This window comes from Streptomyces sp. NRRL F-2664 (assembly GCF_000719345.1).
Classification (GTDB): Bacteria; Actinomycetota; Actinomycetes; order Streptomycetales; family Streptomycetaceae; genus Streptomyces.
Genome location: NZ_JOFX01000039.1, coordinates 57672 through 113472, shown reverse-complemented (window position 1 = coordinate 113472; position 55801 = coordinate 57672). Strand labels below are relative to the sequence as shown.

Annotated in this window: 56 protein-coding genes and 5 tRNA genes (2 of these 61 only partly in view); 21 read left to right on the top strand and 40 right to left on the bottom strand. The window is 70.9% G+C overall.

Annotated features, from left to right (window positions below):
- The 11 genes from IF89_RS0127800 to IF89_RS0127750 form a co-directional block, all read right to left on the bottom strand.
- A protein-coding gene (locus IF89_RS0127800; RefSeq protein WP_030773790.1) for a DNA-directed RNA polymerase subunit beta' crosses the window boundary here: on the bottom strand, positions 1-787 show its beginning. 3113 nt of this gene lie to the left of the window's left edge; 787 of the gene's 3900 nt are visible here — the first part of the coding sequence; its start codon is at positions 785-787; the stop codon falls past the left edge of the window.
- Positions 788-888: 101 nt separating this feature from the next.
- Positions 889-4371 (bottom strand): DNA-directed RNA polymerase subunit beta, encoded by a 3483-nt coding sequence (gene rpoB, locus IF89_RS0127795; protein ID WP_030026653.1) that lies wholly within the window; start codon positions 4369-4371, stop codon positions 889-891.
- A gap of 569 nt (positions 4372-4940) precedes the next feature.
- Positions 4941-5324, bottom strand: coding sequence for a 50S ribosomal protein L7/L12 (rplL, locus tag IF89_RS0127790; protein ID WP_030773785.1), 384 nt, complete (start codon positions 5322-5324; stop codon positions 4941-4943).
- A gap of 111 nt (positions 5325-5435) precedes the next feature.
- A complete protein-coding gene (gene rplJ, locus IF89_RS0127785; RefSeq protein WP_030773782.1) occupies positions 5436-5966 on the bottom strand; it encodes a 50S ribosomal protein L10 in 531 nt (176 codons plus the stop codon).
- A gap of 254 nt (positions 5967-6220) precedes the next feature.
- Positions 6221-7099, bottom strand: coding sequence for a hypothetical protein (locus IF89_RS0127780; RefSeq protein ID WP_030773780.1), 879 nt, complete (start codon positions 7097-7099; stop codon positions 6221-6223).
- A 95-nt stretch (positions 7100-7194) separates the two neighbouring features.
- Positions 7195-8073, bottom strand: a complete 879-nt coding sequence (locus tag IF89_RS0127775; protein WP_030773776.1) for an LppX_LprAFG lipoprotein — start codon at positions 8071-8073, stop codon at positions 7195-7197.
- 190 nt (positions 8074-8263) lie between these two features.
- Positions 8264-8992, bottom strand: a complete 729-nt coding sequence (gene rplA, locus IF89_RS0127770; RefSeq protein WP_030773774.1) for a 50S ribosomal protein L1 — start codon at positions 8990-8992, stop codon at positions 8264-8266.
- 89 nt (positions 8993-9081) lie between these two features.
- Positions 9082-9516 carry a 50S ribosomal protein L11 gene (gene rplK / locus IF89_RS0127765; RefSeq protein ID WP_030773771.1) on the bottom strand — a complete coding sequence of 145 codons (435 nt, stop codon included), beginning with the start codon at positions 9514-9516 and terminating at the stop codon, positions 9082-9084.
- Positions 9517-9699: 183 nt separating this feature from the next.
- A complete protein-coding gene (gene nusG, locus IF89_RS0127760; RefSeq protein ID WP_030773768.1) occupies positions 9700-10611 on the bottom strand; it encodes a transcription termination/antitermination protein NusG in 912 nt (303 codons plus the stop codon).
- A gap of 80 nt (positions 10612-10691) precedes the next feature.
- On the bottom strand, positions 10692-10973 hold the full coding sequence (gene secE, locus IF89_RS0127755; protein ID WP_030773766.1) for a preprotein translocase subunit SecE: 282 nt from the start codon (positions 10971-10973) through the stop codon (positions 10692-10694).
- Between the two features lie 106 nt (positions 10974-11079).
- Positions 11080-11152, bottom strand: a tRNA-Trp gene (locus IF89_RS0127750).
- Between the two features lie 193 nt (positions 11153-11345).
- Between IF89_RS0127750 and IF89_RS0127740 the strand changes: the two genes are divergently transcribed.
- Both IF89_RS0127740 and IF89_RS0127735 read left to right on the top strand, forming a co-directional pair.
- The gene (locus IF89_RS0127740) at positions 11346-12572 is read left to right on the top strand and encodes a pyridoxal phosphate-dependent aminotransferase (RefSeq protein WP_030773763.1); all 1227 of its coding nucleotides are present in this window, start codon (positions 11346-11348) and stop codon (positions 12570-12572) included.
- A gap of 212 nt (positions 12573-12784) precedes the next feature.
- A complete protein-coding gene (locus tag IF89_RS0127735; protein WP_030773760.1) occupies positions 12785-13804 on the top strand; it encodes an adenosine deaminase in 1020 nt (339 codons plus the stop codon).
- Here the strand turns inward: IF89_RS0127735 and IF89_RS0127730 are convergent.
- From IF89_RS0127730 to IF89_RS0127685, 10 genes are all read right to left on the bottom strand, one after another.
- The gene (locus tag IF89_RS0127730) at positions 13794-14165 is read right to left on the bottom strand and encodes a hypothetical protein (RefSeq protein WP_234327888.1); all 372 of its coding nucleotides are present in this window, start codon (positions 14163-14165) and stop codon (positions 13794-13796) included. The two genes, IF89_RS0127735 and IF89_RS0127730, sit on opposite strands and share 11 nt — an antisense overlap.
- Positions 14166-14226: 61 nt before the next feature.
- Positions 14227-15282: a UDP-N-acetylmuramate dehydrogenase gene (locus tag IF89_RS0127725; RefSeq protein WP_030773755.1), complete on the bottom strand. Its 1056-nt coding sequence runs from the start codon at positions 15280-15282 to the stop codon at positions 14227-14229.
- 79 nt (positions 15283-15361) lie between these two features.
- Positions 15362-15760 carry a DUF3291 domain-containing protein gene (locus tag IF89_RS0127720; protein ID WP_030773751.1) on the bottom strand — a complete coding sequence of 133 codons (399 nt, stop codon included), beginning with the start codon at positions 15758-15760 and terminating at the stop codon, positions 15362-15364.
- Between the two features lie 53 nt (positions 15761-15813).
- Positions 15814-17268 carry a DHA2 family efflux MFS transporter permease subunit gene (locus IF89_RS0127715; RefSeq protein WP_030773748.1) on the bottom strand — a complete coding sequence of 485 codons (1455 nt, stop codon included), beginning with the start codon at positions 17266-17268 and terminating at the stop codon, positions 15814-15816.
- Positions 17269-17351: 83 nt separating this feature from the next.
- The gene (locus IF89_RS0127710) at positions 17352-17921 is read right to left on the bottom strand and encodes a TetR/AcrR family transcriptional regulator (protein WP_030773745.1); all 570 of its coding nucleotides are present in this window, start codon (positions 17919-17921) and stop codon (positions 17352-17354) included.
- 337 nt (positions 17922-18258) lie between these two features.
- On the bottom strand, positions 18259-18687 hold the full coding sequence (locus IF89_RS0127705) for a MaoC family dehydratase (protein ID WP_030773741.1): 429 nt from the start codon (positions 18685-18687) through the stop codon (positions 18259-18261).
- 1 nt (position 18688) lies between these two features.
- Positions 18689-19141 carry a MaoC family dehydratase N-terminal domain-containing protein gene (locus IF89_RS0127700; protein WP_030773737.1) on the bottom strand — a complete coding sequence of 151 codons (453 nt, stop codon included), beginning with the start codon at positions 19139-19141 and terminating at the stop codon, positions 18689-18691.
- A 145-nt stretch (positions 19142-19286) separates the two neighbouring features.
- Positions 19287-19451, bottom strand: a complete 165-nt coding sequence (gene rpmG, locus IF89_RS0127695) for a 50S ribosomal protein L33 (RefSeq protein ID WP_007265873.1) — start codon at positions 19449-19451, stop codon at positions 19287-19289.
- A gap of 88 nt (positions 19452-19539) precedes the next feature.
- Positions 19540-19612 (bottom strand) — tRNA-Met (locus IF89_RS0127690).
- Between the two features lie 48 nt (positions 19613-19660).
- Positions 19661-19733 (bottom strand) — tRNA-Thr (locus IF89_RS0127685).
- Between the two features lie 1324 nt (positions 19734-21057).
- On the opposite strand from IF89_RS0127685, the gene IF89_RS0127680 reads away from it, so the two are divergent.
- A complete protein-coding gene (locus IF89_RS0127680) occupies positions 21058-22332 on the top strand; it encodes an amidohydrolase family protein (protein WP_030773734.1) in 1275 nt (424 codons plus the stop codon).
- A 321-nt stretch (positions 22333-22653) separates the two neighbouring features.
- Positions 22654-23310 (top strand): SDR family oxidoreductase, encoded by a 657-nt coding sequence (locus IF89_RS0127675; protein ID WP_030773733.1) that lies wholly within the window; start codon positions 22654-22656, stop codon positions 23308-23310.
- Between the two features lie 69 nt (positions 23311-23379).
- Here IF89_RS0127675 and IF89_RS0127670 read toward each other — a convergent pair whose 3' ends face one another.
- Together IF89_RS0127670 and IF89_RS46160 are read right to left on the bottom strand one after the other, a co-directional pair.
- The gene (locus IF89_RS0127670) at positions 23380-23778 is read right to left on the bottom strand and encodes a DUF3574 domain-containing protein (RefSeq protein ID WP_051807713.1); all 399 of its coding nucleotides are present in this window, start codon (positions 23776-23778) and stop codon (positions 23380-23382) included.
- A 166-nt stretch (positions 23779-23944) separates the two neighbouring features.
- Positions 23945-24013, bottom strand: a tRNA-OTHER gene (locus tag IF89_RS46160).
- Between the two features lie 278 nt (positions 24014-24291).
- Between IF89_RS46160 and IF89_RS0127665 the strand changes: the two genes are divergently transcribed.
- Positions 24292-25407: a DUF5677 domain-containing protein gene (locus IF89_RS0127665; protein ID WP_158717932.1), complete on the top strand. Its 1116-nt coding sequence runs from the start codon at positions 24292-24294 to the stop codon at positions 25405-25407.
- 1 nt (position 25408) lies between these two features.
- On the opposite strand, the gene IF89_RS0127660 is transcribed toward IF89_RS0127665, so the two are convergent.
- The 3 genes from IF89_RS0127660 to IF89_RS0127650 all read right to left on the bottom strand — a co-directional run bounded on the left by IF89_RS0127660 (position 25409) and on the right by IF89_RS0127650 (position 27823).
- Complete coding sequence (locus IF89_RS0127660; protein ID WP_030773728.1) at positions 25409-26116, bottom strand: creatininase family protein; 708 nt, start codon at positions 26114-26116, stop codon at positions 25409-25411.
- 18 nt (positions 26117-26134) lie between these two features.
- Positions 26135-27316, bottom strand: coding sequence for a helix-turn-helix domain-containing protein (locus IF89_RS0127655; RefSeq protein WP_030773726.1), 1182 nt, complete (start codon positions 27314-27316; stop codon positions 26135-26137).
- Between the two features lie 126 nt (positions 27317-27442).
- The gene (locus IF89_RS0127650; protein WP_030773723.1) at positions 27443-27823 is read right to left on the bottom strand and encodes a GntR family transcriptional regulator; all 381 of its coding nucleotides are present in this window, start codon (positions 27821-27823) and stop codon (positions 27443-27445) included.
- Positions 27824-28406: 583 nt separating this feature from the next.
- Between IF89_RS0127650 and IF89_RS0127645 the strand changes: the two genes are divergently transcribed.
- From IF89_RS0127645 to IF89_RS0127590, 12 genes are all read left to right on the top strand, one after another.
- The gene (locus tag IF89_RS0127645; protein WP_030773721.1) at positions 28407-28676 is read left to right on the top strand and encodes a DUF6284 family protein; all 270 of its coding nucleotides are present in this window, start codon (positions 28407-28409) and stop codon (positions 28674-28676) included.
- The gene (locus IF89_RS0127640) at positions 28673-28948 is read left to right on the top strand and encodes a DUF6303 family protein (protein ID WP_051807711.1); all 276 of its coding nucleotides are present in this window, start codon (positions 28673-28675) and stop codon (positions 28946-28948) included. Before IF89_RS0127645 ends, IF89_RS0127640 begins: the two co-directional genes overlap by 4 nt.
- Positions 28945-29823, top strand: a complete 879-nt coding sequence (locus IF89_RS41010) for a DUF2637 domain-containing protein (RefSeq protein WP_051807709.1) — start codon at positions 28945-28947, stop codon at positions 29821-29823. Before IF89_RS0127640 ends, IF89_RS41010 begins: the two co-directional genes overlap by 4 nt.
- Positions 29823-30161 (top strand): RRQRL motif-containing zinc-binding protein, encoded by a 339-nt coding sequence (locus IF89_RS0127630; RefSeq protein WP_030773711.1) that lies wholly within the window; start codon positions 29823-29825, stop codon positions 30159-30161. The genes IF89_RS41010 and IF89_RS0127630 overlap by 1 nt, the downstream gene beginning before the upstream one ends.
- Before the next feature lie 75 nt (positions 30162-30236).
- A complete protein-coding gene (locus tag IF89_RS0127625; protein ID WP_030773709.1) occupies positions 30237-31850 on the top strand; it encodes a hypothetical protein in 1614 nt (537 codons plus the stop codon).
- Entirely contained in the window at positions 31850-33958 is a 2109-nt protein-coding gene (locus IF89_RS0127620) for a hypothetical protein (protein ID WP_030773707.1), read from the top strand. The genes IF89_RS0127625 and IF89_RS0127620 overlap by 1 nt, the downstream gene beginning before the upstream one ends.
- 211 nt (positions 33959-34169) lie before the next feature.
- Positions 34170-34670, top strand: a complete 501-nt coding sequence (locus IF89_RS0127615; protein WP_030773705.1) for a hypothetical protein — start codon at positions 34170-34172, stop codon at positions 34668-34670.
- A gap of 12 nt (positions 34671-34682) precedes the next feature.
- Positions 34683-34835 carry a hypothetical protein gene (locus tag IF89_RS47120; protein WP_199820571.1) on the top strand — a complete coding sequence of 51 codons (153 nt, stop codon included), beginning with the start codon at positions 34683-34685 and terminating at the stop codon, positions 34833-34835.
- A gap of 99 nt (positions 34836-34934) precedes the next feature.
- Entirely contained in the window at positions 34935-35786 is an 852-nt protein-coding gene (locus IF89_RS42490; protein ID WP_030773703.1) for a bifunctional DNA primase/polymerase, read from the top strand.
- A gap of 2 nt (positions 35787-35788) precedes the next feature.
- A complete protein-coding gene (locus IF89_RS0127600; protein ID WP_078628559.1) occupies positions 35789-37114 on the top strand; it encodes an ATP-binding protein in 1326 nt (441 codons plus the stop codon).
- A gap of 450 nt (positions 37115-37564) precedes the next feature.
- Positions 37565-37771, top strand: coding sequence for a helix-turn-helix transcriptional regulator (locus tag IF89_RS0127595; RefSeq protein ID WP_030773700.1), 207 nt, complete (start codon positions 37565-37567; stop codon positions 37769-37771).
- Positions 37768-39156: a tyrosine-type recombinase/integrase gene (locus tag IF89_RS0127590; RefSeq protein ID WP_030773697.1), complete on the top strand. Its 1389-nt coding sequence runs from the start codon at positions 37768-37770 to the stop codon at positions 39154-39156. Before IF89_RS0127595 ends, IF89_RS0127590 begins: the two co-directional genes overlap by 4 nt.
- A gap of 178 nt (positions 39157-39334) precedes the next feature.
- Here IF89_RS0127590 and IF89_RS0127585 read toward each other — a convergent pair.
- Positions 39335-39416, bottom strand: a tRNA-Tyr gene (locus IF89_RS0127585).
- Between the two features lie 200 nt (positions 39417-39616).
- On the opposite strand from IF89_RS0127585, the gene IF89_RS0127580 reads away from it, so the two are divergent.
- The 3 genes from IF89_RS0127580 to IF89_RS0127570 all read left to right on the top strand — a co-directional run bounded on the left by IF89_RS0127580 (position 39617) and on the right by IF89_RS0127570 (position 42994).
- Positions 39617-40105: a YajQ family cyclic di-GMP-binding protein gene (locus IF89_RS0127580; protein ID WP_030030284.1), complete on the top strand. Its 489-nt coding sequence runs from the start codon at positions 39617-39619 to the stop codon at positions 40103-40105.
- Positions 40106-40312: 207 nt separating this feature from the next.
- Positions 40313-41740, top strand: coding sequence for a SulP family inorganic anion transporter (locus tag IF89_RS0127575; protein WP_030773694.1), 1428 nt, complete (start codon positions 40313-40315; stop codon positions 41738-41740).
- Between the two features lie 18 nt (positions 41741-41758).
- Positions 41759-42994, top strand: a complete 1236-nt coding sequence (locus IF89_RS0127570) for an APC family permease (RefSeq protein WP_030773691.1) — start codon at positions 41759-41761, stop codon at positions 42992-42994.
- On the opposite strand, the gene IF89_RS0127565 is transcribed toward IF89_RS0127570, so the two are convergent.
- The 13 genes from IF89_RS0127565 to IF89_RS0127505 all read right to left on the bottom strand — a co-directional run bounded on the left by IF89_RS0127565 (position 42978) and on the right by IF89_RS0127505 (position 55004).
- Complete coding sequence (locus IF89_RS0127565; protein WP_030773688.1) at positions 42978-43502, bottom strand: SMI1/KNR4 family protein; 525 nt, start codon at positions 43500-43502, stop codon at positions 42978-42980. The two genes, IF89_RS0127570 and IF89_RS0127565, sit on opposite strands and share 17 nt — an antisense overlap.
- Positions 43503-43577: 75 nt before the next feature.
- Positions 43578-43970 (bottom strand): YccF domain-containing protein, encoded by a 393-nt coding sequence (locus IF89_RS0127560; RefSeq protein ID WP_030773685.1) that lies wholly within the window; start codon positions 43968-43970, stop codon positions 43578-43580.
- Positions 43967-44830, bottom strand: coding sequence for a zinc metalloprotease HtpX (gene htpX / locus IF89_RS0127555; protein WP_030773683.1), 864 nt, complete (start codon positions 44828-44830; stop codon positions 43967-43969). The genes IF89_RS0127560 and htpX overlap by 4 nt, the downstream gene beginning before the upstream one ends.
- Positions 44831-45035: 205 nt before the next feature.
- Entirely contained in the window at positions 45036-46577 is a 1542-nt protein-coding gene (locus IF89_RS0127550) for an NADH-quinone oxidoreductase subunit N (RefSeq protein ID WP_030773680.1), read from the bottom strand.
- Positions 46574-48127: a complex I subunit 4 family protein gene (locus IF89_RS0127545; RefSeq protein ID WP_030773676.1), complete on the bottom strand. Its 1554-nt coding sequence runs from the start codon at positions 48125-48127 to the stop codon at positions 46574-46576. Before IF89_RS0127545 ends, IF89_RS0127550 begins: the two co-directional genes overlap by 4 nt.
- 38 nt (positions 48128-48165) lie before the next feature.
- Positions 48166-50214: an NADH-quinone oxidoreductase subunit L gene (locus IF89_RS0127540; RefSeq protein ID WP_030773674.1), complete on the bottom strand. Its 2049-nt coding sequence runs from the start codon at positions 50212-50214 to the stop codon at positions 48166-48168.
- Positions 50211-50588 (bottom strand): NADH-quinone oxidoreductase subunit NuoK, encoded by a 378-nt coding sequence (gene nuoK, locus IF89_RS0127535; RefSeq protein ID WP_030773670.1) that lies wholly within the window; start codon positions 50586-50588, stop codon positions 50211-50213. Before nuoK ends, IF89_RS0127540 begins: the two co-directional genes overlap by 4 nt.
- On the bottom strand, positions 50588-51175 hold the full coding sequence (locus tag IF89_RS0127530; protein ID WP_030773668.1) for an NADH-quinone oxidoreductase subunit J: 588 nt from the start codon (positions 51173-51175) through the stop codon (positions 50588-50590). Before IF89_RS0127530 ends, nuoK begins: the two co-directional genes overlap by 1 nt.
- A complete protein-coding gene (locus IF89_RS0127525) occupies positions 51172-51804 on the bottom strand; it encodes a NuoI/complex I 23 kDa subunit family protein (protein WP_030773666.1) in 633 nt (210 codons plus the stop codon). Before IF89_RS0127525 ends, IF89_RS0127530 begins: the two co-directional genes overlap by 4 nt.
- Positions 51804-52772 (bottom strand): complex I subunit 1/NuoH family protein, encoded by a 969-nt coding sequence (locus IF89_RS0127520; protein WP_030773665.1) that lies wholly within the window; start codon positions 52770-52772, stop codon positions 51804-51806. The genes IF89_RS0127525 and IF89_RS0127520 overlap by 1 nt, the downstream gene beginning before the upstream one ends.
- Entirely contained in the window at positions 52769-54016 is a 1248-nt protein-coding gene (locus IF89_RS0127515; protein ID WP_051807707.1) for an NADH-quinone oxidoreductase subunit C, read from the bottom strand. The genes IF89_RS0127520 and IF89_RS0127515 overlap by 4 nt, the downstream gene beginning before the upstream one ends.
- Positions 54013-54606, bottom strand: coding sequence for an NADH-quinone oxidoreductase subunit B (locus IF89_RS0127510; protein ID WP_030773662.1), 594 nt, complete (start codon positions 54604-54606; stop codon positions 54013-54015). The genes IF89_RS0127515 and IF89_RS0127510 overlap by 4 nt, the downstream gene beginning before the upstream one ends.
- Entirely contained in the window at positions 54597-55004 is a 408-nt protein-coding gene (locus IF89_RS0127505; protein WP_030773659.1) for an NADH-quinone oxidoreductase subunit A, read from the bottom strand. The genes IF89_RS0127510 and IF89_RS0127505 overlap by 10 nt, the downstream gene beginning before the upstream one ends.
- A 147-nt stretch (positions 55005-55151) precedes the next feature.
- Here IF89_RS0127505 and IF89_RS0127500 point away from each other — a divergent pair, with 147 nt between their 5' ends.
- A protein-coding gene (locus IF89_RS0127500) for a sensor histidine kinase (protein WP_030773656.1) crosses the window boundary here: on the top strand, positions 55152-55801 show its 5' portion. 538 nt of this gene lie beyond the right edge of the window; 650 of the gene's 1188 nt are visible here — the first part of the coding sequence; its start codon is at positions 55152-55154; its stop codon lies beyond the right edge, outside the window.

The window sequence follows — 55801 nt, the reverse complement described above, 5'->3', positions numbered from 1 at the left end:
TCTGCAGCGCGGCGGCGCCCATGCAGCCGTCGAAGTACGTGCCGAAGCGGTCGCGCAGCTCGCGGTAGAGCAGCTCGTCGCCCTCCAGGTCCTGGACCTTGAGGTTCTTGAAGCGGGCCCACACCTCGTCGAGGCGGTCGATCTCGCGCTGGGCGCGGTCACGGAGCTGCTTCATCTCGCGCTCGGCGCCCTCGCGCACCTTGCGGCGCACGTCGGCCTTGGCGCCCTCGGCCTCGAGCTCGGCCAGGTCGGACTCGAGCTTCTTGGCACGGCCTTCGAGGTCGGCGTCGCGGCGGTTCTCGATCTGCTGGCGCTCGACGGAGACGTGGGCCTCCAGCGACGGCAGGTCGCGCTGGCGGCGCTCGTCGTCGACGAACGTGATCATGTACGCGGCGAAGTAGATGACCTTCTCGAGGTCCTTCGGCGCGAGGTCCAGCAGGTAGCCCAGGCGCGACGGGACGCCCTTGAAGTACCAGATGTGGGTCACGGGGGCGGCAAGCTCGATGTGGCCCATCCGCTCACGGCGCACCTTGGCGCGCGTGACCTCGACGCCACAGCGCTCACAGATGATGCCCTTGAAGCGGACACGCTTGTACTTGCCGCAGTAGCACTCCCAGTCCCGGGTCGGACCGAAGATCTTCTCGCAGAAGAGTCCGTCCTTCTCGGGCTTCAGGGTGCGGTAGTTGATGGTCTCCGGCTTCTTTACCTCGCCGTGCGACCAGGTTCGGATGTCGTCCGCGGTGGCAAGGCCGATCCGCAGCTCGTCGAAGAAGTTGACGTCGAGCACTGTGCGTCAATCCCTCTTTCGGGGTCGTGTCTCTTGATCAGTGGTCTGAACGGTCCCGGGGATGACGGGGGGCTCTGTTCGTGAGCCCCCCGTCAGGCCCGTCAGACCTCTTCGACGCTGCTCGGCTCGCGCCGGGACAGGTCGATACCGAGCTCCTCCGCCGCGCGGAAGACGTCCTCGTCGGTGTCGCGCATCTCGATGGACATGCCGTCCGAGGACAGCACCTCCACGTTGAGGCAGAGCGACTGCATTTCCTTGATGAGCACCTTGAAGGACTCGGGAATGCCCGGCTCGGGGATGTTCTCGCCCTTGACGATGGCCTCGTAGACCTTCACGCGGCCGGTGACGTCGTCGGACTTGATGGTCAGCAGCTCCTGGAGGGCGTAGGCGGCGCCGTAAGCCTCGAGCGCCCACACCTCCATCTCACCGAATCGCTGGCCACCGAACTGTGCCTTACCACCCAGCGGCTGCTGCGTGATCATCGAGTACGGACCGGTCGAACGGGCGTGGAGCTTGTCGTCGACCAGGTGGTGGAGCTTGAGGATGTACATGTACCCGACCGAGATCGGGTCCGGGAACGGCTCGCCGGAGCGGCCGTCGAACAGGCGCGCCTTGCCGGACGGGAGGACCAGGCGGTCACCGTCGCGGTTCGGGATGGTGTGCTCGAACAGGCCGGCGAGCTCGTCCTCGCGGGCGCCGTCGAACACGGGGGTGGCGACGTTGGTGCCGGGCTCGACGCGGTCGGCGCCGATGGCCTTCAGTCGCTCGGCCCACTCCTCACCCAGACCGGAGACGTCCCAGCCGCGGCTGGCGAGCCAGCCGAGGTGGATCTCCAGGACCTGCCCCGGGTTCATTCGGGACGGGACACCCAGCGGGTTCAGGATGATGTCGACCGGGGTGCCGTCCTCCAGGAACGGCATGTCCTCGATCGGGAGGATCTTGGAGATGACGCCCTTGTTGCCGTGGCGGCCGGCGAGCTTGTCACCGTCGGTGATCTTGCGCTTCTGGGCGACGTAGACGCGGACCAGCTGGTTCACGCCCGGGGGAAGCTCGTCGCCCTCCTCGCGGTCGAAGACGCGGACGCCGATGACCTTGCCGATCTCACCGTGGGGGACCTTGAGCGAGGTGTCACGCACCTCGCGGGCCTTCTCACCGAAGATCGCGCGGAGCAGGCGCTCCTCCGGGGTCAGCTCGGTCTCACCCTTGGGCGTGACCTTGCCGACCAGGATGTCGCCGGCGACGACGTCCGCACCGATGCGGATGATGCCGCGCTCGTCGAGGTCCGCGAGGACCTCCTCGGAGACGTTCGGGATGTCCCGGGTGATCTCCTCGGGGCCGAGCTTGGTGTCACGGGCGTCGACCTCGTGCTCCTCGATGTGGATCGAGGAGAGGACGTCGTCCTGCACGAGGCGCTGCGACAGGATGATCGCGTCCTCGTAGTTGTGGCCTTCCCACGGCATGAACGCGACGAGCAGGTTCTTGCCGAGGGCCATCTCGCCCTCTTCGGTCGCCGGTCCGTCGGCGAGGACCTGGGACTCGACGATCCGGTCACCCTCGTTGACGATGACCTTCTGGTTGACCGAGGTGCCCTGGTTCGACCGGGAGAACTTCGCGACGCGGTACGTGGTGTACGTGCCGTCGTCGTTGGCGACGGTGATGTAGTCGGCCGAGACCTCCTGGACGACACCGTCCTTCTCCGCACGGATCGAGTCACCGGCGTCGACCGCACAGCGGTACTCCATGCCGGTGCCGACGAGCGGGGCCTCCGCCTTGATGAGCGGAACGGCCTGGCGCATCATGTTCGCGCCCATGAGGGCACGGTTGGCGTCGTCGTGCTCCAGGAAGGGGATCATCGCGGTCGCGACGGACACCATCTGGCGCGGGGAGACGTCCATGTAGTCGACGTCGCCGCCGGCGATGTAGTCGATCTCGCCGCCACGGCGGCGGACCAGGACGCGGTTCTCGGTGAAGCGCATGTCCTCGGACAGGGCCGCGTTGGCCTGCGCGATGACGAAGCGGTCTTCCTCGTCGGCCGTGAGGTAGTCGACCTCGTCGGTGACGACGCCGTCGATGACCTTGCGGTACGGGGTCTCGACGAAACCGAACGCGTTGACGCGGCCGTAGGAGGCGAGCGAGCCGATCAGACCGATGTTCGGGCCTTCGGGGGTCTCGATCGGGCACATGCGGCCGTAGTGCGACGGGTGGACGTCTCGGACCTCGAAGCCGGCCCGCTCACGGGACAGACCGCCGGGGCCCAGCGCCGACAGGCGGCGCTTGTGGGTCAGGCCCGAGAGCGGGTTGTTCTGGTCCATGAACTGCGACAGCTGGCTGGTGCCGAAGAACTCCTTGATGGAGGCGACGACCGGCCGGATGTTGATCAGGGTCTGCGGCGTGATCGCCTCGACGTCCTGGGTGGTCATGCGCTCGCGCACGACGCGCTCCATACGAGCCAGACCCGTGCGGACCTGGTTCTGGATGAGCTCGCCGACGTTGCGCAGACGACGGTTGCCGAAGTGGTCGATGTCGTCGGTCTCGACCACGATGGAGCGGCCGGACTCGCCGATCGTCTCGGTCTCGCCGGCGTGCAGCTTGACCAGGTACTTGATCGTGGCGATGACGTCGTCGGTGGTGAGCACACCGGCGTCGAGCGGCTCGTCGGCGCCGAGCTTCTTGTTCACCTTGTAGCGGCCGACCTTGGCGAGGTCGTAGCGCTTGGGGTTGAAGTAGAGGTTCTCCAGCAGCGTCTGAGCGGCCTCACGGGTCGGCGGCTCGCCCGGGCGCAGCTTGCGGTAGATGTCGAGCAGCGCGTCGTCCTGGCCCTGGGTGTGGTCCTTCTCCAGGGTGGCGCGCATGGACTCGTACTCGCCGAACTCCTCGAGGATCTGCTCGGTGGTCCAGCCGAGAGCCTTCAGGAGGACGGTGACGGACTGCTTGCGCTTGCGGTCGATGCGGACACCGACCATGTCGCGCTTGTCGATCTCCATCTCCAGCCAGGCACCCCGGGAGGGGATGATCTTGGCGGAGAAGATGTCCTTGTCGGACGTCTTGTCGATGGAGGAGTCGAAGTAGACACCGGGGGAGCGGACAAGCTGCGACACGACGACACGCTCGGTGCCGTTGATGACGAAGGTGCCCTTGTTGGTCATGAGCGGGAAGTCGCCCATGAAGACCGTCTGAGACTTGATCTCTCCGGTCTCGTTGTTCGTGAACTCGGCCGTGACGAACAGCGGAGCCGCGTACGTGAAGTCGCGCTCCTTGCACTCGTCGACGGAGTTCTTCGCCGGCTCGAAGCGGTGGTCGCGGAAGGTCAGCGACATCGACCCGGAGAAGTCCTCGATCGGCGAGATCTCCTCGAAGATCTCTTCCAGACCGGACTTGGTGGGGACGTCCTGTCCACTCTCAAGCGCCGACTCGACGCGAGACTTCCAGGCGGCGTTGCCGAGCAGCCAGTCAAAGCTCTCGGTCTGCAGCGCCAGGAGGTTCGGAACCTCGAGCGGCTCCTTGATCTTTGCAAAGGAGATGCGCAGCGGGGCGGTGCTGGCACCGTTGTTCGTATTGGTCGAGGCGTTGCGCGAGGCGGCCAAGAGGGGGTCCTTCCGAGGGCTCGGACTCACTACGCGCGTACCGGTCCCAGCAGACACAGAAGACAGGCCCCCCGATTCCGGCCCAAAAGGCCAGGTCAGGGCAGATCAATCAAGTGTGCTCAAGCGTGGGCATGTCCCTGGCGACGGGCAGGGGACAGCTAACAGGCAGCGCAAAGGGTCAGTGTAGCCACTCGGCTCACTGATGTCCAGACCAGGTCTCCGGAAACCGGCAACAGGCCCTTCCCCATGTCGTTCAACCCTGCGTCCAACACTGCGGCTCTCGTACACAGAGCGCGTATCAGTACTGCCCTCTTCGTAGTCGATCCATGCCTCGGATCTCTGATCGAGGATGGCCGACCTCTCGACGGGTCTGAGAATTGCGCGCCGCGACCCGTTCGTCAAGGCCCCCTGCTCCGAGCGGATCATCTCCGGACCCTGCGTCGGGGCAACGATGATCACCCTACTCCCCAACGAGACCAGGGCAAGTCAGGCACTGCGAATACGCCAAAGGGCGACCACCCTTACGGGTGATCGCCCCTTGTGGAGGCCGTCAGACGGCCTCGGAGGTGTTACTTGACCTCGACGGAGGCACCGGCACCCTTGAGGGCCTCGGCGGCCTTGTCAGCGGCCTCCTTGTTGACCTTCTCGAGGACGGGCTTCGGCGCACCGTCGACGAGGTCCTTGGCCTCCTTCAGGCCCAGGGAGGTCAGCTCGCGCACGACCTTGATGACCTGGATCTTCTTGTCGCCGGCGCCGGCGAGGATGACGTCGAACTCGTCCTTCTCCTCAGCGGCCTCGACCGGGGCGCCCGGGGCACCCGGGGCGGCAACGGCGACGGCCGCGGCGGCGGTGACGTCGAACTTCTCCTCGAAGGCCTTCACGAACTCGGAGAGCTCGATGAGGGTCATCTCCTCGAACTGGGCGAGGAGGTCGTCCTGAGAGAGCTTCGCCATGATGGGCGATCCTTCCACTAATTCGGCAGGTGCCGATGTGTCTATAGAGGCGGGCGTAACGGCCCGCTACGACCCGCGCACTAGGCGGCGCGGATCAATGCGCGAGCCGAATTACTCGGCACCGCCCTGCTCGGCCTGCTTGGCGCGAAGAGCGTCCACGGTGCGGACGAGCTTCGACGGCAGCGCCTGGAAGAGCTGAGCAGCCTGCGACTGCTTGCCCTTGAACGCGCCGGCCAGCTTGCTGAGCAGAACCTCGCGGGACTCGAGGTCCGCAAGCTTCTTGATGTCGTCGGCGGAGAGAGCCTTACCGTCAAGGACACCGGCCTTGATGATGAGGTTCGGGTTCTCCTTGGCGAAGTCACGCAGAGCCTTCGCCGACTCCACCGGGTCACCGGTGACGAAGGCGACCGCAGTCGGACCAGCGAAGTGCTCGTCCAGCGCGGTGATCCCGGCCTGGTTGGCCGCAATCTTGGTCAGCGTGTTCTTCACCACGGCGTACTGGGCGTTCTCACCGAGGGAGCGACGCAGCGTCTTGAGCTGCGCGACGGTGAGACCCCGGTACTCGGTCAGCACGGCGGCGTTGGAGCTCTGGAACGCGTCCGTGAGCTCGGCCACCGATGCAGCCTTGTTGGGCGTCGGCATGGTGCGTTCGCCTCCTTCCGGGTGATGAGGACCGCTCAGAAGGGGCTGACATACAAAACGCCCCGGCGCAGGCGCCAGGGCGTAGCTCGACCGGAACGAATCCGGGAGCATTCCACAGTCACCTGCGCGGGTCGTCCGCAGTAAGCGGATCCTTCGGCCACCGCACCCTGGGGCACAGCAACGACCAGCGGTCTTTGGCTTCCGGGGAAGACTACGTGAAGCGTTCCGGTCGAGGCAAATCGGTCAGCGGCCGGTCAGCTGCGGAGCCCGGGCAGCCCGGCGTCCCGCAGCGTCTTGTCGGCCTCTTCCAGGTCCTTGTCGGCCTGTTCGAGGTCGGCGTCGACGCCCTTCATCACCGCGTCGAAGCTGACCACCTGGTCGGCGGGCGGGGGCTGGACGGGGGCCGGCCTGCCGAAGTCGGAGAACTTCGCCGTGGTCTTCGACGTGCCCTTGTCGTCCGTGCTGGAGCTGTCGACGCGCACCGGGTAGCCGTCCGCGCCGATCCAGAGGTCCACCTCGAAGGCGGTGATGTGCTTCACGGACTCGTGGAGGTACTGGCGGTTCTTGTCCTCCATGGCCCGGGTGGACTCGTCCGCCTTGAGCAGGTCCGCGTTGGTGAAGCTGCCTTTGTAGTGCTGGGCGTCGATGCCGTCGGTCTGCTCGGCCCCGACGTGCGTGAGCTTCTCCTGCCCGAGCAGCATGGCGAGGTACTCGGCGGGGTCCTCGTTCAGGCGGACCCCCGGCTTGCCGTCCTTGGACAGGTCCATCTGCATCCAGGTCCTGCCCTTGAGGGGCTTGTCCAGCTGGGTGTAGACCGTGTCGCCCATCATGATCGAGCGGCTGTCGGGCTCGCCGCCGCCCTTGAGGACCACGTCGTGGCCGGACGGGTACCAGCCCTTCGTACCGGACTGGGAGCTGACCTTGCCCTCCTTGTCGACGGTGGACAGCTCCGCCTTGGCGAACTTGGCGGCCACCGTCTTCAGGTAGGACGCCTTCACGGCCTCCACCGGGTCGTGCGCCTTCGCGTCGGCCCCCTTGGCCCCGTCGGCCCCGCCGCAGGCCGTGAGGCCGCCCGCGAGAAGTGCGGCACCGGCCATCGCCACGCCGGTCCGGGTCCGGACAGCGCTGTTCATCTGGTTCTCCCCCGTGAATGGTTGTTGCGCGCCGCGCCGCCGCCGTGGAGCGGCAGCGCGACGGTGCTGCGGTCGTACGGTGCTGCGGCAGCGGATCAGGCGGAGCCCTCGTCGGCGCCCTTCATCATCTCGGCGAGGTCGACGACCTGCTCGGCCGGCGGTGCGGTGACCTCGACGGGCTTGTTGACGTCCAGGAACTTGATGGTGATGTCCATCGGGCCGGACGTGCCCGTGCCCCGGGTACGGACCTGCTTCGCCTGGTCGTTGTCGTCGATCCAGAGGTCCATGGTCAGGGTCTTGATGCCCTGGGCCTCCAGTGCCGCGACGTTCTTCTCCTGGCGCTCCTTGGCCTCCGGAGTGGAGGCGGCGCTGCGCGACCGCAGCTCGTCGACCGAGACGGTGCCGCTCAGGTGCGTCGTCCTCCGGCCGTCGATGGTCTCGTCGCCGACCTTCTTGAGGTCCTTGGCGGCGCTCAGGCCGTCGACCGTGTCGGCCGGGTTCTGACCCTGCTGGGCCGACCCGAGCGAGTCCAGTTGCTTGGCCTGCTCCGGGGCCAGGGCCTTCAGGTCGAACTTCAGCCACTTGCTCTCGGCGCCCAGGTACATGGCGCCGTCGAGGAGGCGGATCTGCACCTTCTCGCCGGGCTTTTCGGGCGAGTCCATCGTCATCGACATGGCCACGGTGGGCTTGAGCCGCATGGCGGCCTCGCCGCTGATCCTCTTGCCCGCCGCGTCGCCCGAGAGGGTGTAGCGCAGGGAGGTGATCTCCTCGGACTTCTTCTTCGTCTTCTCCAGGTACGCGGCCGGCGTCACCTCGCCCGGCGTACCCTCCGCCGGCTTCTGCGCGGCCGCGGCCGGCGCGGGCGCCCCGGTGTCCTTCGTGGCGTCGTCGCCCTTCTCGCAGGCCGTGGCCCCGGCCGTGAGCAGAAGGGCGGCCGCGACGGCGGCGACGGTCTTCTTGCGGTATGCCTTCATGCGTTCCCCACCCCGTGTCGGTGGCGGCGCATGGTCTCCGGCGATGTCGCCCGCGCCGCCGTCCGTACGACTGTACGGCTCGACACCGACGATGATCACACGGGGCTCGCCCGGAGAAGCGAAAAACGGGCCCCTCGCCGCCCGTGAAGGGGGCGAGGGGCCCGTTCAGCCACTCGGTGAGCCGTCAGGCTCAGACAGCAGCCGGGTCTTCCTCGACGAGGAGGTTCCGGGTGCGGTTCGGGTCCAGCTGGATGCCGGGGCCCATGGTGGTGCTCAGGGCGGCCTTCTTCAGGTAGCGGCCCTTGGCGGCGGACGGCTTCAGACGCAGGATCTCGTCCAGGGCCGCGCCGTAGTTCTCGACGAGCTGCTCATCGGAGAAGGAGACCTTACCGATGATGAAGTGCAGGTTCGAGTGCTTGTCGACGCGGAACTCGATCTTGCCACCCTTGATCTCGGTGACAGCCTTCGCGACGTCCATGGTGACGGTGCCGGTCTTCGGGTTCGGCATGAGGCCACGGGGACCCAGCACGCGGCCGAGGCGGCCGACCTTGCCCATGAGGTCCGGCGTGGACACGACGGCGTCGAACTCGTTCAGGCGGTTGCCCTTGGCGATCTCGTTGATCAGCTCGTCGTCGCCGACGATGTCGGCGCCGGCGGCTTCCGCGGCCGCTGCACGGTCACCGGTCGCGAAGACCAGGACCCGGGCGGTCTTACCGGTGCCGTGCGGGAGGTTCACGGTGCCGCGGACCATCTGGTCGGCCTTGCGCGGGTCGACACCCAGGCGGAAGGCGACCTCGACGGTGCTGTCGAACTTGGTCGAGGAGATCTCCTTGGCGAGACGGACGGCCTCGAGCGGGGCGTACTGCTTCTCCCGGTCGATCTTGGCGTCCGCAGCGCGGAGAGTCTTGCTGCGCTTCACTTCAGCTCCTGTATTTCGGATTCAGGCATGGAGTCGTGGTGCGGGCCAGCGCTTGGCCCTACCACTGGTGGTGCTGGGCGGTGGCTGGATCAGCCCTCGACCGTGACGCCCATCGAGCGCGCGGTACCGGAAATGATCTTCACGGCGGCGTCGATGTCGTTGGCGTTCAGGTCGGGCATCTTCAGCTCGGCGATCTCGCGGACCTGGGCAGCCGTGAGCTTGGCGACCTTGGTCTTGTGGGGCTCGCCGGAGCCCTTCTCGATGCCCGCGTGCTTCAGGATGAGGCGCGCCGCCGGCGGAGTCTTGGTGATGAAGGTGAAGGTGCGGTCCTCGTAGACCGTGATCTCCACCGGCACGACCATGCCACGCTGCGACTCGGTCGCGGCGTTGTAGGCCTTGCAGAACTCCATGATGTTGACGCCGTGCTGACCGAGCGCGGGGCCGACCGGCGGAGCCGGGTTGGCCGCACCGGCCTTGATCTGGAGCTTGATAAGCCCCGTGACCTTCTTCTTCTTGGGAGGCATTGCTCTCTCCGGGTCCTAGTGAGAGTTTTCAGCCGCCCATCCGGTCATCCGGATGGAGGCATACCGCACCACGATAACGGGTATCAGTGCGGGGCTAAAAACCGAGCAGGTCAGACCGCCCACGAGGGGTGGTCTGACCTGTCCGGAAGCGGTGGCTCAGAAGCCGTGATCCAGGGGAGTGGATCAGTTCTTCTGGATCTGGTCGAAGCTGAGCTCGACCGGGGTCTCGCGACCGAAGATCTCGACGAGGCCCTTGACCTTCTTCGAGTCGGGGTTGATCTCGTTGATGGTCGCCTGGAGCGTGGCGAACGGACCGTCGGTGACGGTGACCGAGTCGCCGACCTCGAAGTCCAGGACCTCGATGGTGCGCTTGACGGCGGGCGCGGGCAGACCGGCCTCTTCCGCGGCGGCCTTGGCGGCCTTCTCCTGCGCCTCCGGGGCGAGCATCTTGACGATCTCGTCCAGGGTCAGCGGGTACGGGTCGTAGGCGTTGCCCACGAAGCCGGTGACGCCGGGGGTGTTGCGGACGACGCCCCAGGACTCGTTCGTCAGATCCATGCGGACGAGGACGTAGCCGGGCAGCTTGTTCTGCCGGACGTTCTTGCGCTCGCCGTTCTTGATCTGGACGATCTCTTCCTCGGGCACCTCGGCCTGGTAGATGAACTCCTCGACGTTCAGCGAGACGGCGCGCTGCTCCAGGTTGGCCTTCACGCGCTTCTCGTAGCCGGCGTAGGTGTGGATCACGTACCACTCGCCGGGGAGGAGGCGCAGTTCCTCGCGCAGGGCCTGGATCGGGTCGACCGGCTCGGCCTCTTCGGCGTCCTGCGCGGTCTCGGCGCCGTCGGCGGCCTCTTCGAGCTCGGCGTCGGGCTCGGCGGCCTCGTCGTCGCCGGCCTCGGCCTCGGCCTCGTCGTCGTCCGACTCGACCTCGTCGTCGGAGACGTGCAGCGCGGCCTCCTCGGCGGCGTCACCCGCCTCGATGTCGGCGAGCTCGGCCTCGTCGGGGTCCACAGCGTCTGCCGCCTCGACGATGTCGAGCTCGTCCTCGACGGACTCGACGGAGTCGTGGCTCGCGTTCAGGTTCGGGTCAGACACGGTGGCTGCTTCTTCCTGGAAAAAGTGGTGGAACATGCGAAAAGGGGCGGCACCCATCAAGGCGCCGCCCTCCGCGGGGATCAGCCGAAGACGAACTTGATGGCTTCCTGGAACCCATAGTCAATCACGGTCACCAGAGCGATCATGATGACCACGAAGACAATCACCACGGTGGTGTACGTCGTGAGCTGATTGCGAGTGGGCCAGACAACCTTGCGGAGTTCCGCGACGATCTGGCGGTAGAACAGCGCGAGACGGCCCAGAGGACCCTTCTTGCCGCGCTTGCCGCCCTTGCGGGCCTTCTTCTCGCGCGTCTCGTCCTCGGCGTCAGGCTTGTCGATGGAGCCCAGGGCGTCCGTCACGTCTCTCACCTGAATCCGGGTCGTGGCCGTACCGCGCCCGGTTGCGCCGCACGGCGTTGCATCTAAGTACGTACCTGCGCACACACATCCGAGAAGGAGTGTGGAGCAGGGCCGGAGGGACTCGAACCCCCAACCGCTGGTTTTGGAGACCAGTGCTCTACCAATTGAGCTACGACCCTTTGCGTCCCCCAACCTACCGCATCCGCGCGAGTGCACGGAGTGCTCACGCTTTGCAGCGGTCGGCGAGGTCCAACGACAGGTGAGTGTACGTGAACCGGGCCGTGACGTCGAACAGCACCCGGGCTGACATGCTCCGGTCCGTTGACTGAAACGGTGTGCCGCGTCTCATCGCCGTCTGGGACGATTGCCGGTATGACCTCTGCAACGCCTTCCTCCGAGCGCCGGGTGTCCGCCCGTATCGGCGCCATTTCCGAGTCCGCCACCCTCGCCGTGGACGCCAAGGCCAAGGCCCTCAAGGCCGCCGGACGCCCGGTGATCGGCTTCGGCGCGGGCGAGCCCGACTTCCCGACCCCGGACTACATCGTCGAAGCCGCGGTCGAGGCCTGCCGCAACCCCAAGTACCACCGGTACACGCCGGCCGGCGGCCTGCCGGAGCTGAAGGCCGCCATCGCCGCCAAGACGCTGCGCGACTCCGGCTACGAGGTCGAGGCGTCGCAGGTCCTGGTGACCAACGGCGGCAAGCAGGCGATCTACGAGGCCTTCGCGACCGTCCTGGACCCGGGTGACGAGGTCATCGTCCCGGCCCCCTACTGGACCACCTACCCGGAGTCGATCCGCCTCGCGGGCGGTGTCCCGGTCGAGGTCGTCGCCGACGAGACCACCGGCTACCGCGTCTCCGTCGAGCAGCTGGAAGCGGCACGCACCGAGCGCACCAAGGTCGTCCTGTTCGTCTCCCCTTCCAACCCGACCGGTGCGGTCTACAGCGAGGCCGACGCGAAGGCGATCGGCGAGTGGGCCGCCGAGCACGGCCTGTGGGTGCTGACGGACGAGATCTACGAGCACCTGGTGTACGGCGACGCGAAGTTCACCTCGCTGCCGGTCCTCGTCCCCGCGCTGCGCGACAAGTGCATCATCGTCAACGGCGTGGCGAAGACGTACGCGATGACGGGCTGGCGCGTGGGCTGGGTCATCGCCCCGCAGGACGTCGTCAAGGCGGCGACGAACCTCCAGTCGCACGCCACCTCCAACGTCTCCAACGTGGCCCAGGTCGCCGCGCTGGCCGCCGTCTCGGGCGACCTGGACGCGGTCGCCGAGATGCGCAAGGCCTTCGACCGGCGCCGCCAGACGATGGTCAGGATGCTCAACGAGATCGAGGGCGTCTTCTGCCCGACCCCCGAGGGCGCGTTCTACGCCTACCCGTCGGTCAAGGACCTCCTGGGCAAGGAGATCCGCGGGAAGCGCCCGCAGACCTCCGTCGAGCTGGCGGCCCTGATCCTCGACGAGGCAGAGGTCGCGGTCGTCCCCGGCGAGGCCTTCGGCACCCCGGGCTACCTGCGCCTGTCGTACGCCCTGGGCGACGAGGACCTGGTCGAGGGCGTGTCCCGCATCCAGAAGCTCCTGGCGGAGGCCAAGGCCTAGGCCTCAGGCGGCCCGCAGCACGAACTGGGCGGCGGCACCCGAGGGGTGCCGCCGCCCAAGCATTTCCGGCCCTGCCGGCTCATCCAGCCCCGCCGGCGTTTGAGGCGCGGGGGCCCGGGGGCAGCGGCGGCGCGCCCGCTCACCCGTTCGCGCAAGCCCCCGATCGGTAAATCCCCCTCCCGCCGAGCGCAGCGGTACGGCAGGATCACCGGATGGAGCACGTACGCGATCTCACGCTTCTGCCGAAGGCCCACCTCCACCTGCACTTCACCGGCTCGATGCGACCATCGACCCTCTTGGAGCTCGCCGACAAGTACGGCGTACGCCTTCCCGACGCCCTGACCGCCGGGGAGCCGCCCAAGCTGCGCGCCACGGACGAGCGGGGCTGGTTCCGCTTCCAGCGGCTCTACGACGCCGCCCGTTCCTGCCTGCGCGAGCCCGACGACATCCGGCGCCTGGTGCGGGAGGCCGCGGAGGAGGACGTCCGCGACGGCAGCGGCTGGCTGGAGATCCAGGTGGATCCCACCTCCTACGCTCCGCTGCTCGGCGGGATGATCCCGGCCGTCGAGATCATCCTGGACGCCGTCGACGCGGCCTCCCGCGAGACCGGCCTCGGCATGCGCGTGCTCATCGCCGCGAACCGCATGAAGCACCCCTTGGACGCCCGCACCCTGGCCCGGCTCGCCGTGCGCTACGCCGACCGCGGTGTCGTCGGGTTCGGGCTGTCCAACGACGAGCGCCGCGGCATGGCGCGCGACTTCGACCGGGCCTTCGCCATCGCCCGCGACGGCGGTCTGCTGGCGGCCCCGCACGGCGGTGAGCTCACCGGCCCGTCCTCGGTCCGCGACTGCCTCGACGACCTGCACGCGGCCCGTATCGGGCACGGTGTCCGGGCCGCGGAGGACCCGCGGCTGCTGCAGCGGCTCGCGGACCGGCAGATCACCTGCGAGGTGTGCCCCGCGTCGAACGTCGCCCTGGGTGTGTACGAGCGGCCCGAGGACGTCCCGCTGCGCACGCTGTTCGAGGCCGGGGTGCCCATGGCGCTGGGTGCGGACGACCCGCTGCTGTTCGGGTCCCGGCTGGCCGCACAGTACGAGATCGCCCGCCGCCACCACGGCTTCACGGACGCGGAGCTCGCCGAGCTGGCCCGCCAGTCGGTGCGGGGCAGCGCCGCGCCGGACGAGGTGCAGGCGAAGCTGCTGGCGGGGATCGACGACTGGCTCACCGGGTGAGCCGCAGGTCTCCCTCGTAGCAGTCGGCACGTACGCGGCGGCCGTTCGGGAAGCCGATCTCCAGGTGGGTGCGGCCCTGTTCGGGCAGGGCGAATTCGGCGACCGAGGAGACGGTCTCCCCGAGGTGGCGCAGGAAGGGGTGGTCGCCGAGGTCCTCGCCGACCTCGATGCGGCCCCACTCCCCCATGTCGTACGGCTCGTGGGGCGGGGCGGACTCGACGATGAGGCACTGGTCGGAGCCGGTGGTGATCCGGATCGTGTCGCCGACGCTGTCGATCAGCCAGACGTCGAGGGGGGCCTCGGAGCGTTCGCCGTCACTGACGTGCCAGGACGCGACGACCCTGCTGAGCGTGCGACCCACGAGCCGAGTGGGGTCCGTACCGGCCCCGTGAAGGGGACAGAGCATGGGCGGCCGGGGCTCCTCAGATGCTGACGCCGACCGTCACCGGCTCGTTGACGAGGGTGACGCCGAAGGCGGCGTGGACGCCGGCGACGACCTCGCGGGCCAGGGCGAGGAGGTCCTCGGTGGTGGCCCCGCCGCGGTTGGTGAGGGCGAGGGTGTGCTTGGTGGAGATGCGGGCGGGGCCGGTGCCGTAGCCCTTGGTGAAGCCGGCCTTGTCGATCAGCCAGGCCGCGCTGGTCTTCGTACGGCCCTGGCCGGCGGGGTAGGCGGGTGGGGCGGTGTCGGGGCCGAGGCGGTCCTGGACGCGGGTGAGGAAGGCGGCGTAGGCCTCGTCGGTCAGGATCGGGTTGTGGAAGAAGGAGCCGGCGGACCAGGTGTCGTGGTCGGCGGGGTCGAGGACCATGCCCTTGCCGGCGCGCAGGCGCAGGACGGTCTCGCGGGCGGTGGCGGCGGGGACCCGGTCGCCGGCCTCGACGCCGAGGGCGCGGGCGGTCTCGGGGTACTTGATGGGCGCCGAGAGGCCGCCGGCGTCCTCCAGGGCGAAGCGCACGCGCAGGACGACGTAGCGGTCAGGCTGGTCCTTGAAGGTGCTGTTGCGGTAGCGGAAGGCGCACTCGGCGGCGGTGAGGGTGACCGTTTCGCCGGTGGTGCGGTCGTAGGCGACGACCTCGGTGATGGTGTCGCAGACCTCCTGCCCGTACGCCCCGACGTTCTGGATCGGGGTGGCGCCGGCGGAGCCGGGGATGCCGGCGAGGCATTCGATGCCGGCGAGCCCTGCTGCGACGGTGCGGGCGACGGCGTCGCTCCAGTTCTCGCCGGCGGCGAGTTCCAAGGTGGTGCCGTCGAGGGTGAAGCCGGTCGTCGCGATGCGCAGGGCGGTTCCGTCGAAGCCGCGGTCGCCGATGACGAGGTTGCTGCCGCCGCCGATGATCAGGAGCGGGGTGCCGCTCTCGTCCGCAGCCCGGACGGCGGCGACCACTTCGGCGTCGGTGGTCGCGGTGACCAGACGCGCGGCGGGGCCACCGAGGCGGAAGGTGGTCAGCGGGGCGAGGGGGGCGTCGTGGAGTTCCTGCACGTGGACAAGAGTACGGTCCGTGCCCCGCGCATCCTTGCGGGGCACGGACCGTACGCGTAGGTCCCTCCGTGCCGGCGGGTCAGCGGCCCGCCTGCTGCTCGGCGAGGCGGCGCTCGGCCTCGGCCCAGGTGATGGGCAGCTCGGCGGCCGGCGCGGTCCAGTGGACGAAGACGGATTCCCGCATGTACGCGCCGGCGGCGCGGGCGCTGGTGCGGTGGGGCTCGGAGCGGGCGAAGCGGTACAGCGCGTCGCGGTCCTCCCACGCGGAGAGGGTGAGGAAGGTGCGCTGCAGGAGGCGGGCCCGGAGGGCGACTCCGTGGGCGCCGGGGGCCTTGCGCATCTGGCGGACGATGCCGGGGGCCTTGAGGAGGAACCTGATGGCGCCGGTGAGGGTGGCGGTCTCGAAGCGGGAGGCCATGACGTGGGCCTCGGCGCCGGGCTCTGCCGGGGTGGGCACGGACCAGGGGATGTCGGGCATGACGTGTTCTCCTGTCGCTCTGGGTGCGGGGACGGTCGGTGTGCGATGGGCGGTCAGCTCGCGGCCGGCACCTTCTCGGGGCCCGTGGCGGTCCGGCCCGCGAGGACCGGGGCAGGGGCGGTCGCGGACCTGCGGGGTACCAGCAGGGCCAGTGCGGCGGCGAGGGCGACCGCTGCGGCGCCCACCCACAGGGCCGGGACGGTGCCGTCGGTGAAGGACTGCGGGGAGGCGTAGCCGCCCTGGGCGGAGAAGACGGAGGCCAGGACGGCGACGCCGAGGGCTCCGCCGACCTCGCGCAGGGCGTTGTTCGCACCGGAGGCCCTGCCCTGGTCGGCGGGGCGGACGGTGGACATCAGGACATGGGCCGCGGGGGCGAAGTAGAGGGCCATGCCGATCCCGCTGAGGATCAGCGGCGGCAGCTGTGCGGCGTACGAGACGTCCGTGCTCAGGATCGCGGCGAACCAGCCGAGGCCGAGGGCCTGGAAGGCCAGTCCGGCGGCGACCACGGGGCGGCCTCCGATGCGGTCGGCGAGGATCCCGGCCAGCGGGGCCACGATCATCGGCATGCCGGTCCAGGGGAGCATGCGCAGGCCTGCTTCGGTGGGCGAGTGGCCGGCGACGCCCTGGAGGAACTGGCTGAGCAGGAAGATCGAACCGAACATGCCCAGGTACATCAGCAGGCCGGCCAGGTTGATCCCCAGGAAGCCGCGGTCACGGAAGAGCCGCATGGGGAGCATGGGGTTCGCGGCGCGGGAGCCGTGGTACACGAAGCCGGCGACGAGGGCGGAGCCGAGGACCAGGCCGGTGAGGACGGGGGCGCTGGTCCAGCCCTCGGCGTTGGCGTTGACGAGGGCATGGACGATGCCGAAGAGGCCACCGCTGATCAGGAGGGTGCCGGGGACGTCGAGGCGGGCGCCCGGGGCGGTGGACTCGGCGAGGCGGAGGCGGGCGAGCGGGATCAGGGCCAGGCCGATCGGCACGTTGAGCCAGAAGATCCACTGCCAGGAGATGTGCTCGGTGAGGCTGCCGCCGATGAGGGGGCCGCTGGCGACGGCCAGGCCCGTGACGGCGCCGTAGATGCCGAGGGCCGTGCCCCGGCGGGCGGCCGGAACGGCCGCGGTGAGGAGGGTGAGGGTGAGCGGCATCATGACGGCTGCGCCCACGCCCTGCACGGCGCGGGCGGCGATGAGGGCCTCGATGCTGGGCGAGAGGGCGGCCGTGGCGGAGGCGCCGGTGAAGACGGCGAGGCCGGCGATGAACAGCCGGCGGCGGCCGAAGCGGTCACCGAGGGCCGCGCCGAACATGAGGAGGACGGCGAAGGTGAGCGTGTAGGCATTCACCGTCCACTCCAGGTCCTCCAGCCCGCCGCCGAGGTCGGCGCGGATGGCGGGGAGGGCGGTGGTCACGACCAGGTTGTCGAGGGCGGCCATGAACCCGGCCACGGCGGTGAGGACGAGGGCCCAGACGGCGGGCCCGCGCAGTGCTGTTCCTGCTTCCGGTGTGTGCATGATGTCCCCCTGCGGTTGTTAGTTATTGCTGACTAACTTGCATGGACGTGCGGATGCGCGAAGGTCCGCGCACGCGTCCGCCGTCACCTCTCCGACCGGCCCGTGACCCGCGTCGTGGGGTAGAACCCCTCCCACACCCGATGCCCGGGCGGGAAGCCCATCGCGGCGAGCGTGTTGATCAGCATGCCGTAGGCCATGAACGTCGTGGTCTCCTTCGCATCCGCACCCAGCGGCAGGTGCACGGTGTCCCAGAGCTCCATCCAGCCCTGGCGGACCAGCTCGCCCAGCGCGTGGTCGCCGGCCGCTTCCGCGGCGGCGACGGTGACGTACATCTGGAGCTGCATCTGGAGCTTGTCCGGATCCTCGGTGATCAGTCGGGTGTACGCCTCGGCCATGGCGCGCTCGGCCTCTTCGCCGCTCAGCCCCTCGACCGCGGCGGCGAACACCTCACGCGTGTCCCTCAGGCAGCGCTCGGACGCGGCCAGGAAGATCGCCTGCTTGTTGGGGAAGAGCCGGAAGAGGTACGGCTGCGACACCCCGACCCGCCTGGCGATCGCCTCGGTGGAGGTCCCGTAGTACCCGCCCCGGGCGAACTCGTGCATCGCCGCGCGGATGACGCTCTCGCGTCGCTCCTCTGCGCTCATCCTTGCCATGCGATGAAGTTAGTACGCAATCACTAACTTGGTCAAGGGCTCGACGACCGGGCCGACCCGAGCCGGGCGGCGAGGGGGCGGGCACCCGCCCTCTACGCGCCTCCCCGCCCTCGCGCGCGAGGGCGGGGAGGCGCAGGCGCTCCAGCACTCGGGCGCTCAACCAGTCAGCCGCTCACGCCCTTGGACCTGAGGCACTCAGCCAGTCAGCCGCTCGCGATCTCGGACGCGCACACTGAGGCACGCAGAGCCGCAGGCCCACTCGGACGCGCATGACTCAGGCAGCTCAGGCCGCTCAGGCCGCTCAGGCCGCTCAGGCCGCTCAGGCCGCTCAGGCCGCTCAGGCCAGCGTGACCACGGCGCGGGACATGCCGAGCACCTTCTGGCCGGCGCTCATGGCGGTCAGGTCGACCCGCACCCGGTTGTCGTCCAGCTTGGCCGCGACCTTGCCGGTGACCTCGATCAGGCCGCCCTGCTCGTCGTTCGGGACCACGACGGGCTTGGTGAAGCGCACGCCGTACTCGACCACCGCGCCCGGGTCGCCCACCCAGTCCGTGACCACGCGGATCGCCTCGGCCATGGTGAACATGCCGTGCGCGATCACGTCCGGCAGTCCGACCTCCTTGGCGAACTTCTCGTTCCAGTGGATCGGATTGAAGTCGCCCGAGGCGCCGGCGTACTGGACGAGCGTGGCGCGCGTCACGGGGAAGGTCGCCGTGGGCAGCTCGGTGCCGACCTCGACATCGGCGTACTGGATCTGCGCTGCCATGTCAGGCCTCCTCGGGGGCGCGGGAGACGAGCTTCGTCCACGCCGTCACCACGTGCTCGCCGGTCTCGTCGTGCACCTCGCCGCGGATGTCGATGATGTCGTTGCCCGCGAGCGTCTTCACGGCCTCGATGGTGGAGGTCACCGACAGGCGGTCACCGGCACGCACCGGGCGCGAGTACGCGAACTTCTGGTCGCCGTGCACGACGCGGCTGTAGTCCAGCCCCAGCTGCGGGTCCTGGATGACCTGGTCGGCCGCCTTGAAGGTGATGGCGAACACGAAGGTCGGCGGGGCGATCGCATCGGAGTGGCCGTACGCCTTGGCCGCGTCGGGATCCGTGTAGACGGGATTGGCGTCACCCACCGCGACCGCGAATTCGCGGATCTTCTCCCGGCCGACCTCGTACGGATCGGTGGGCGGGTAGCTCCGCCCCACGAAGGACTGGTCGAGAGCCATGACTCACTACCTCCTGTTGAAGGGACACGAAACACACAGGTACGAAGTCGACAGGCGCCGACGCCGACTGTGAAAACGACACGAGGCCGCCCCCAATGAAGGGGACGACCTCATGACGGTGCCTGTATTCGAGACTTCGCCGGGGTCAGCGGGTCTCGCGGTGCGCGGTGTGCGAGTTGCAGCGCGGGCAGTGCTTCTTCATCTCCATGCGGTCCGGGTTGTTACGCCGGTTCTTCTTGGTGATGTAGTTCCGCTCCTTGCACTCCACGCAGGCCAGCGTGATCTTCGGGCGGACGTCGGTGGCAGCCACGTGAGTGCTCCTTGACGGACTATGGGACGGATGAACGCATAAAAGAGTAGCCGATCGGGAGACCGACCCCGCAATCGGCTACTGTGGGTAGCGGCGACCGGACTTGAACCGGTGACACAGCGATTATGAGCCGCTTGCTCTACCGACTGAGCTACGCCGCTTTGATGTGATCGGTTCCCCACCCGAGGGTGGGGAACCTCTCTCACCAGAGCCCCAATGCGGAATCGAACCGCAGACCTTCTCCTTACCATGGAGACGCTCTACCGACTGAGCTATTGGGGCGAGCGATGAAGACATTACACGGTTGCCCGCCCATCGCCCAAATCCTTTGCGGGAGCTGGGCTCGGAGGCCGTTCGGAAGCCTCTCCCGATCAAGGCGCAGGCCAGGCCGGGCCCACTTCTCCCCCGATGTGTGCGCGGACTCACACACGCCGCGGCCTGCCTGAGGCCGACGGGGGGCGAGCGGCGGGCACGCCGAAGCCCGGGCACGGGACGGGCGGCGGAGTACGAGCCCACCCTGGGACGGCCCCGCCGGAACGAAACCCAGGGCAGCCCGCCACCACAACCCCCGGGGTGGGGCCGCAGGAGCGCGAAAGCACCGGGGTACGAGGCGCAGGGGCACCGCTGCGCCGGAGGCCGGGGGCGCCGGCGGTGGACGGGGCGCATGAGCGCTGGCCGCCGAGGGCGCCGGTAGCCGGGGTGCCCGGGTCCGAGGGCGCCCGGGGGCCGTGGCACTGGGCCGCGCGGCGCGGGACGCGGACCAGGGACGCCGACGCCGAGGAAGCCGGGCGGGAGCGAGGACCCAGGGGGCAGGGCCGAAGGTTCCGGGGCCCGCAGAGGCCCTTGTGCGGCGCGGCCCGAGCGCCTCGTGCCCGAAGCGCCAGGGGTGCGTCGACAGGAGGCCGGGCCCACTGGAGGCACGGACGCCTGGGCGCGGCGCCCCTGGACACGGGGGCGCGGACCCCGGAGCGGCGGACCCCAGGGGCGCGGGGCTGGGCGCCGGCGGCGCAGAACGGGGACGCTGGGCCGGGGGCCGGGCGGAGGGAGCGGGGACGCCAAGCCAGGGACCAGGGGTGGCAGGGCCAAGAGGCTGGGGGCCGGGGCGTCGGTCGGGACCGAGCCGCTGGCCGGGGGGCCGAGCGAGGACGCTGGGGGCCGTGGGCCGGGGGCTGGGGGCCGAGCCCGAGGCGTCGGCCCGGGCCGAGCCGGGGGCCGAGCGGGGAGGCCCGGGGCCGGGGACGGAGGGCTGAGGCCGGGGCGGCGGCCCGGGCCGAGCCGCTGGGCCGGGGGCCGAGCGGGGACGCCGGGGGCCGGGGAGCGGGGACTCCGGGGGCTCGGGCCGGGGCCCCGGGCCGCCGGGTGGAGGAGAGCGGGGACGGGAACGGTGGGGTAGGGGCAAAGGGTCGGCGGGGTGCCGGGGTCGGTGGAGCGGGGGTGTCGGCCGGGGGTCGGGGCGCCGGTGGTGGGGGCACCACACCGGTACGACTATTGCGCTCTTCCGCGAAGCGGAGTGCGGCGCGCCCTAGGCTCTGAGCACGCTGCGTGATCTTGGGCCGCGGGTCGCGGCCACGGCTCCAGGAACCGCCCGAGCCACCGCAGGAGCGCGATGTCCGACAGCCCGCCGCAGCAGCCTTCCCCCTCCCCGCGCAGCGGCAAGGGCAGCGGCAGCGCGGCCGCCCCCGACGCCACCACGCTGCTCCTCGCCGGGGCCCGCCTCACGGACGGCCGTACCGTAGACGTCCGCCTCGGCAACGGCCGGATCCAGGCCGTCGGAACCACCGGCAGCCTCGCCTCCCCCGTCCTGTCCCGGGTGGACCTGAGCGGCTACCTCCTGCTGCCCGCCCCCGCCGAGCCGCACGCCCACGGGGACACCGCGCTGACCGCCGACGGCGACGGGCCCGTCTCCTGCGCGCCTGACGAAGTGCAGCGCCGGGCCACCGAGGCGGCCCTGCTTCAGCTCGGGCACGGCGCAACGGCGATGCGCTCCCACGTGCGCATCGGCGACGTGCACGGCCTCGGCCCCCTGGAGGCCCTGCTCCAGGCCCGGCGGTCGCTGCGCGGGCTGGCCGACCTGACCGCGGTGGCCGTGCCGCGCCTGCTGACCGGTGTGGCCGGGGCCGACGGGCTCGCCATGCTGCGCGACGCGGTCAAGATGGGCGCCTCGGTGATCGGCGGCTGCCCGGACCTGGATCCGGACCCGACGGGCTTCCTCGAAGCGGTCCTGGAACTGGCCGACGAGCACGGCTGCCCCGTGGACCTGCACACGGACGGTGACGACCCGGCCCGCCTGGCCCGGCTCGCGGCGATGGCGGGCGGACTGCGCCCGGGGGTGACCATCGGCCCCTGCGGCGGCCTGTCCCGGCTCCCGCTGGACGCGGCCGCCCGGGCCGCCGACCAGCTGGCCGCGGCCGGCGTACGGGTGACCTGCCTGCCCCAGGGCGACTGCGCGGCCCTGGAGCGCCGCGGGCTGCGCACCGCCCCCGTACGCCTGCTGCGCGCCGCCGGCGTACGGGTCGCAGCCGGCAGCGGGGCCCTGCGGGACGCCGGGAACCCGGTCGGCCGGGGCGACCCGCTGGAGGCCGCGTACCTGCTGGCCTCCCAGGGCGGCCTCCGCCCGGGCGAGGCCTACGACTGCGTCAGCGCCTTCGCCCGCGAGGCCATGGGCCTGCCGGAGGTGCGGGTTGAGGCCGGCTTCCCCGCGGAGCTGCTCGCCGTGCGCGGCGACCGGATCGCGGGCGTGCTGTCCCTCGCGTACAGCCGGATCGTCATCCACCGGGGGCGGGTGGTGGCCCGGACGAGCGCGGTGCGGGAGTACTGCGACTCCGCCGTCGCGGTGGCCCTGGACCTGCCCCGGCAGGGCCGCACCGAGCCCGGCCCGTAAGCCGCGGCCCGTCCCGCCCGCCCGGCCTCCGGAGACGAGATGCGGGCACAGAGGCTCACAACGGGCGGCGCGTATCGGTGCAGGTCGGCGTACGGGCGGCGGCCGCGCCCGCGCGGTCCCGGCGGGTCGCGCCCACGGACTGTCCTCCGGCCGACGTACCTGGGCGCTCCCGACCGGTCTCAGAACGCCCGGTCGTCCCGGGCGGCGAGCAGCGCGGGAGCGGGGCGGCCACCGCGAGCCGGCGTGGGCGGACATGGCCGGCGGTACACCCCTGGGGGTGCTTCCCGGGCGGGGTCGCGCGGGGCGTCGTACCGTCGGGGCATGCGCATCGTCATCGCGGGTGGACACGGTCGGATCGCGCTGCGGCTGGAGCGCCTGCTCGCCGCGCGCGGGTACGAGGTCGCGGGCATCATCCGCGACCTCGAACAGGGCGACGACCTGAGGGAGGCGGGCGCCGAACCGGTGCTCTGCGATCTGGAGTCGGCGACGGTGGAGCACGTGGCGGGGATCCTGCAGGGCGCGGACGTGGCGGTGTTCGCGGCGGGCGCCGGGCCGGGCAGTGGCGTGGAACGCAAGCACACGGTGGACCGGGGCGCGGCGGTGCTGTTCGCCGACGCGGCCGAACGGGCGCGCGTGAGCCGCTTCCTGATGGTCTCTTCGATGGGCGCGGATGCCCATCACGAGGGCGACGAGGTGTTCGACGTCTATTTGCGGGCGAAGGGCGAGGCCGACGACCACGTGCGGACCCGGCTGGGCCTGGAGTGGACGGTCCTGCGCCCGGGGTCGCTGCTCGACGACGCCGGTACGGGGCAGGTCCGCCTGGAAGCGCGGACGGGGCGGGGGGCCGTGCCGCGCGACGACGTGGCGGCGGTGCTGGCCGAGCTGGTGGAGACGCCCGCGACGGCCGGCCTGACCCTGGAGCTGGTCTCGGGGGCGACCCCGGTGGGGGTGGCCGTCAAGGCTGTGGCCGGCAACTGACGGGCCGGTGGGCCGATCCGGCGCCGGGCCGGAGCGGGACCGGCCCGCCGGCCCTGCCCGCCGGTCGGCTCAGAACCCCGCTTCCACCTTGTCGTCGGAGCGTCCGACCGAGTCCTGCTGGTAGCGGCTCTCGTACGCGTCGCGGATCCGCTCGATGCGCACGCTGCGGTCGTCGGCGTCCTTCTCCGGGTACAGCAGGACCACTTCGTAGGAGTCCTCGCGAACGATCTTGCCGTTCGCGCCGCGCCACTGGCCGTACCCGTCGTGGAGGGTCAGCCCCTCGGGGAAGGCGGGAGTGATCTCCTGATCCAGGAACCGCATGAACTCCGCCTCGGCGACCGGCCCGCCGCCGTCGGTGCGTTCGGTGCCGAAGTACAGCCGGGTCTCCCGGTAGGGCTCCCCCACGTCCGTACCCAGCGCGGCTCCCACCAGAGCCGGAATCCCCGCGCCGAGCAGGGCGACGAGCACGCCGCCGCCGACCTTCCCCCGTGTGTCAGATGTCCATTTCACGCCGGGTGAACGACCGTAAGCCCCCGACGATGCGGGTCGGCACCCCTGCGACAAGCGCGGCGGTCGTATGCGAAAGAACCCCCGTCCACTGCGTTTCCGCAGATGAACGGGGGTTCCACTCGCGTGGCGGCGCCAGGATTCGAACCTGGGTAGGCTAAGCCGACGGATTTACAGTCCTCTCCTGTGCGCAGCCTCAAACCGTCTCTGACCTGTGGTGGAACCCCGGACAAACCAGGGGATGTCCAGCGCCGTCCACAGCTCGTCCTGATCTTGATTTCCAAGCGCGGGCACAGGTTCCGGGGTTGGCGCACGTCATCGCTAGCCGAGCGTTCTACTCTCTGGCATCCGCCTGGAAGAGGCGGCCCGACGCGCTGAACCGAGAACGGTCAGGGTGTGGTCAAACCGGTTGCGAGCCACACCAGTTGGGCCCATTCTGGCAGGTTACTTCCAGCTAGGGGGACCAGGGTGGCTATGTCGCGGCTCCAGCAACTCGTACTGAACCGGGTGATCGAGTCTTTTGGAGGTGATCCGGAAACGAAGCGCCCCCTAGCGGAAATGGAGCCCGCCTTCTACGCGGCGGACGACTACGTTACCAATCACATCGAAGTTCTGGATATCGAGACCAGGCAGAGCACCCGGTGGAGCCTTAAATACGGCCGCAGGCGCCGCGCGCGGAGCGCAGCCCACAACGAGCGGTCAATCCTGAAAAGGCTCGGCCAAGGATTTCGTGACTTCTCTGACGCCATCGCGCTTTCCGAGGACGCAAACAGGGATCTTTTCGCTGCATTCGGCCGATGGCTTGCTTCCTGCAACGGCTCCGAACAACGAAGCCTAGTGGATCCGCAGAACCACATCGGCGGACCGACCCTGCATGTCCTGACACTGCTCGGACTGCACGCCCGTGGGTGCACCATAGCTTCGGAAATCGACCTGTTGGCGCGAAAAGGGTTTCCAGAGGGGGCTCACGCGCGGGCCAGAAGTCTGTATGAAGTCATGATCTTTACCGGCTTCCTCGTCGCACGCAACACCCCCGACTTCGAACTGACTGAGCGATACCATCTGTCCGCCATGGTGGAGAAACGCAAGGAGACCTCTCATATAGGAGAGGAAGACCCGTTCACCCAGGCCGACGGCCTCGAAGACTTAATCCGAGACCGCTGGGGAAGCGGGTTCTTCAAACCTCACGGGTGGGCGGCACCCGGCATCAGCGATCCCCCGCCAGTTCGTGTAACTTTCCGTGAAATCGAGGAGGCGACCGGGCTCGACAGCATGCGTCACTGCTATCTGACCATGAACCACGCAATCCACGCCGGAGCCATGGCGGTGACCACACGCTTCGACGAGCGTAACCCCTTCCGAAATGCGACGGGGAGCCAGGTCGATTACTACTCCACAGCATGGGTGGCCGGAGCCGCAGCGAACTTCCTCTACTTCCTGAATCGCATCGCACTGGAAGCTGTTTCCGACATAGTCGATCGAGATAGGGTCTCTTTTCTCGCGCCGCTGAGTCGTTGCGATGCGGCGGATAAGTTCTTCCGTGAGTACGCAAACAATCACGTACCGGGAAGGACAGACCCCAGCCGGTAAGTCACTTGTCGAGCACTTCCATGTGCCTGGCGAAATCTTGCACCAGGCTCTCAAGTACAGCCTTGCCTTTCGTCGGCGCACTTTGTGACGGAAATCCGATGACTCCACTCTCTGTATAAGCCTTCATCCCCAGCGTCAACAGAAAGGGGCGATCGGAAGCGTCGTGGTCCGCCGTCTCATATCCCGGCCGCACCAAGGAAGGCTCGGCGTGCAGAAGAATCGACGTTTCGATCTCTCCGGCATGCATATCATCGTGCGCACTGCTCACGAGACCTGCCAATTCACGCGCTCGGGACCATTCTCGACTCTGAGGGAAGAGGCTCATCCGCGGTTCGGTCAGGTTAGCTTCCTGGACGATGTTGGAGAGCACGTAGTTGCCGCCATGGGCATTGACCAGCACCAGCCTGCGGATGCCGGAAGCTTCCAGGGAGCTGGCGATGTCCGCGATGACCGCGTGCAGCGTCCGGGCGCTGATGCTGACCGTGCCGGGCCACGTCCCGTGCTCGTGGCTGCACGCGATCGAGATGGGCGGCAGGCTCAGGACCGGGTAGGCGGCGGCGATTTCACGGGCGATGATGCAGGCGATCGCCGTATCCGTGATCAGCGGCAGGTACGGGCCGTGCTGCTCGTACGACCCAACCGGGAGTACGGCCACGCGCGGGGCCTGTTCCTGGACGTCGACGGTCGTGATGTTGGGAAGCAGGGTCACAGCTCTCCTCCGGTCGAGTCAGCTCGCCCTCATAGTGCCCAGAAGCCGGTTCAGTTCAGCAATCTCCACCAGCTTCTTCCACGGGTCGAGGAGCGGCTGAAGACGCAGAAGCTCGGCCAGGATGCGCGCCGAGCCGGTGGCCTGCGCGATGGCCGCGGCTTGCGATGCGGCGTTCAAGGCACCCTCCAGGTCTTCGAGCCGAGCGTAGGCGGTGGAGAGGCGGGCGAGGCACAGGCCACGGTCGCGCTGCTGCTCCGCCGGCCACCGCGTCAGGCTCGCTTCGAGTGTCCGCACCGCTTGGTCCGGTCGGCCGAGCTGGAGCGCGCAGTTCGCCGCCTCCATGTCGATGTACGAAAGCGAGCAGTACGGGGCGAGTCCCGCAGGGTCCTGCGCCTGGTCGGCAAGGCGCCGCGCTTCATCGAGCGAGCGCGCGCTCTCGTCACCGTGCCCGAGCAGTGCGTCCGAGTAGGCGCGCGCCCGGAGCGCAACGGCCCGGACGTCGGGGGGTAACTTGCCGGCCTGCCGCAGTGCGGCGTTGGCCAGGCCGAGGGCGTATCCGGCCTGACCAGCTTCCGCGGCGATGTTGCTCCGCCGCTGGAAGACGTAGGCGCTGAGGCCCGGGTCGTCCAGCTCGGCGGCGTAGTCCAGCGCTCGATTCGTCCACAGCATGGCGGCTTGCGAGTCGCCCGTGTCCTGGTGCAGCCACCCGAGGAGTTCCGAGTAGCGCGCGCCCACTCGGACCGCGTCGTCACGAAGCGGGCCCTGGGCTTCCTTGCACAGCTCCTCGATCAGCGGTAGCTGACTCTGAACGGCAGGCACAAGGAATCGTGCGCCGACGAGCGGCTCAGCCTGAACGTGCTGGACGAACACGGCCTTCAGGTAGTCCAGAACCCCCGGACTGGCTTCCGGCGAGGCGGAACGCGGGGCAGGAAGCGCCGGGAGGGTGTCCAACTGGGAGGGGGCCACCTCCACAGCGAGGCCCAGCTCCATGCGGGTGGCCTGGTATACCTCGCAGAAGAGCTGCTGGTAGTCCGATCCGGGGTCACGTCGCCCGTTCTCGAACATGGAGAGCTGTGTCTTCAGGCTGGTCCGGGAAGGCAGCTGGATGCCGAGCCGCGGGGCGGCGTCTTCCATGGCGTCCATCAGCTCCGCCTGAGTCCACCCCGCAGCAGCCCGTGCCGCCTGAAGCTTCGTCTTCATCGCTCCCCCGGTGCCGGTGACGCCCTGGCGCCCATCATGCCCAAGCAGGCTGCTGACGTGGGGAGTTAACAGGTAACAGGGGCTGACTGTTAACCCTGTCCACTGTGGAACGGCGCGAAATGCGGCCTACTGGTTCTCGTCAGACGGGCCCGACCGAGCGGCTTCCAGCCGCTCGACCCGGCCCTGGAGCTCGGAGAGCTGGGAGGTGAGATGAGCGACGTGTTCCTGGAGGTCGCGCAGCCCAAGCGCGGTTTCCCTCGCGGTCGGGTCGCCCTTCTTCGGGTCCAGCACGTACGTCCCGCTCCCCTGCCGGCCGACGACCAGGCCGTCTTCGGCGAGCTGCTTGTAGGCGCTCTGGACGGTCATCAGGCCAACCCCGAGTTGCTTCGCAAGACCCTTCGCTCCAGGCAGGGGGGAACCGGTCGGGTAGACGCCGGCGCCGATGTCCTTGCGGAACTTCGCGGCGATGTCCTTGGCAGACGGGGGCTTCTCCGGGTTCCAGTCCATGACTAGAGCCTAACCAACCTAGGTCATTTTCAGTACTCGCCGCGGGCCGCTTGACCCGACCAAGCGACCTAGGTAACTTCATCTTAGGCGAGTGACCTAGGTAACTCGCACAGGTCTCGCATGCCAGAGACCGCAGACCAGGGCGGGGACGCTGCAATCCCGCTAAAGGCCAGGGGACAGGGCTTCGGCCCGACTGGCGAGGTGGCCCGGTGACCGCGAGCAACGGCCGGAGGGTGGGGACACAGGTCCCCCTTGCAGTGCAACTCATGTGCACACCGTCTCTGAAGGTTCGAAGTGATCCGCTCAAGACCCTCGGCCGCTGACCTGCTGGACCGGCGAGTCAGCGTCGCCCTTCGCGTCTCCCCGATCAACCGCGCAAGCGCACCGGCACCGCCGGTGCTGCGCGGGGTCGGCACGCCGCGGCCATGGCCGCGGCCGGTTGCCTCTTCCGCCCGTCCGTCGCTTCGGCGGCGTACGGGCGGGGTGGGGGAGCTGGAGCCTTCCTGCTTCACGGCGAAGCCCCGGTGCGCGAACACCGGGGCTTCTGTTCGGGCCCGTTCCTGTGTGAGAGGAGCAAGACCCAATGAAGTTCATCGTTGCACGTCAGATGCCCGTTACCGCGCTGCCGCCGGATCTGGAGCCGACGGGCGCGGAGCTGGACGCCCTCGAGACCGAGATGCCCCTGGTCCTGGCTGAGGTCGAGCTGCTGGACGCGCTGATTGCCCAGCTCGACCGGGCGCCGTCGGAGTTCGACGCCCGCCGGATCCGCCGGGCCCGCAACCGGGTCCTGGACGCCCGCCGCGACCTGGCCAACCGGGCAGCCGGCCTGACGGTCTCGGGGGACGCGGCATGAACCACTCCGCCCGCCTGGTCAACTCCCCGTCCGGGGAGTGGGAGCTCTACGTCGTCACCGACGGCCCCTCACGGTGCTGGCTGACGTACGAGTTCCGCCGCATCCAGCCGATCCCCACGCTCGCCGAGCGGAACACCGCGATGGCCCGCCTGGGCTACGCGGCGGCCGACGACGACGCCGTCTGGGAGTGGATGGAGATGCGCGACACCGCCAGGGCCGACGTGAGGCTCCTCGCCTCGCTCGACGTCGCCCCGATCGGGGGCGCCGCATGAACCGCGGCCCCAAGACGCTTCTCGTGCTGGCGTTGGTGGCCGTGGTCGGCATGGCCTTCCGAGTCTCCTGGAACGCGCTGCGGGACGTGGCCCGCGCGATCGGCGCAGACGGGACCGCGGCAACTCTGTACCCGTTCGTCGTGGACGGCCTGATGGCCCTTGCTCTCGTCGCGACACTCGTCCTGACCGACGATGCCCGCCGGTTCGCCCTGAGGGTCCTCGCCGCCTACACGGTCGCCTCTCTGGTCCTGAACTACGTGCACGGGCTCGTGCCCGCACTGCACGACCGCACGGTGGACTGGATGCGGCTGGCCGAGTGGGACCCGGCGAACTGGGCGCTCGTCCTTCTCGCCACGAGCTTGCCGGTCGGGTCGATCTACTTCGGCTCCGATCTCGTCGCCAAGGTCCTCCACCACCGGCCCGAACCCTCCGAGCCCGCACCGTGCGGGGAGCGTGCGGACGGGCCCGCACGGCAGCCGCACACCCCCGACACGGTCGACGTCGACCGCGAGCCAGTCCCCGGCCCGGAGTCTGGGCACCTGCCGGTGCGGGAGGCGTTGCCGCAGCTCACCGCCCATGCGGACGGTGTGCGGGCGGACGATCCGCACACGCCGCACGCCGTCCCCGCACAGCCCGCACCCCATGACGCGCACGCGGTGTCGGAGGAGGTGTTCGAGGAGGCGGAGCTGGAGCGGCTGCGGCAGGACGCACGCCGTGCGTACGCCGAGTCCGTACAGGCCGCACGGCCCCTGTCGGCGCGTGCGCTGGGTGAGGCGTTCGGCATGAGCGAGTCCTGGGGCCGCAAGCAGATTCTCGCCGCGCGTCAGGACGAGCGGCCCCACCTGGCCGCCGTCCCGGCGGCCGGGACCGGCTGATGGGCGGCTTCCCCGTCTACCGGTGGCGCCTGGCCCCGGACGGTCTGGCCACCGGCCGCCAGCTCCGCGCCGCCGGGCTCCGGCCCGGCGGCCAGGACGTGGCCGCCCAGATCGAGCGGCCCCGCCGCCGGCGCGGCCCGCTTATCGCCTACCTCTACCGCCTCGACCTCGCCAAGCCCGTCCGCCCGATGACCCCGGCCCGGCGGGCCGCTCTGGCGAAGGCCAACGCCGCCCGCCGCTGCTGCCCGATCTGCCGCCGTGACGCCGGGTACGTGATCCCGGCCTCGCTCGGCATGTGCACCCCGTGCGCGTACCCGGATGAACAGCGCGTCGCCTGATCAGCACGAGAGCCCGGCCGCCAACCTCCTACAGCGCCGGCCGGGCTCTCTCTCCCGTGAAGGAGCACGTTCAGCATGACCGAGACCATCACCGAACCGCATGCTCCCCCCGAAACAGCCACCCCCACTCCGCCGCCTGCCGACCCCGGCAACCCGAAGGCGGGCAAGGAGGTGGAGCACACCCCGGGCGGCTTCCCGGTGGTGCCGCTGTCCCTGTCGGGGACGAACGCCGCCGCCGGACTGTTCGCGACAGCCGCGATCGCGGGCGGCCCGCTGGCGGCGGCGATCGCTATGACCGGAGCCGCCGTCCTCGGCACCGCCGCCGCCCACCGCCGCAACAGCAAGGACAGCAAGAAGAAGACCCCGGCCCCGAAGGACGCCGGCGGCGGGGGACGCAGCACTTCGGGCCGGATCCCCACACAGCCCCGGACCAGCCCCCGGGCGGCTGGCGGCGCGGGAGGTGGCAAATCCGCAGGGGGTCGCACGGGTAGCCGTCCCGGACGCTCCGTCGCTGGCGGCCGGTCCGGCGGTTCGGTCGGCAAGCACAGCAGCAAGTCCGGTAAGCCGTCGGTCCGGCAGCGCGCCGCACACGCGGCGGGTGGCCTGGCCGGTGGCCGGGCCAGCCAGGTGCAGGCGCTGCGCCAGCAGGCTCGCACCCAGGCACCGACCCGCGCCGCGGCGCGGACGGCGGCAGTGCAGGCCCGTCGCCAGGTCGCCGACACCCGCCGCGCCGCCAAGGCCGCCGAGCGTACGGCCACCGCCGCAGGGTCCAAGGCCCGTGGTCCTGCTGCCCGCACGCTGGCCAAGGGCATGACCAAGGCCGCAGCCGCCCGTGACAAGGCCACCACCGCCACCCGCAGCGCGCGTGACCGGGCCGCCGGCCGGGCCGTCGCAAGCGGCCGCACCGCCGTCCAGACGGCCGCACATCGGGCGCGGGTCGCGCAGCTCCAAGCCCCCGCGCAGAAAGCGGCCCGGAAGGCACTGCTGCGGTCCGCGGCCCGCTTCCAAGCCCGGCGGGCCCTCGCCGCCGCCCTCGGCGGCGCGCTCGGACTGCTGGGCATGGTGACCACCCCGCTGGGCCGGAAGCTCGGTTGGGCGTGGCTGCAGCACCCCGGCCGCCGCCTGTACCGCTTCCTCCTCGGCCGCGCCCGGGCGGAGCGGGAGGCCCGGGACGCCGGTATCCGCAACGGGCTTGAGGACGCCGAGCGGGCCGCCGAGGAGAAAGCGGACGCCGAGCACGAGCAGGACATCAATGGCGACCAGCTCGGCGAGCGTGCCGAGCGGCCGGACACCCCGACCCCCGCACCACCCACTGGTGAAGGAGCACAGCTGATGGACAGCACGACGTCCGGGTTCAGGTTCGAGGAACTGGCCGCGGAGATGGAGCAGGCGGCGCAGGCCTACGAGCCCGAGAACGCCATGGAGATCCTGGCCATGGTTGAGGGCCTGCCGGAGGCGCTGGCCTCGATCGCGAACATCATGCGGATTCTCGCCGAGCGCTCCGACTCGGAGTTCCCGCTGGAGAAGGAGGTGGCGGACGGGTTCGCCGACATCTACGGCGCCCTCAACTCCGCGACCGCGGTCGCGGAGGACTTGGGGCCGGCGTTCCGGCAGGCCCACGAGGCCGACATCGCCCGCCACGAGGACCCCCGCAACGGCCCTGACGCCGAGAAGGGCTGGAACGTCTGATGCCCGGCAAAACCAAGGGCAAGACGGTCGAGCACCAGGGTCTCGCGCTGGACTGGGCCGCCGGCCACGGCCCCATCACCGGGGCGCTGTCCGCGACAACCGGCGCGTACGCGGTCGCCACGGTCGGCACCCTCGCCCACATGCCGCCCGGCTGGGCCCTCGCCGTCGGCACCGTCGGCGCGATCGGCCACACCGCGTCCGGTCTGCGGCAGAAGCTGGCCGGCCGCACCATCACCTCGCGCGCCGCCTCCTGGCTCCTCGGATCCGGCTGGACCACCTGGGCCCTTGCGACCGGCCCGCTGGAGTGGACCAAGCTCGGCGCCCTCGCCGTCCTCGGCGTCGGCATGGGCGCCGCCGCCCGCTCCGTCGGCTTCTACGAGGAAGCCCGCGAGCTGGAGGCCATCGCCGCCGCCGAACGCCAGGTCGCCCGCGAGCTGTCCGCCGAACGCCGGGCGATCGCCGCGGAGTGGGTGGACCGGGTGCAGCGGGTGTGCGGGCTGACGCTGCGGATCCTGGCGGTGGAGATGTGGCCGACGAACACCGGCTTCACCATCGACGCCGAACTCCCGCCCGGCGGGGCAACCTGGCACAAGGTCGCCCAGTACAACGCCGCCCTTTCCGCGGACGCCAGGCTGCCGAACGGCTGCACCGCCGCCGCCTCCGCCGGCATCAACCAGGGCCGGGTACTGATCGACGTCACCACCGTCAACGTCCTCGCCGAGGACATCACCCACCCGACCGACTACGGGCCCCTGTCGGTCCACACCGGGCTGCCGCTCGGGGTGCGGACCGACGGACGCCCGGTGGAGGTGTTCCTGCGCGAGCAGTGCGCCCTCGCGGTCGGCCCCACCGGGTCGGGCAAGACCAACTTCGTCCACACCTTCATCGGCGCCGTGGCACGCACCACGGACATGCTGGGCTGGGTCATCGACCTCAACGCCGGATCGGCCGGCCTGCCCTGGGTACGGCCCGCCATGACCCCGACCGACAGCGGGCAGGCGGTGCGGCCGGGGATCGACTGGCTCGCCTCCACCCCGGAAGAGGCCCACCTGATGCTGGACGCGGCGATCGCGATCGCCAAACGCCGCAAGGTCGCCTACCAGCAGCTCATGGCCGACGCAGACACCGACTTGCTGCCCATCACCCCGCAGATCCCTCAGATCATGCTGATCATCGACGAGGGCGCCGAGATCCTCGCCTCCAGCGACAAGGCCATGCGGGCACTGGCAGCGAAGATCCTGGAGGTCATCCGGATCTCCCGCGCCATGGGCCTGCGGACCTTCCTCACCGCGCTCGGCGCCACCGGGGCCGTCCTCGGCAACCTGATGATCCGCCGCGAAGCGAAGGTCCGTATTGCGCTGACCGGCGGTGAGAAGGAGGGCATGGACCTGGCCAAGCTCTTCCCCGGCCGCCGCGGCCTCAGCGTCGAGCAGGCCCCCTACAAGGGCTCCGGTTTCCTCGGCACCCCCGAGTCCCCGGCTGCGCTGTTCAAATCGTGGCGGATCAAGCCCGCGCAGATCCGCGACATCGTCCTGGCCACCTCCGACCGGCACCCCCGCCTGGACGACGTCTCCGCCAAGGCCGCCGGGCCCAACTACGCCCGCCGCTGGGACGCCGGCCGCACCGCCTGGATCAACGACCACACCCCCGACGACACCGACACCACCAGCGGCACGGCGCCGACCGCCGCGCCGGCGGGCGGGTTGAACCTGAGTGCCCACCGGCAGACCACCGTGGCCACGCCGGACGAGGACCGGCTGGCTGAGGCCTTCCGCGCCCAGATCGACGCCCAGTTCGCCACCGCCCCCGACCCGGAAACGGAATCCGCTCCGGCGCCGAAGGGGGCCCCGGGCGGGCTGAACCTGTCCGCGCTGCGCGGCGAGCAGGACAACGCCGCCCGGCAGGCCGCCCTCGCCGTGCTGGAGGCGGCCGGGCCCGAAGGCACGGGGGCATCGGCGATCGCCCGCGCCCTCGCCGACGCACACGGAACCAACCGGCAGACCATCAGCGGGTGGCTCCAGGAGTGGGCGGACGAGGGCCTGGCGGTGCGGGTCGGGACGGGCACCAAGACCCGCTACGTCCACCACACCCACACCCCCGACGCATGACCCCTTGTCGCTTGTCGGCCCCGGCCGGCACGGGCCCGTTTCCGCCCCTCTGGAGGGCCCGAAACGGGCTTTGACCTCGGGGGCGACAAGCGACAAGACAAGCGACAAGACAAGGCACGCGACAAGCGGGACGACAAGCACGCGACAAGCCGACCAGCCGGGTCACATACCAATTTTGGTATGTGACCCGTCCCGTTGAAGGGACCGCGTCGTGCACACCGAACCCCACCAGCCGCTCACCCCCGCCACCCCCTACGGCGACCCCGTCCACCGGCCCCGGCCGGTCGAGCCGCACACCGTCCTGATGCCCCAGAACATCCCGCCCGGCGTCGACTGGGTCACCCTCCCGAACGGGATCCGCATCCTCGCCTACACCCACGCCCACCCCGGCCCGGCAGCGGAACCGGAACCGGCCCGAGCCGAGCCGATTCCGCGCTGGGCCAAGACGACCGCGCTCCTTGCGCCGACGCTCGGCGGCGGGATCGCCGCGGCCGGGTTCGGGATCTCCTACGCCGCACCCGGAGTCCTCGCCATGGCCGAAGCCCTCTGGGCCACCGTCGCCCTCATCGCCGCCGGCGCCCTCGCCCCGCTCCTCCTCCGCGCCACCCGCAGCCGCGGCGGCCGGGGGGCGGGGCCGGTGCAGCACATCACCCAGAACATCAGCGTGTCCCGGATGTTCGGCCGCGCCACCGGCACCCTCAACAACCACTAATCAGGAGCACCCATGGACGACCTCTACTGCGACGAGTGCTGCCAGACCAACTGCCCGGGCCACCACTGGTGCGAGGACTGCGACACCGAGGAGTGCCAGGAATGCCAGGGCTGCGACTGCCCCGGGTACGAGTGCCCCGGCCCCGCCGCCCACAACGGCTTCTGACCGCACCCGCCACTGAAGACAACGAGGGCGGCCCCGTCTCGGCAAAGTCCGGGGCCGCCCTCGTCCACCACCCATCAACAGATCTATGGAGGAACCAGCATGACTCAACCCACCCCCTCCCCGCAGCTACGCGCGGCTCTCGACCTCGCTGAGCGGGGCATTCCCGTGTTGCCTTTACGGGCAGGCAAGGGCCCCGTGGGCAACTGCCGGGCCTGCCGCACGAACGCCTGCGGCGGCCGGCCGAACATGAAGTTCCCCGGGCCGTGCGAGTGCGCGGCGCCGTGCCACGCCTGGGCCGCCGCCACCGCCGACCCGGCCGTCCTCACTTCCGCCGCCTGGGCTCCGGCCTGGCGGCAGGCCGCGGCCGTTGCCTACCACCCCGGCGGTACCGGCCTCACCGTGGTCGACCTCGACAACGCCAACGCGGTCGCATGGGCCCGCTCCACCCTCCCGGCCACCACGACCGTGGCGACGACGCGCGGGGAGCACTGGATCTACTCCGGCACCGTCCGGTCGGTGAACCGGGTCCGTGAGGGCGTGGACATCAAGTCGACCATGTCCTACGCCCGGTGGCTGGGCCCCGGCACCGGCGCCATGGCGGCGGTGCCGGCGCTCGTGCACGAGCTGGTCGAGAAGAAGCCCGCCGCCGGGCCGGCGCCCCGCCCGGTCGCGGTGCCTGCTCCGGGCGGGGGCGGGCGGTGCCCGCACCGCTCGCCCGTCTTCCTGGAACGGGGTATTGCGATGGCGGAGCAGCGGATCACCGCCGCCACCAGCGGAGTGCACGCGACGGTGTACGCCACGTTCCTGGCGGTGCTGTCCGCCCACGGCTGGTGCGGCTGCCTCACCGAGACCCACATCGGCCGCCTGTTCGCCGCCGCGCAGGCCAAGGGCGAGTCCCTGCGGCACTGCACGGCTGCCTGGTCCAACGCCGCCACGACGCTGGGGATGTAGCCGTGGCCGAGGACGAGAAGAACCCGGCCCGCGAGGTCATCACCGACTACGCCGTCTTCAACGGAACCGCCTTGAAGGAGGCACTCGACTTGATCGAAGCACTCGCGCTCACCGAGGACGTCCAGCCCGTCCACATCCGCGTCGCCCCCGGCTTCGACGGCGCCACCTGGCTCGACCTCGGGCGCGACGACGGCCGGTCCGTTCGCATCCACCCCACCGGCTGGGACATCACCATCCCCGACCCGCGCGAGGTCTGCTGGCGCCGCACCCAGCTCACCGGGGAACTCCCCCTGCCGGCCGAGGACACCGACGGCAAGGGCATCGACCTGCTGATGCGGCTGTGCAACTTCTCCGACGCCCGCGCCGAGTCCCTGGCCCTGGCCTGGCTGATCGGCTGCCTGGGCCCCGACGTCCCCGTCCCCGCCCCCTTCCTCACCGGCCCCCAGGGCGCGGGCAAGTCCACCGCCGGCAAGATGCTCGTCCGGATCATCGAGGGCATGAGCGGCGACCTTCGCCGCGCCCCGAAGGACGAGGAGAACCTGATCACCGCCGTGGCCGCCGGGTGGGTCACCGGCCTGGACAACCTCTCCCACCTCGGCCCCGACCTCTCCGACCTGATGTGCTGCATCGTCACCGGCGCCGAGAACATCAAGCGCGCCCTGTTCACCGACGGCGACGTCGTCCGCGCCCGCTACCGCCGGCCGATGCTGCTGACCGGCATCGACGTCGGCGTCATCCGCCCCGACCTCGCCGAACGCCTCCTCCCCCTCCGCCTGGAACGGCCCAGGGTGCGGCGGACCGAAGCGGAGCTGTGGGCGGAGTTCGCACGCGACCTGCCCGTGATCCTCGGCTCCATCCTCGACCTGGCCGTCGCCGTCCGGGCCACGCAGGCCGACATCCCCACCGACCTGCGCATGGCCGACTTCGCCCACCTCTGCGCGCAGCTCGACGCCGCCCGCAGCCTCGGCGCCCTGGACGCCTACCGGGCGAGTCTGGACGACCTGAACGACGACGTCATCGAGGGCGACCTCCTCGCCCAGACCGTCCTCAAGCGCGCCGCCGACATCGAGCCCGGCACCGACGTGCGGATGACGTCCGCCGAGTGGCTGCACAGCCTCACCCAGCTCTACACCGGCGAGGGGGAGTTCCGGCCCCTGGCCAAGGGCTGGCCCACCACCGGCAAAGTCCTTTCCGACCGCCTCAAGCGCCTGCAACCCGTCCTCGCCGCCCGCGGCGTCCTCGTCGACTGGGGTCGGAAGAACAGCGCCCGCTACATCGAGATCGCTCGCCCCAAGGCCACGCAGGCCGAGCAACAGCAGGCGTTCTGACTGACGCCACGCGGGCCCGACCGCACAAGCAAGAAGAGCACCCCGCCCCCGCCGGGGCGGTGCTCCTTTTGCTCTTCGGCGGCCTCGCCGCCGCTCAAAGGGCGTGCCGCTTCGCGGCTCCCCATTTCACGCCTGAAGGCGCACCCAATAACAGAACACAGGCCCCTCTTTTTCCTAAGTAGGAAGACGCTGCGTCACCTGCGTCACCGGGGCCCCGCAAACCGCTCCCCACCTGCACAGACAAGGGTGACGCAGAGCCCCGATCTCTGCGTCACCCCGCGTCACCTGCGTCACCCCGTGACAGACGGCTGCGTCACCGGTGACGCAGCCCGCCCCCTCCTGCGTCACGGAAACTCGCAGGTCAGCGGCCCGAGTGACGCTGATGACGCAGTGACGCAGAAATCGCGACTTCGGACACATCCGCTCGCTCAACTCCGAAAGGCAGAACCGATGGCCCGTCCCGTTCGCCGCCGTCAGCCCGTCGACGAGTGGCTCCCGCTGACCGACGTCCTCGCCGAGATCGGCATCACCCGAGCCACCTGGTACCGCTGGCGCAACCGCGGCTACGGGCCCGAGGTGAAGCGCCTGCCCAACGGGCACCTGCGGGTCCGCCGCAGCGCGCTCGACACCTTCCTGAACGAGCTGGAGACCGCGTGACCGACTGGAGCTACACCGTGCGAATCTGGAGCATCCGCAAGCGGCCTTACCGCAAGCCGTACCAACTGCGCTGGCAGGTGGGCACGAAGCCGCACTCCGAGTCCTTCCTGACCCTCGGCCTCGCCGAGAGCCGGCGGGCGCAGTTCATCACCGCGGCCCGCGAGGGCGAGCCGTGGGACGCCGAGAGCGGGCTCCCCAAGTCCCTGCTGCAAAAGGCCAAGGACATCTCCTGGTACGAGCACGCCAGAAGGTACGTGGAGATGAAGTGGCAGCACTCCCCCGCTTCCACGCGTCGGAACCTCGCCGAGGCGATGGCCACCGTGACCCTGGCGCTGGTGAAGGACACGAGGGGCATGGCGGACCACCGGGCCGTCCGTCGGGCGCTCTACACGTGGGGCTTCAACGTGAACCGGTGGGAGGAGGACGCGCCGGACGACGTAGCCGCACTCCTGGCCTGGGTCGAGCGGAAGTCGGTCCCCACCTCCACCCTGGCGGACCGGATGGCCGTACGGCGGGCGCTCGACGCGTGCGCCCGCCGGCTGGACGGCAAGACGTCGTCCGGCGCCGTCATCGCCCGGAAGCGTGCGATCTTCCACCAGGCTCTGGGGCTGGCCGTGGACGCCGGGCTGCTGGGCGAGAACCCGCTCACCGCGATGAAGTGGACTGCGCCGGAGAAGGTTGAGGAGGAGGTAGACCCGGAGGCGGTGCCGGATCCCGGGCTGGTCGCCTCCCTCCTGGCCGCTGTACGGGAGCAGGGGGCCCGCGGGCGGCACCTGGAAGCGTTCTTCGGGTGCATCTACTACTCGGCCGCCCGGCCGGGCGAACTGGTCGGCTTACGGCTCCAAGACGTCGACCTGCCCCGGCGCGGGTGGGGGATGATCCGGCTTCGCGAGAGCCGGGCCCGCTCCGGCACCGCCTGGACGGACACGGGCGAGGCCCACGACCGGCGCGGACTCAAGCACCGCACCCGCAAGACGGTCCGGCACGTGCCCATCCCGCCCGAGCTGGTGGCGATGCTGCGGTGGCACGTCACGGCGTACGGCACCCATGAGGACGGCCGGCTGTTCCGGACCGCCCGGGGCGGGATGGTCCAGGAGAGTGGCTACGGGGCCGTTTGGGCCGCCGCCCGCGAGGAGGTGCTGAGCGTCGCGGAGCGCGAGTCCAAGCTGGCCAAGCGCCCTTATGATCTTCGTCACGCGGCCGTGTCGACGTGGCTCAGTTCCGGGGTGGAGCCCCAGCTTGTGGCCCAGCGGGCCGGCCACTCGGTCGGCGTCCTCTTCCGGGTGTACGCGAAGTTCCTCAAGGGCGGCGACGAAGCCGCCAACGCGAAGATTTCGGCGCTCCTGAGTCGGCATCGCAGCCCGGCGGCGCCCCCGGCCCGGTGAACGCACGCCCGGCCACAACCGCAAGTCGGGCCCGGAGATTCCGTCCACAGCCCGTCCACACGCCCTGGTAGAGAGGGTGATCGAGCGGGACGCGGTGAGACAGTTCGCCCTGTCTGGGCGAGGAACGCAGAACGGCCCCTGATCGCGTTTCCGCAGATCAGGGGCCGTTCCTCCAGTGTGGCGGCGCCAGGATTCGAACCTGGGTAGGCTAAGCCGACGGATTTACAGTCCGCTCCCATTGGCCACTCGGGCACACCGCCATGGGATGCCGCCTTCGAGACCGCTTGTCCGCGGTTCTCCCTGGCAACGACGTAAACGATACCTGATGACCGGGGGTGCTCCGCCACCGGATTGATCAGCGCCGCGGGTGGGTGCGGTGGCTAGGCTTTGCCGAGCGGTCCGGGTATGTCCGGCCGCGCCCTCCGGGGTGATCGCAATCGACTTCAAGGAGCCACAGCACATGGCCGACTCCAGTTTCGACATCGTCTCGAAGGTCGAGCGGCAGGAGGTCGACAACGCCCTCAACCAGGCCGCCAAGGAGCTCTCGCAGCGCTACGACTTCAAGGGCACCGGCGCCACCATCGCCTGGTCCGGCGAGAAGATCCTGATGGAGGCGAACTCCGAGGAGCGCGTCAAGGCCGTTCTCGACGTCTTCGAGACCAAGCTGGTCAAGCGCGGGATCTCGCTCAAGGCGCTGGACGCCGGTGAGCCGCAGCTGTCCGGCAAGGAGTACAAGATCTTCGCCACGATCGAGGAGGGCATCTCCCAGGAGAACGCCAAGAAGGTCGCGAAGATCATCCGGGACGAGGGTCCGAAGGGCGTCAAGGCTCAGGTCCAGGGCGACGAGCTGCGCGTCAGCTCCAAGAGCCGCGACGACCTCCAGGCCGTCCAGGCCCTCCTCAAGGGCAAGGACCTGGACTTCGCGATCCAGTTCGTGAACTACCGCTGACCCCAGGTCCGCGGCGCTGTCCGTCACCACGCCGGCCCGGCGGTCCTCACCGACCGCCGGGCCGCGGTGGTTGCGGGGTACGTGGGGCGTGTGTGCCGGGCGTGTGCGGCGCACGCGCCGCCGCGGGCTCCCGTGGGCACTTGGGCCGCGGGGGGTGCGCCCAGCACGGTGGTGGCATCACATCACTGCGTGGCAGGGGGTTCTCGCATGCCTGGGGCCGGCACGTTTCGCGCAGACCTGGGGGCTTCCGTGGTCGTCGCGCTGGTCGCCGTCCCGCTGTGCGTGGGGGTGGCGGTCGCCTCCGGGGTGCCGGCCGAGCTGGGCATCGTCACCGGAGTGGTCGGGGGGCTGGTCACCGGCTGGTTCCGAGGGAGCGCCCTGCAGGTGAGCGGGCCCGCCGCCGGGCTCACGGTGCTCGTGTACGAAGCGGTGCAGGCGTACGGCACGGCCGCTCTCGGGGTGCTGGTGCTGGCCGCAGGATTGCTGCAGCTGGGCATGGGGGTGCTGCGGCTCGGGCGGTGGTTCCGGGCGATCTCCGTGGCCGTCGTGCACGGGATGCTGGCCGGCATCGGACTCGTGCTGATCTCGGGGCAGCTGTACGCCCTGGGCGACGCGGAGGCCCCGGGGCAGACCCTGGCGAAGCTGGGCGGGGTGCACGGCCTCGCGGAGCGGGCGGACTGGGCCGCGGTGCTGCTCGGGGCCGGGACCGTCGCCGTCATGGTCGCCTGGCAGCGGGCGCCCGCCCGCCTGCGGCTGCTGCCCGGCGCACTGGTCGGGGTGGCCGCCGCCACCGCCGCGGCCGCCCTGCTGCGGCTGCCCGTCGAGAAGGTGCGGGTGACGGGGGTCCTGGACGCCGTGTCCCCGCCCGCCTGGGGCGATTTCGGAGTGCTGGCCTCCGTGGGCGCGGTCGGGACGGTGGTCGCGCTGGCGCTGATCGCCTCCGCCGAGACGCTCTTCAGCGCCGCCGCCGTGGACCGGATGCACGACGGGCCGCGGACGGAGTACGACCGCGAACTGATTGCGCAGGGCGTCGGCAACGGTGTCTGCGGACTGCTCGGTGCCCTGCCGATGACCGCCGTGATCGTCCGCAGCGCAGCCAACGTGGAGGCCGGCGCGCGCACCCGTGCCGCCCGGGTCATGCACGGCGGCTGGCTGCTGCTCTTCGCCGTGGCCTTCCCCCAGGTGCTGCAGAACGTGCCGCTCGCCGCCCTGGCGGGGGTGCTGCTGTACGCGGGATGGAAGCTGTTGCCGGTCAGGGCGGTGGCCGCGCTGTGGCGCACGCACCGCGGCGAGGCGGTGGTGCTGGTCGTCACGGCCGGCGCGATCGTCGTCACCAATCTCTTCGAGGGCGTGCTGGTCGGGCTGGGTATGGCCATCGCCAAGGCCGCCTGGGAGACCTCCCACGTGCACGTCGAGCAGGTGCGGGACGGCCAGGAGCTGTGCGTGCGGGTCGTGGAGAACGCGAGCTTCCTGCGGCTTCCCAAGCTGCTCGATGCCCTGGAGGCGCTGCCGCACGGGCAGCCCGTGCGGCTCGACCTGAGCGGCCTGCGCCACCTCGACCACGCCTGCCTGACCGCTCTGGAGGGCTGGGAGCGCACCCGTAGGCCGCTCCCCCGCCGGGAGGGCGTCACCTGAGGGGGTTACCCTCCGGCCGTGACGAATGAGTTGAAGCGCACCCTGGGGGTTTCCGACGCGGTCGTCGTCGGGCTCGGCGCGATGGTCGGCGCCGGTGTCTTCGCGGCTTTCGCGCCGGCCGCGGAGGCCGCGGGCGGGGCGCTCCTCGCCGCTCTCGCGGTGGCGGCCCTCGTCGCCTACTGCAACGCCCACTCCTCGGCGCGGCTGGCCGCCCGGTATCCGGCCTCCGGTGGGACCTACGTGTACGGGCGGGAGCGGCTCGGCCCGTTCTGGGGGTGGTTGGCCGGCTGGGGGTTCGTGATCGGCAAGACCGCGTCCTGCGCGGCCATGGCACTGACGGTGGGTGCCTACGTGTGGCCCGGCCGGGAGCACGCCGTGGCCGTGGCGACGGTGGTGGCGGTCACCGCCGCGGGCTACGGCGGTGTCCAGAAGTCCGCCCGGATCGCCCGGCTGATCGTGGCGGCGGTGCTGGCGGTGCTGGCCGGGGTGGTCGTGGTCTGCCTGTCCTCGGGTGCGGCAGCACCGGAGCGGCTGGTCGGGGCGGACTGGACCCTCTTCGGGCTGTTGCAGGGCGCCGGGCTGCTGTTCTTCGCTTTCGCGGGCTATGCGCGGATCACCACCCTGGGCGAGGAGGTGCGTGACCCGGAACGGACGATCCCGCGGGCGGTGCCGCTGGCGCTGGGGATCGCCCTGCTGGTGTATGCGGCGGTGGGGGTGGCCGTGCTGTCGGTGCTGGGCGTCGAGGGGCTGGCGGGGTCGTCGGCGCCGCTGGCCGACGCGGTCCGGGCGGCGGGCGCCGCGGAGCTGGCGCCGGTGGTCCGGGCGGGTGCGGCCCTGGCCGCGGTGGGATCGCTGCTGGCGCTCGTGCTCGGGGTGTCGCGGACCGTCCTGGCGATGGCCCGGGACGGCCGTCTCCCGCGCACGCTGGCCGCCGTACATCCCCGGCACGGGGTGCCGCACCATGCCGAGCTCGCGGTGGGGGCGGTCGTGGCGGTGCTCGCGGCCACCGCCGATCTGCGCGGCGCGATCGGTTTCTCCTCCTTCGGAGTGCTCGCCTACTACGCGATCGCGAACGCCTCCGCGTGGTCTCTCGATGCAGCTGTCAAGGGGCGGGCCGTGGCGGCCGTCGGGCTGTCCGGCTGTGTGGTGCTGGCGTGTGCGCTGCCCCTCGCGTCGGTGGTCGCGGGGGCAGTCGTGCTGGCCGTGGGCGCGGTGGCGTACCGGGTGCACGGCCGGTTCAGATCCGGGATCTGAACTCCGCCCAGGGCGCGAGGTCCAGGTCGAGGTCCTCCCCGAGGGGGGACTCCGCGCAGAACCACGCTGTGCCGTCGAGCCAGCCGCGCAGCCAGTCCGCCAGGCTCGGGGCGTCCACGGACCAGGCGAGGTCGGGCTCACCGGGATGGGGGTCGAACAGCAGGACCTGGGCGGCCTCGGATCTGCAGTCCACGCAGGCGTACACGGCGCATCCGAAGTCGGCCACGGGCAGGACCGCCTCGGGCCAGCTCCAGCCGGAGGCCCGTTGCCCCTCGTAGGCGGCGACGGCCTGACGCAGGGACAGCAGTCCCTCACCGGGGCCGAATCCGCCGTCCCCGACGCGGGTGTGGAGCCGGGTGAGCAGGGGCGGCAGGGCGAAGCCGAGTACCCCCTCGGCGCGGGCGGCCTCCCCGGCGCCCAGCGGCTCCGGCAGGGGCTTTCCGTGCTGGTGCGCGGCGTTGCGCGCACGGTCTGCGACTCGCTCCAGCAACTGCTCGGTCCCGTTCATGCGTTCATGGTGACGCACCCCACCGACAGCCGCCCGGCCTGTGGACAACTCCTGACCGGGACGCGTCAGAGCGCCTCAGCGGGAGGCGAACGGGGCGTCCGTGGGGACGATTTCGCGGCCCAGCGGGAGCAGGGAGAGCGGGACCATCTTGAAGTTGGCGATGCCGAAGGGGATGCCGATGATCGTGACGCAGAGGGCGATGCCGGTGACGATGTGGCCCAGGGCGAGCCACCAGCCGGCGAGGACGAGCCAGAGCACGTTGCCGACGCAGGAGGGGGCGCCCGCGTCGTGGCGCTCGACCGTGGTGTAGCCGAACGGCCAGAGGGCGTAGACGGCGATGCGGAAGGCGGCGATGCCGAAGGGGATGCCGATGATGGTGATGCAGAGGAGCACACCGGCGAGCAGGTAGCCCAGGAACAGCCAGATGCCGCTCAGGATGAGCCAGATGACGTTCAGGATGGTCTTCATGGGCGGCGGCCTGCCATCTGTTCGAGCCGGGCGATGCGCTCGGCCATCGGCGGATGGGTCGAGAACATCCTGGTCAGTCCCTGGCCGGGACGGAAGGGGTTGGCGATCATCATATGGCTCGCTGTCTCCAGCCGCGGTTCGGGAGGCAGCGGGAGCTGCTTGGTCCCCGCGTCGAGCTTGCGCAGGGCGCTGGCGAGGGCCAGCGGGTCCCCGGTGAGCTGGGCGCCGGACGCGTCCGCCTCGTACTCGCGGGAGCGGCTGATGGCGAGCTGGATCACCGACGCGGCCAGCGGGCCCAGGATCATGATCAGCAGCATGCCGAGCAGGCCGGGCCCCTCGTCGTCGTTCGACCGGCCGACGGGGATCAGCCACGCGAAGTTCACCAGGAACATGATCACGGAAGCGAGTGCTCCGGCCACCGACGAGATCAGGATGTCGCGGTTGTAGACGTGGCTCAGCTCGTGGCCGATGACCCCGCGCAGCTCGCGCTCGTCGAGGATGCGCAGGATGCCCTCGGTGCAGCAGACCGCGGCGTTGCGCGGGTTGCGCCCGGTGGCGAAGGCGTTCGGTGCCTCGGTGGGGGAGATGTAGAGGCGCGGCATGGGCTGGCGCGCGGACGTGGAGAGCTCGCGCACCATGCGGTAGAGCTGGGGGGCCTCGAATTCACTGACAGGACGGGCGCGCATCGCGCGCAGGGCCAGCTTGTCGCTGTTCCAGTACGCGTAGGCATTCGTCCCGAGTGCGACGAGGACGGCGACGATCAGGCCGGTCCGGCCGAAGAAGCTGCCGATGAGGATGATGAGTGCGGACAGCCCGCCGAGGAGTACGGCGGTCTTGAACCCGTTGTGCCGGCGGTGCACGGTACGCCCTCCAAGTGGTGCGGCAGGGGAGCCCGTCATGGTCTGAGGGTCTACGGTCCAGTGGACCCTCCCTTCCTGGTCAACGCGAGGTGAGGGCGTCCGGTTCCCAGGGCGTGGCGGGTCGGCGGCCCGCCACCGCCCACCGGGCGGGCGCGACGGGCCGCCGCGGGCGTTGCTCCGTACGGGCATGCCGGCCCGCGGCGGGCTACTGCGCGAAGAGGCTGCCCGACGCGACGCGCAGGACCAGTTGCGGGGCGCCCGAGAGGACGACGGCGGTGATCGCAGTCGCGACGATGGCCGCCGCGACGGGCCACGGGGCCTTCGTACGGGCCGATGCATCCGCCCCGGCCGGGGCGCCCTCCGGGGCGCGGAAGAGCAGCGCCGTCCAGCGCAGGTAGTAGTAGAGGGCGATGACGACGTTGACCGCCATGAGGACGGCCAGCCAGCCCAGGCCCGCGTCGACTGCCGATTGGAAGACCGTGACCTTGGCGAAGAGCCCGATGATGCCGGGCGGCAGACCGGCCAGGCAGAGCAGGAAGAAGGCCAGGGACAGCGCGGCCAGCGGGCGCTCGGCGTACAGGCCGCGGTAGTCGCTGATCCGGTGGAGCGGCTTCGTCCGGCCGACGAGGGCGGCCACGGCGAAGGCGCCGAGGTTCACGGCGGCGTACATGAGGGCGTAGGCGAGGGTGGAGCCGATCTGGTCGCGCTCGGAGTACGCGGCGGCGGCGATCGGGACCAGCAGGTAGCCGGCCTGGCCCACCGAGGACCAGGCGAGGAGTCGTACGGCGCTGTTCGGGCGGTCCGCGGACTGGCGCACGGCGGCGGCGTTGCCCAGGGTCATGGTGAGGGCGGCGAGGACGGCGAGTGCCGGGCCCCAGACCTGCGAGTACGCCGGGAAGGCGATCACCGTGACGAGGATGAGGCCGGTGAAGCCGACGGCCTTGCCGATCACCGAGAGGTAGCCGGCGACGGGCAGGGGGGCTCCGACGTAGGTGTCGGGGACCCAGAAGTGGAAGGGGACGGCGGCGGTCTTGAAGGCGAAGCCGACGAGGGTGAGCGCGACTCCGGCCATGGCGAGGGTGTCGAGCTGCCCGGGGACGTCTTCGAGGCGGTCGGCGACCTGGGTGAGGTGCAGCGATCCAGTGACGCCGTAGACGAAGCCGACGCCCATCAGCGACACGGCGGTGGCGGTCACGGAGGACAGGAAGAACTTCAGGGCGGCCTCGGAGGAGAGCCGGTCGCCGCGGCGCATGCCCACGAGGGCGAAGGCGGGCAGGGAGGCGACCTCCAGGGCGACGATCAGGGTGGCCAGGTCGCGGGAGGCGGGCAGCAGGGCGGCGCCCGCGGCGGAGGAGAGCAGCAGGAACCAGTATTCGCCGGGGGGCATCCGGGTGTCGCGCACGGCGGTGACCGACAGGAGTGCGGTGAGCAGGGCTCCGGCCAGTACCAGGAACTGGACGACCACCGTGAAGTGGTCGGCGGTGTAGCTGCAGGCCTCCGGATCGGCGGTGAGGCAGAAGGTGGAGCGGTCGCCGGCGCGCAGCGGGATCAGGGTCGCGGTCGCGGCGGCCAGGCCGGCCACGGAGATCCAGCCGAGGACCGGCTTGTTCCGCTCGGCGGTGAAGAGGTCGGCCACGAGGACGGCCAGGCCGACGGCGGCGGCGATGACCACGGGGGCGATGGCGAGCCAGTCGACGGACTGGACCAGGCTGGGGGTCTCGGCGGCGAGGACCGTGGGGGCCGTCATGAGGTGCCTCCTGCGAGGAGCTGCTGAACGGCCGGGTCGGTCAGGCCGAGGAGGAGCGCGGGCCACAGGCCGGCGAGGACGGTGAGGGCGACGAGCGGGGTCCAGGCGGCGAACTCGTACCGCTGGACGTCCGCGAGGGCGGGCGCGGGGCCGGCCGCCGGGTCCCCCATGCAGACGCGCCGCACGACGACCAGCAGGTACGCGGCCGTGAGCAGGGTGCCGAAGGCGCCGACGGCCGTGTACGTCAGGAACGCGGCCCGGGGCAGGCCCTCGGCGGGGTCGAACGCGCCGAAGAGGGCCAGCATCTCGCCCCAGAACCCGGCGAGCCCGGGCAGGCCCAGGGAGGCGACGGCGGCGAAGGCGAGGAGCGCGCCGAGGCGCGGGGCGCGGCCGTAGAGGGCGGCGCCGGTGGCTCCGGCGAGGGTGTCGAGGTCGGCGGTGCCGTAGCGGTCCTTGAGGGCGCCGACCAGGAAGAAGAGGAGGCCGGTGATCAGGCCGTGGGCGATGTTGGCGAAGAGGGCGCCGTTGACTCCCGTGGGGGTCATGGACGCGATGCCGAGGAGGACGAAGCCCATGTGGCCGACGGAGGAGTAGGCGATCAGGCGCTTGAGGTCGCCCTTGTTGCCCTTGCGGGCCAGCGCGAGGCAGGCGAGCGATCCGTAGACGATGCCGACGGCGGCGAAGGCGCCCAGGTAGGGGGCGACGGTGGCCATGCCGTCCGGGGTGACGGGGAGCAGGATGCGGACGAACCCGTACGTGCCCATCTTGAGCAGGACGCCGGCCAGGAGGACGGATCCGACGGTGGGGGCGGCGGTGTGGGCGTCGGGCAGCCAGCTGTGCAGGGGCCACATGGGGGTCTTCACGGCGAGGCCGATGCCGATGGCGAGGACGGCCAGCAGCTGGGTGGTGTGCGTGAGTCCCCGGCCGTTGTCAGAGGCGAGTGCCACCATGTCGAATGTGTCCGCCGTCACACCGATGAGGAGGAGGCCGAGCAGCATGACGACGGAGCCGAGCAGCGTGTAGAGGATGAACTTCCAGGCGGCTGCCTGCCGCTGGGCCCCGCCCCAGCGGGCGATCAGGAAGTACATCGGGATGAGGACCATCTCGAAGGCGAGGAAGAACAGCAGCAGGTCGAGGACGGCGAACGTCGCGAGGGTGCCGGACTCGAGGACGAGGAGCAGCGCGACGAAGGCCTTCGGGGAGGGGCCCGCGGGGAGCTTGAAGTAGCTGTAGAGCGCGCAGAGGAAGAACAGCAGCGCGGTCATCACGAGGAGGGGGAGCGAGATGCCGTCGACACCGAGGTGGATCCGGACGTCCAGGGCCGGGATCCAGCTGATGTCCGTCGTCGCCTGGAAGCGGGAGGGGGCGTCGTGGTCGAAGCCCACGGTGAGGGCGATCGCCGCGGCGAGGACCACGCCGGTCACCGTCACGCCGTGGCGGAGCACGGCCTGCTCGGGGCTGCGGCCCTTGAGGCCGGGCGGGGCCGGCAGGAGGGCCGCGACGGCGCCGAGGAGCGGCGCGGCCAGCATGAACGCCAGAAGGAACTGCATCACGGACGGGCTGATATCAATCACGGCTGACTCACGGCTCACGATCCGGCGTTGACGTTGGCGAGGACGGCGGTGGCGACGGCCAGGACCACGGCGCCGGCGAGCAGGGCGCTCAGGTAGCTCTGCACGTTGCCGGTCTGGGCGCGGCGGACGAGGCCGCCGAGCAGCCGGGTGCCGGTGCCCGCGCCGCGGACGTACGTCTCCACGACCTCGCGGTCGAGGAAGGTGACGAGGCGGGCCGACGCACGGACGGGGCGGACGAAGAGCCGGTCGTAGACGGCGTCGAGGTGGAAGCCTTCGGCCGCGTGGCGGTGCAGGGGACCGAGCAGGGCGCGGCCGGGGTCGGCGGCGGGACCCGTCGGGACGGCGGGGTGGTCGTGGGTGACCTCCGCGACCTCGGGCGTCTCCGCGGCGGACTCGGCGGCGGCGGTGGCCGCGGACACCGTGGCGGCCACGGCGGCGGGCTGCTCCGCTGCGGTGGCGGTGCGAGCCGGTCCGGCCGCGGGGGCCGTCGCGGCCCTGGCCGTGGCGCGCTGCCAGAGGGCGTAGGTGAGCATCGCGCCGATGACGGCGGCGCCCGTGCCGAGGACGGAGGTGGCCACGGTCGGGGTGAGGGCCCTGCCGTCGAACCAGTCGGCGAGCGGGCCCGCGGCGAGGCCGAAGGCGACGGACGGGACGGCCAGCAGCCAGAGCACGCCCGTCATGGCGAGGGGCTCCTTGCCGTGGTCGGGGGCGGCTGCTCCCCGGCCGCGGAAGGCCATCAGCCACAGCCGGGCGGCGTAGGCGGCGGTGAGCAGGGCGGTGAGCACGCCGGCGATCAGCACCAGCCAGCCGGCGGCACCGGGAGCGAGGTCCGAGTGGCCGGTGGCGGTCTGCTCGGCGGCGACGAGGACGGCTTCCTTGGAGAAGAAGCCGGCGAAGGGAGGGATGGCGGCGAGCGCGAGCAGCGCGATCGTCATCGTCCAGAAGGCGTCGGGGATGCGCTTGGCCAGGCCGTCCATGCGGGACATGGCGGCCAGGGAGTTCGTACCGGCGGCGTGGATGATCACGCCCGCGCCCAGGAAGAGGAGCGCCTTGAAGGCGCCGTGGGACAGGAGGTGGAAGACGGCGGCGCCGCGGTCGCCGACGGCCAGGGCGCCGGTCATGTAGGCGAGCTGGCCGATGGTGGAGTAGGCGAGTACCCGCTTGATGTCGTCCTGGGCGAGGGCGGCGAGGGCGGAGCCGACCATCGTGACGGCTGCCATGGCGGCCATGACGACCAGTGCGGCGGCGGACGCCGCGAAGACGGGCAGGAGGCGGGCGATGAAGTAGACGCCGGCGGCGACCATCGTCGCGGCGTGGATCAGCGCGGAGACGGGGGTGGGGCCGGCCATGGCGTCGGGGAGCCAGGTGTGCAGCGGGAACTGCGCGGACTTGCCGGCGACTCCGGCGAGCAGGAGGAGCGCGACCAGCGTGGGGTGGTCGAGTCCGCCGGCGGCGACGGTCCTGAGGATCTCGGTGATCCGGAAGGAGCCGGCGTCGGTGGCGAGCGCGAACAGGCCGATCAGGAAGGGGACGTCGCCCAGTTTGGTGACGAGGAAGGCCTTGAGGGAGGCGGAGCGGGCCGCTTCGGTCTCCCAGTAGTGGCCGACGAGGAAGTACGAGCAGATGCCCATGACTTCCCAGCCGACCAGCAGCACCATGAGGTCGCCGGAGTAGACGACGAGCAGCATGGCGGAGGTGAACAGCGAGACGAGGGCGGCGTACGACGGGTAGCGCGGGTCCTCGCGGAGGTACGCCGTCGAGTAGAGCTGTACGCACGTGGCGACGACCCCGACGAGGACGGCGACGAGGGCGGCGAAGCCGTCGATGGAGAGCGAGAGGTCGATCGGCACCGAGCCGGTCGGGGTCAGCTCGGTCGCGGTGCTGATGGGCTGTCCGCCGCCCTGGCGCACGGCGACGGTCACGGCCAGTACGGCGGCGGCCAGGGTCGGCAGGATCGCGAGCGGGCGGACGAAGCCGGGGGCGGTACGGCCGAGCAGCAGGCCGGCGACCGCACCCAGGAAGGGCAGCAGCGGGACGAGGACGGCGAGGGTCGTGGTGCTCACGCGGCGACCTCCGGCCGGGCGGTGCGGGTGCTGGTGCTGTCGCCCGGGGTGTCGGGGTCGGGTTCGTGGCCCTCGGCGGTGTCGCGCAGGCGGTCGACGTCGGAGGTGCCGCGGTTGCGGTACACCATCAGCACGATCGCGAGGCCGATGCCGATCTCGGCGGCGGCAATGGCGATGGTGAAGAGGGTGAGGGCCTGGCCGGCGTGGAGGGTGTCGCGCAGCCACACGTCGAAGGCGACCAGGTTGAGGTTGGCGGCGTTGAGCATCAGCTCGACGGACATCAGGACCAGGATGGCGTTGCGGCGGGCGAGCACTCCGTACAGGCCCGTGCAGAAGAGGAGCGCCGCGAGCACGGCGGGGTAGGCGAGGTGCATCAGCGCTTCCCCTTGTCACCGGCGTCGGCGGGGTCGTTGCGGCGGGACAGCACGATGGCGCCGATCAGGGCGGCCAGGAGGAGGACGGACAGGGCCTCGAAGGGCAGCACCCAGTGCTGGAAGAGGATCTCCCCGGAGACCTTGGTGGAGCCCTGGACCGGCCCGTCGAGGTCGATCCAGGTGGTGCGGAAGGCGTCGACGACCACCCAGACCAGGGCCGCGGCGGCGACGACGGCGACGCCGAGGGCGATGCCCCGGTTGCCGGAGTCGGCGTCCGGGGAGCGGCCGATGGGGGCCTTGGTGAGCATCAGGCCGAAGAGGAGGAGGACGACGACGGAACCGAGGTAGATCAGGACCTGGACCCACGCGATGAACTCGGCGGTCAGCAGCAGGTACTCGACGGCGATGCCGCCGAGCGCGACGACCAGCCAGAGCGCGGCGTGCACCAGCTGCTTGGTGGTGACGGTGACGAGGGCCGCGCCGAAGGTGGCGAGACCCACGAGGAGGAAGGCGATCTCGACGCCGGTCGGCGAGAGGAAGCCGGGCCCGGTGGTGGCGGCTGCGGCCAGGGGGGCGGCGGGGGTCACGCGTCTCCCTCCGGGTTCGGGGCGGTCGGCGGTTCGTTCTCGGGGGCCTGCGCCTGTGAGGCGTGGGCTGCTTCGGCGGCCTGCGCGGCTTCGGCGGCTGCCGCCGCGGCCGCGGCCTCGGCCTTCTCCGCCGCCTTGCGGGCGGCGGCAATCTCCTTGGGCTCCTCGGCCCGCGGGTCGAGGGCGGGCGGGGCCGGGACGGTCCACATCCACTCGCGGAGCTTGTCGCGCTCGTGCGTCAGCTCGTGGATGTCGGTCTCCGCGTACTCGAACTCCGGCGACCAGAAGAGGGCGTCGAAGGGGCACACCTCGATGCAGATGCCGCAGTACATGCAGAGCGAGAAGTCGATGGCGAAGCGGTCGAGCACGTTGCGGCTGCGCTCGCGGCCGCCGGGGGTGGAGGCGGGGACCGTCTCCTTGTGCGAGTCGATGTAGATGCACCAGTCGGGGCACTCACGGGCGCAGAGCATGCAGACCGTGCAGTTCTCCTCGAACAGGCCGATGACCCCGCGGGAGCGGGGCGGGAGTTCGGGCTGGACCTCGGGGTACTGGGCCGTGTGCGAGCGCTTCGTCATCGTGCGGAGCGTGACGGCCAGGCCCTTGGCGAGGCCGGATCCGGGGATGGGCATTACTGGATCGCCACCTTCACGATGCCGGTGAGCGCGATCTGGGCGAGCGCGAGCGGGATGAGTGTGGTCCAGGCGAGCTTCTGGAGCTGGTCCTCGCGCAGGCGCGGGTAGCTCACGCGCAGCCAGATCACGACGAAGGCGAGGACGGCGGTCTTCAGGAGGGTCCAGACCCAGCCGAGGCCGTCGGCGCCGAAGGGGCCGTGCCAGCCGCCGAGGAAGAGGACGGTGGTCAGGAAGCAGAGGACGACGATTCCGGCGTACTCGGCGAGCAGGAACAACGCGAAGCGCAGGCCGGTGTACTCGGTGTACGCGCCGAAGATGATCTCGGAGTCGGCGACGGGCATGTCGAAGGGGGGACGCTGGAGCTCGGCCAGGCCGGCGGTGAAGAAGACCAGCGCGCCGACGATCTGCCAGGGCAGCCACCACCACTCGAAGCCCTCGACGATCCCGGTGAGCGAGACCGTCCCGGCCGCCATCGCCACGGAGGCCGCGGCGAGCAGCATGGGGAGCTCGTAGGCGAGCAGCTGTGCGGCCGTGCGCAGGCCGCCGAGCAGGGAGAACTTGTTCGCGGAGGCCCAGCCTGCCATGAGCGAGCCGAGGACTCCGACGCCCATGACGGCGAGCACGAAGAACACTCCGGCGTCGATGACCTGGCCGACCGCGCCCTCGCCCGGCCCGATGGGGATGGCGAGGAGGACGAGGAGGTACGGCAGCAGGGCGACCGCGGGAGCCAGCTGGAAGATCCGGCGGTCGGCGCCCGCCGGGACGACGTCTTCCTTCTGGGCGAACTTCACGCCGTCGGCGACGAGCTGGGCCCAGCCGTGGAAGCCGCCGGCGTACATGGGGCCGAGGCGGCCCTGCATGTGGGCCATCACCTTGTGCTCCGTCTGCCCGACGACGAGCGGGAGCACGAGGAAGACGGCGAAGACGACGAGCAGCCGCAGGGCGACGTCGAGGACGTCGTTCACGCCGTGCCTCCGGTGTCGGTGGTGGGTTCGGTCCCAGGATCGGCCTCGGGATGAGTTTCCGGACGGGCTTCGGGACGGTTTTCGGGACGGGCTTCGGGATCGGCCTCGCCCGGGCGCCGCGCGGCGGCCGACTCGTCGAAGGCCGGCTTCGGGTCGTGCCATGGGGCGTCGGCACTGCGGGGGGCCGGACGGCGCGGCGGGCGCGCCGGGGCCGCCGCGTCAGCGGGACCGGGCTCGGACGCGGCCGCCGCCTCCGCCGCCTGGCTCGCGGAACCGTCCGCCGTCGAACGGGTGCGGCGCGGCGGGCGCGCCGGGGCCGCCGCGTCAGCGGGACCGGGCTCGGACGCGGCCGCCGCCTCCGCCTGGCTCGCGGAGCCGTCCGCCGTCGTACGGGTGCGGCGGGCCGGGGCATCCGTACCCGGGGGCGCGGCATCCGGCGCGGCGGCGGCCGCGGACTGGGTCGCCGACCCCTCCGCGGCCGAGCGGGTACGACGGGCCGGGCGGGCCGGGGTTTCCGGGGTGGCGGCTTCGCCGGCCTGGGTCGCCGAGCCCTCGGCGACCGAGCGGGTCCGGCGGACGGGGGCGCCCTCGCGCGGGGTGCGGGCGGCGGCGCCCGCCACTCCGGCGGCGCGCGGGGTGCGGGCCGGGCGGGCGGGGGCCGGCGGGAGCTGGCCCTTCAGCGGACCCCAGTCGTTGGGGTCCGGTACGCCGGGCGGCAGCATCTGGCGGCGCTTCGGGGCGTCCGGGTCATGGGCCTCGCCCGGCTCCTTCGCGCCCGGCCAGGCCTTCGCGACGCGCGCGGCCAGCACGAAGTCCTTGCGCAGCGGGTGCCCCTCGAAGTTCTCCGGGAGGAGCAGGTGCACCAGGTGCGGGTGGTCGGTGAAGGTGATCCCGAACATCTCGAACGTCTCGCGCTCGTGCCATTCCGCCCCCGCGTACACGGCGACCGCCGACGGCAGCGACGGGGCGCCGTACGGGACGGTGGTGCGCAGCAGGAGCCGGCGTACGCGCCGGTTCTCCAGCGAGGCGACGTGCGCGCAGACGCGGAAGCCGGTGCCCGGCTCGTCGACGGCGCTCAGCCAGTCGAAGTACGTGCAGCCCAGCTTGTCGCGGGCGATCTCCAGGGAGGAGATCCAGCTTCCGACGGGTACGTCCACCGTGAGCACGTCGTAGGAGCGTTCGGCGACGGCCTCGGCGCCGAAGACGGTCGGCGCGGCGTCGGGGAGGGAGTCGTAGAGGTTCACGCGCCGGCCCCCTGCCCGGGTGCCGGCGGGGGCGTGACGAGGCCGCTGGTCAGCTGGGAGACGGATGGTCCCGACGCGTACCGCTCGGCGAGCGACTCGCGGGCGATCTTCTCCTGGAGCTTCAGGATGCCCTGGAGGAGTGCCTCGGGCCGCGGCGGGCAGCCGGGCACGTAGACGTCGACGGGGATGATCTGGTCGACGCCCTTGGTCACCGAGTACGAGTCCCAGTACGGGCCGCCGCAGTTGGAGCAGGCGCCGAAGGAGATGACGTACTTCGGCTCCGGCATCTGCTCGTAGAGCCGCTTGACGGCCGGCGCCATCTTGTCCGTGACGGTGCCCGAGACGATCATCAGGTCGGCCTGGCGGGGGCCCGGCGCGAAGGGGATCACTCCGAGGCGGATGAAGTCGTGCCGGGCCATCGACGCGGCGATGAATTCGATCGCGCAGCAGGCGAGGCCGAAGTTGAAGACCCACAGGCTGTACCGGCGGCCCCAGTTCAGGACCACCTTCATCGGTTCCGGGGCGAGCCGGGAGAGGACTCCCAGACGCTTGGGCTCGGGGAGCAGCTCCGGCTGAGGTGTCACGTCCATTCGAGGACGCCCTTCTTGTACGCATAGAGCAGGCCGACGGCCAGGAAACCGAGGAAGACGAACATCTCGACCAGGGTCGTGGCGCCGTAGCCGGCGGCGGCGAACACCGTCGCCCACGGGAACAGGAAGATCGAGTCGACGGCGAAGATGACGTAGAGGAAGGCGTAGACGTAGTAGCGGACCTGGGTGTGCGCCCAGCCCTCGCCGACGGGGTCCACGCCGCATTCGTAGGTCAGCAGCTTCTCGTGGGTCGGTACGACGGGCCGCAGGAGGCGGCCGGCTCCGAAGGCGACGGCCACGAAGAGCACACCGAGGGCTGCCAGCAGACCGACGACCGAATAACTCCGGAAGTAGTCCGCCGCGAGCACGGTTACGGTCGATACCGTTGGTTCGGACACGTCCGTTCCTCGCTCCTCGGTCACTGTCGACGATCTGGTACGGACGGGAGTCTAGGGCCTGCCTCACACGGGGTGGGGTTATCCCCCGTTCACAGCACCCCGGACACCCCATGGCATCGGCGGGCCGGGCTTGACAGGGTGTGGCGCATGACCACGAGCCCTGCCATCTCCGACCACGACGGACCGCCCCCCGTACGGCCCGTATTCAGTGCCGTCACGTGGAAGGAAATCGCCCATCTGGTGACCAATCTGCCGGAGGCGATCCTCGGTTTCGTTTACACGGTCGTCATGGTTTCCACCGCGGGCGGACTTTCCGTGACCGCGATCGGACTTCCTTTGCTTGCGGTCGGTCTCTTTTTGTCTCGGCAAATGGGACGCATGGAGCGGGCGCGCGCCCGACTGCTGTTGGGCGTCCACGTGGAGGAGCCGAGCCCGATCCCGGGACCGCGGCGGTCCGGCGGGTTCTTCCCCTGGCTGTGGACGAGCATCAAGGACCCGGTCGGCTGGCGGACCGTGCTGTACCAGCTGATCCGGCTGCCCTGGGGGGTACTCACCTTCACGGTAGTCCTGGCGGGGCTGTTCGTGCTGTGGCCGGTCCTGCCGTACCTGGTGCGGCTGCTCACCAACGCGGACCGCGCGATGGTACGGGGGCTGCTGTCCCCCTCCGACGACCTGGAACGGCGGATCGCGGAGCTGGAGTCGGACCGGGGCGTGGTGGTCGACACCGCGGCGGCGGACCTGCGGCGCATCGAGCGGGACCTGCACGACGGGGCGCAGGCGCGGCTGGTGGCGCTGGC

Bases quoted from the DNA above. Each gene is read 5' to 3' on its own strand.
- rplL (WP_030773785.1), bottom strand. From the start codon at position 5,324: ATGGCGAAGCTCTCTCAGGACGACCTCCTCGCCCAGTTCGAGGAGATG.
- rplJ (WP_030773782.1), bottom strand. From the start codon at position 5,966: ATGCCGACGCCCAACAAGGCTGCATCGGTGGCCGAGCTCACGGACGCG.
- IF89_RS0127780 (WP_030773780.1), bottom strand. From the start codon at position 7,099: ATGAACAGCGCTGTCCGGACCCGGACCGGCGTGGCGATGGCCGGTGCC.
- IF89_RS0127775 (WP_030773776.1), bottom strand. From the start codon at position 8,073: ATGAAGGCATACCGCAAGAAGACCGTCGCCGCCGTCGCGGCCGCCCTT.
- rplK (WP_030773771.1), bottom strand. From the start codon at position 9,516: ATGCCTCCCAAGAAGAAGAAGGTCACGGGGCTTATCAAGCTCCAGATC.
- IF89_RS0127740 (WP_030773763.1), top strand. From the start codon at position 11,346: ATGACCTCTGCAACGCCTTCCTCCGAGCGCCGGGTGTCCGCCCGTATC.
- IF89_RS0127735 (WP_030773760.1), top strand. From the start codon at position 12,785: ATGGAGCACGTACGCGATCTCACGCTTCTGCCGAAGGCCCACCTCCAC.
- IF89_RS0127720 (WP_030773751.1), bottom strand. From the start codon at position 15,760: ATGCCCGACATCCCCTGGTCCGTGCCCACCCCGGCAGAGCCCGGCGCC.
- IF89_RS0127715 (WP_030773748.1), bottom strand. From the start codon at position 17,268: ATGCACACACCGGAAGCAGGAACAGCACTGCGCGGGCCCGCCGTCTGG.
- IF89_RS0127710 (WP_030773745.1), bottom strand. From the start codon at position 17,921: ATGGCAAGGATGAGCGCAGAGGAGCGACGCGAGAGCGTCATCCGCGCG.
- IF89_RS0127705 (WP_030773741.1), bottom strand. From the start codon at position 18,687: ATGGCAGCGCAGATCCAGTACGCCGATGTCGAGGTCGGCACCGAGCTG.
- IF89_RS0127700 (WP_030773737.1), bottom strand. From the start codon at position 19,141: ATGGCTCTCGACCAGTCCTTCGTGGGGCGGAGCTACCCGCCCACCGAT.
- IF89_RS0127680 (WP_030773734.1), top strand. From the start codon at position 21,058: ATGTCCGACAGCCCGCCGCAGCAGCCTTCCCCCTCCCCGCGCAGCGGC.
- IF89_RS0127675 (WP_030773733.1), top strand. From the start codon at position 22,654: ATGCGCATCGTCATCGCGGGTGGACACGGTCGGATCGCGCTGCGGCTG.
- IF89_RS0127665 (WP_158717932.1), top strand. From the start codon at position 24,292: ATGTCGCGGCTCCAGCAACTCGTACTGAACCGGGTGATCGAGTCTTTT.
- IF89_RS0127655 (WP_030773726.1), bottom strand. From the start codon at position 27,316: ATGAAGACGAAGCTTCAGGCGGCACGGGCTGCTGCGGGGTGGACTCAG.
- IF89_RS0127650 (WP_030773723.1), bottom strand. From the start codon at position 27,823: ATGGACTGGAACCCGGAGAAGCCCCCGTCTGCCAAGGACATCGCCGCG.
- IF89_RS0127645 (WP_030773721.1), top strand. From the start codon at position 28,407: ATGAAGTTCATCGTTGCACGTCAGATGCCCGTTACCGCGCTGCCGCCG.
- IF89_RS0127640 (WP_051807711.1), top strand. From the start codon at position 28,673: ATGAACCACTCCGCCCGCCTGGTCAACTCCCCGTCCGGGGAGTGGGAG.
- IF89_RS41010 (WP_051807709.1), top strand. From the start codon at position 28,945: ATGAACCGCGGCCCCAAGACGCTTCTCGTGCTGGCGTTGGTGGCCGTG.
- IF89_RS0127630 (WP_030773711.1), top strand. From the start codon at position 29,823: ATGGGCGGCTTCCCCGTCTACCGGTGGCGCCTGGCCCCGGACGGTCTG.
- IF89_RS0127625 (WP_030773709.1), top strand. From the start codon at position 30,237: ATGACCGAGACCATCACCGAACCGCATGCTCCCCCCGAAACAGCCACC.
- IF89_RS0127620 (WP_030773707.1), top strand. From the start codon at position 31,850: ATGCCCGGCAAAACCAAGGGCAAGACGGTCGAGCACCAGGGTCTCGCG.
- IF89_RS47120 (WP_199820571.1), top strand. From the start codon at position 34,683: ATGGACGACCTCTACTGCGACGAGTGCTGCCAGACCAACTGCCCGGGC.
- IF89_RS42490 (WP_030773703.1), top strand. From the start codon at position 34,935: ATGACTCAACCCACCCCCTCCCCGCAGCTACGCGCGGCTCTCGACCTC.
- IF89_RS0127595 (WP_030773700.1), top strand. From the start codon at position 37,565: ATGGCCCGTCCCGTTCGCCGCCGTCAGCCCGTCGACGAGTGGCTCCCG.
- IF89_RS0127580 (WP_030030284.1), top strand. From the start codon at position 39,617: ATGGCCGACTCCAGTTTCGACATCGTCTCGAAGGTCGAGCGGCAGGAG.
- IF89_RS0127575 (WP_030773694.1), top strand. From the start codon at position 40,313: ATGCCTGGGGCCGGCACGTTTCGCGCAGACCTGGGGGCTTCCGTGGTC.
- IF89_RS0127565 (WP_030773688.1), bottom strand. From the start codon at position 43,502: ATGAACGGGACCGAGCAGTTGCTGGAGCGAGTCGCAGACCGTGCGCGC.
- IF89_RS0127560 (WP_030773685.1), bottom strand. From the start codon at position 43,970: ATGAAGACCATCCTGAACGTCATCTGGCTCATCCTGAGCGGCATCTGG.
- IF89_RS0127550 (WP_030773680.1), bottom strand. From the start codon at position 46,577: ATGACGGCCCCCACGGTCCTCGCCGCCGAGACCCCCAGCCTGGTCCAG.
- IF89_RS0127545 (WP_030773676.1), bottom strand. From the start codon at position 48,127: ATGCAGTTCCTTCTGGCGTTCATGCTGGCCGCGCCGCTCCTCGGCGCC.
- nuoK (WP_030773670.1), bottom strand. From the start codon at position 50,588: ATGCACCTCGCCTACCCCGCCGTGCTCGCGGCGCTCCTCTTCTGCACG.
- IF89_RS0127525 (WP_030773666.1), bottom strand. From the start codon at position 51,804: ATGCCCATCCCCGGATCCGGCCTCGCCAAGGGCCTGGCCGTCACGCTC.
- IF89_RS0127510 (WP_030773662.1), bottom strand. From the start codon at position 54,606: ATGGACGTGACACCTCAGCCGGAGCTGCTCCCCGAGCCCAAGCGTCTG.